This is a genomic window from Curvivirga sp. (assembly GCF_965219885.1).
Lineage (GTDB): Bacteria > Pseudomonadota > Alphaproteobacteria > UBA8366 > Aestuariispiraceae > Curvivirga.
The window spans coordinates 60,172-117,842 of record NZ_CBDCOT010000007.1; the positions used below are offsets into that span (position 1 = coordinate 60,172).

At 41.7% G+C, this 57,671-nt stretch carries 51 protein-coding genes (2 of these 51 only partly in view); 26 read left to right on the forward strand and 25 right to left on the reverse strand.

Features of this window, described 5'->3' with window-relative positions:
• Positions 1-516 carry the 3' portion of a trimethylamine methyltransferase family protein gene (locus ACOQOA_RS00370; RefSeq protein ID WP_420546716.1) on the forward strand. The gene continues 1,068 nt to the left of window position 1, outside the view, so the window shows 516 of its 1,584 coding nt (coding positions 1,069-1,584); the start codon falls outside the window, past its left edge; it ends in the stop codon at positions 514-516.
• Between the two features lie 43 nt (positions 517-559).
• A complete protein-coding gene (locus ACOQOA_RS00375) occupies positions 560-2,995 on the forward strand; it encodes a GcvT family protein (RefSeq protein WP_420546717.1) in 2,436 nt (811 codons plus the stop codon).
• A gap of 57 nt (positions 2,996-3,052) precedes the next feature.
• Here the strand turns inward: ACOQOA_RS00375 and ACOQOA_RS00380 are convergent, their stop codons facing one another.
• The 7 genes from ACOQOA_RS00380 to ACOQOA_RS00410 all read right to left on the reverse strand — a co-directional run bounded on the left by ACOQOA_RS00380 (position 3,053) and on the right by ACOQOA_RS00410 (position 12,117).
• Complete coding sequence (locus ACOQOA_RS00380; protein WP_420546718.1) at positions 3,053-3,859, reverse strand: substrate-binding periplasmic protein; 807 nt, start codon at positions 3,857-3,859, stop codon at positions 3,053-3,055.
• 79 nt (positions 3,860-3,938) lie between these two features.
• Positions 3,939-4,853: a LysR substrate-binding domain-containing protein gene (locus ACOQOA_RS00385; protein ID WP_420546719.1), complete on the reverse strand. Its 915-nt coding sequence runs from the start codon at positions 4,851-4,853 to the stop codon at positions 3,939-3,941.
• Positions 4,854-5,013: 160 nt separating this feature from the next.
• Entirely contained in the window at positions 5,014-5,874 is an 861-nt protein-coding gene (locus tag ACOQOA_RS00390) for an urea carboxylase-associated family protein (protein WP_420546720.1), read from the reverse strand.
• Positions 5,875-6,005: 131 nt separating this feature from the next.
• Complete coding sequence (locus ACOQOA_RS00395; protein WP_420546721.1) at positions 6,006-8,093, reverse strand: dipeptide ABC transporter ATP-binding protein; 2,088 nt, start codon at positions 8,091-8,093, stop codon at positions 6,006-6,008.
• An 11-nt stretch (positions 8,094-8,104) separates the two neighbouring features.
• Positions 8,105-9,256, reverse strand: a complete 1,152-nt coding sequence (locus ACOQOA_RS00400; RefSeq protein WP_420546722.1) for an ABC transporter permease — start codon at positions 9,254-9,256, stop codon at positions 8,105-8,107.
• A gap of 12 nt (positions 9,257-9,268) precedes the next feature.
• Positions 9,269-10,306 (reverse strand): ABC transporter permease, encoded by a 1,038-nt coding sequence (locus ACOQOA_RS00405; RefSeq protein WP_420546723.1) that lies wholly within the window; start codon positions 10,304-10,306, stop codon positions 9,269-9,271.
• A gap of 161 nt (positions 10,307-10,467) precedes the next feature.
• A complete protein-coding gene (locus ACOQOA_RS00410) occupies positions 10,468-12,117 on the reverse strand; it encodes an ABC transporter substrate-binding protein (RefSeq protein WP_420546724.1) in 1,650 nt (549 codons plus the stop codon).
• Positions 12,118-12,741: 624 nt separating this feature from the next.
• Here ACOQOA_RS00410 and ACOQOA_RS00415 point away from each other — a divergent pair.
• Complete coding sequence (locus tag ACOQOA_RS00415) at positions 12,742-14,118, forward strand: M24 family metallopeptidase (RefSeq protein ID WP_420546725.1); 1,377 nt, start codon at positions 12,742-12,744, stop codon at positions 14,116-14,118.
• Positions 14,119-14,198: 80 nt separating this feature from the next.
• Here the strand turns inward: ACOQOA_RS00415 and ACOQOA_RS00420 are convergent, their stop codons facing one another.
• Positions 14,199-15,389, reverse strand: a complete 1,191-nt coding sequence (locus ACOQOA_RS00420) for a mandelate racemase/muconate lactonizing enzyme family protein (protein WP_420546726.1) — start codon at positions 15,387-15,389, stop codon at positions 14,199-14,201.
• A gap of 202 nt (positions 15,390-15,591) precedes the next feature.
• Between ACOQOA_RS00420 and ACOQOA_RS00425 the strand changes: the two genes are divergently transcribed.
• Complete coding sequence (locus ACOQOA_RS00425) at positions 15,592-16,497, forward strand: LysR substrate-binding domain-containing protein (RefSeq protein WP_420546727.1); 906 nt, start codon at positions 15,592-15,594, stop codon at positions 16,495-16,497.
• Here ACOQOA_RS00425 and ACOQOA_RS00430 read toward each other — a convergent pair.
• Both ACOQOA_RS00430 and ACOQOA_RS00435 read right to left on the reverse strand, forming a co-directional pair.
• Positions 16,494-18,020: a malonate--CoA ligase gene (locus ACOQOA_RS00430; protein ID WP_420546728.1), complete on the reverse strand. Its 1,527-nt coding sequence runs from the start codon at positions 18,018-18,020 to the stop codon at positions 16,494-16,496. The genes ACOQOA_RS00425 and ACOQOA_RS00430 overlap by 4 nt on opposite strands.
• Positions 18,021-18,040: 20 nt before the next feature.
• Positions 18,041-19,348 carry a malonyl-CoA decarboxylase gene (locus ACOQOA_RS00435; protein WP_420546729.1) on the reverse strand — a complete coding sequence of 436 codons (1,308 nt, stop codon included), beginning with the start codon at positions 19,346-19,348 and terminating at the stop codon, positions 18,041-18,043.
• A gap of 494 nt (positions 19,349-19,842) precedes the next feature.
• On the opposite strand from ACOQOA_RS00435, the gene ACOQOA_RS00440 reads away from it, so the two are divergent.
• The 4 genes from ACOQOA_RS00440 to ACOQOA_RS00455 all read left to right on the forward strand — a co-directional run bounded on the left by ACOQOA_RS00440 (position 19,843) and on the right by ACOQOA_RS00455 (position 23,537).
• Positions 19,843-20,262, forward strand: a complete 420-nt coding sequence (locus tag ACOQOA_RS00440; RefSeq protein ID WP_155156421.1) for a RidA family protein — start codon at positions 19,843-19,845, stop codon at positions 20,260-20,262.
• A gap of 3 nt (positions 20,263-20,265) precedes the next feature.
• Entirely contained in the window at positions 20,266-20,949 is a 684-nt protein-coding gene (locus ACOQOA_RS00445) for a DUF1028 domain-containing protein (protein WP_420546730.1), read from the forward strand.
• 91 nt (positions 20,950-21,040) lie between these two features.
• Positions 21,041-22,531, forward strand: coding sequence for an aldehyde dehydrogenase (locus ACOQOA_RS00450; RefSeq protein ID WP_420546731.1), 1,491 nt, complete (start codon positions 21,041-21,043; stop codon positions 22,529-22,531).
• A 70-nt stretch (positions 22,532-22,601) separates the two neighbouring features.
• Positions 22,602-23,537 carry a LysR substrate-binding domain-containing protein gene (locus ACOQOA_RS00455; RefSeq protein WP_420546732.1) on the forward strand — a complete coding sequence of 312 codons (936 nt, stop codon included), beginning with the start codon at positions 22,602-22,604 and terminating at the stop codon, positions 23,535-23,537.
• 90 nt (positions 23,538-23,627) lie between these two features.
• Here ACOQOA_RS00455 and ACOQOA_RS00460 read toward each other — a convergent pair whose 3' ends face one another.
• Positions 23,628-24,509 carry an MBL fold metallo-hydrolase gene (locus ACOQOA_RS00460; protein WP_420546733.1) on the reverse strand — a complete coding sequence of 294 codons (882 nt, stop codon included), beginning with the start codon at positions 24,507-24,509 and terminating at the stop codon, positions 23,628-23,630.
• Between the two features lie 117 nt (positions 24,510-24,626).
• On the opposite strand from ACOQOA_RS00460, the gene ACOQOA_RS00465 reads away from it, so the two are divergent.
• Positions 24,627-25,508, forward strand: coding sequence for a LysR family transcriptional regulator (locus ACOQOA_RS00465; protein WP_420546734.1), 882 nt, complete (start codon positions 24,627-24,629; stop codon positions 25,506-25,508).
• Between the two features lie 59 nt (positions 25,509-25,567).
• Here ACOQOA_RS00465 and argE read toward each other — a convergent pair whose 3' ends face one another.
• Positions 25,568-26,743, reverse strand: a complete 1,176-nt coding sequence (gene argE, locus ACOQOA_RS00470; protein ID WP_420546735.1) for an acetylornithine deacetylase — start codon at positions 26,741-26,743, stop codon at positions 25,568-25,570.
• Positions 26,744-27,054: 311 nt separating this feature from the next.
• On the opposite strand from argE, the gene ACOQOA_RS00475 reads away from it, so the two are divergent.
• Complete coding sequence (locus ACOQOA_RS00475; protein WP_420546736.1) at positions 27,055-29,127, forward strand: FAD-dependent oxidoreductase; 2,073 nt, start codon at positions 27,055-27,057, stop codon at positions 29,125-29,127.
• 66 nt (positions 29,128-29,193) lie between these two features.
• Here the strand turns inward: ACOQOA_RS00475 and ACOQOA_RS00480 are convergent, their stop codons facing one another.
• Complete coding sequence (locus tag ACOQOA_RS00480; protein ID WP_420546737.1) at positions 29,194-30,111, reverse strand: LysR family transcriptional regulator; 918 nt, start codon at positions 30,109-30,111, stop codon at positions 29,194-29,196.
• Positions 30,112-30,387: 276 nt separating this feature from the next.
• Here ACOQOA_RS00480 and ACOQOA_RS00485 point away from each other — a divergent pair, with 276 nt between their 5' ends.
• From ACOQOA_RS00485 to ACOQOA_RS00495, 3 genes are all read left to right on the forward strand, one after another.
• Positions 30,388-31,455: a TRAP transporter substrate-binding protein gene (locus ACOQOA_RS00485; protein WP_420546738.1), complete on the forward strand. Its 1,068-nt coding sequence runs from the start codon at positions 30,388-30,390 to the stop codon at positions 31,453-31,455.
• Between the two features lie 93 nt (positions 31,456-31,548).
• The gene (locus ACOQOA_RS00490; protein ID WP_420546739.1) at positions 31,549-32,163 is read left to right on the forward strand and encodes a TRAP transporter small permease subunit; all 615 of its coding nucleotides are present in this window, start codon (positions 31,549-31,551) and stop codon (positions 32,161-32,163) included.
• Positions 32,164-32,175: 12 nt separating this feature from the next.
• Positions 32,176-33,546 carry a TRAP transporter large permease gene (locus ACOQOA_RS00495; RefSeq protein WP_420546740.1) on the forward strand — a complete coding sequence of 457 codons (1,371 nt, stop codon included), beginning with the start codon at positions 32,176-32,178 and terminating at the stop codon, positions 33,544-33,546.
• Between the two features lie 55 nt (positions 33,547-33,601).
• On the opposite strand, the gene ACOQOA_RS00500 is transcribed toward ACOQOA_RS00495, so the two are convergent.
• From ACOQOA_RS00500 to ACOQOA_RS00510, 3 genes are all read right to left on the reverse strand, one after another.
• Complete coding sequence (locus ACOQOA_RS00500) at positions 33,602-34,078, reverse strand: hypothetical protein (protein WP_420546741.1); 477 nt, start codon at positions 34,076-34,078, stop codon at positions 33,602-33,604.
• A 64-nt stretch (positions 34,079-34,142) separates the two neighbouring features.
• A complete protein-coding gene (locus tag ACOQOA_RS00505) occupies positions 34,143-35,612 on the reverse strand; it encodes an ATP-binding protein (protein WP_420546742.1) in 1,470 nt (489 codons plus the stop codon).
• Positions 35,609-36,334, reverse strand: a complete 726-nt coding sequence (locus ACOQOA_RS00510; RefSeq protein ID WP_420546743.1) for a response regulator — start codon at positions 36,332-36,334, stop codon at positions 35,609-35,611. The genes ACOQOA_RS00505 and ACOQOA_RS00510 overlap by 4 nt, the downstream gene beginning before the upstream one ends.
• A 236-nt stretch (positions 36,335-36,570) precedes the next feature.
• Here ACOQOA_RS00510 and ACOQOA_RS00515 point away from each other — a divergent pair, with 236 nt between their 5' ends.
• Positions 36,571-37,071, forward strand: a complete 501-nt coding sequence (locus ACOQOA_RS00515; RefSeq protein ID WP_420546744.1) for an EF-hand domain-containing protein — start codon at positions 36,571-36,573, stop codon at positions 37,069-37,071.
• Between the two features lie 153 nt (positions 37,072-37,224).
• Positions 37,225-38,448: an MFS transporter gene (locus tag ACOQOA_RS00520; RefSeq protein WP_420546745.1), complete on the forward strand. Its 1,224-nt coding sequence runs from the start codon at positions 37,225-37,227 to the stop codon at positions 38,446-38,448.
• Here the strand turns inward: ACOQOA_RS00520 and ACOQOA_RS00525 are convergent.
• Both ACOQOA_RS00525 and ACOQOA_RS00530 read right to left on the reverse strand, forming a co-directional pair.
• Positions 38,398-38,661 (reverse strand): DUF6552 family protein, encoded by a 264-nt coding sequence (locus ACOQOA_RS00525; protein ID WP_420546746.1) that lies wholly within the window; start codon positions 38,659-38,661, stop codon positions 38,398-38,400. The two genes, ACOQOA_RS00520 and ACOQOA_RS00525, sit on opposite strands and share 51 nt — an antisense overlap.
• Complete coding sequence (locus ACOQOA_RS00530) at positions 38,651-39,355, reverse strand: SDR family oxidoreductase (RefSeq protein ID WP_420546747.1); 705 nt, start codon at positions 39,353-39,355, stop codon at positions 38,651-38,653. Before ACOQOA_RS00530 ends, ACOQOA_RS00525 begins: the two co-directional genes overlap by 11 nt.
• A gap of 110 nt (positions 39,356-39,465) precedes the next feature.
• Between ACOQOA_RS00530 and ACOQOA_RS00535 the strand changes: the two genes are divergently transcribed.
• From ACOQOA_RS00535 to ACOQOA_RS00545, 3 genes are all read left to right on the forward strand, one after another.
• Entirely contained in the window at positions 39,466-40,332 is an 867-nt protein-coding gene (locus ACOQOA_RS00535; RefSeq protein WP_420546748.1) for a LysR substrate-binding domain-containing protein, read from the forward strand.
• 9 nt (positions 40,333-40,341) lie between these two features.
• Positions 40,342-41,250: a DMT family transporter gene (locus ACOQOA_RS00540; protein ID WP_420546749.1), complete on the forward strand. Its 909-nt coding sequence runs from the start codon at positions 40,342-40,344 to the stop codon at positions 41,248-41,250.
• A gap of 75 nt (positions 41,251-41,325) precedes the next feature.
• The gene (locus ACOQOA_RS00545) at positions 41,326-42,222 is read left to right on the forward strand and encodes a transporter substrate-binding domain-containing protein (RefSeq protein WP_420546750.1); all 897 of its coding nucleotides are present in this window, start codon (positions 41,326-41,328) and stop codon (positions 42,220-42,222) included.
• A 70-nt stretch (positions 42,223-42,292) separates the two neighbouring features.
• Here ACOQOA_RS00545 and ACOQOA_RS00550 read toward each other — a convergent pair whose 3' ends face one another.
• Together ACOQOA_RS00550 and ACOQOA_RS00555 are read right to left on the reverse strand one after the other, a co-directional pair.
• On the reverse strand, positions 42,293-43,447 hold the full coding sequence (locus ACOQOA_RS00550) for an aromatic ring-hydroxylating oxygenase subunit alpha (RefSeq protein WP_420546751.1): 1,155 nt from the start codon (positions 43,445-43,447) through the stop codon (positions 42,293-42,295).
• Positions 43,448-43,562: 115 nt separating this feature from the next.
• Positions 43,563-44,459 (reverse strand): LysR substrate-binding domain-containing protein, encoded by an 897-nt coding sequence (locus tag ACOQOA_RS00555; protein ID WP_420546752.1) that lies wholly within the window; start codon positions 44,457-44,459, stop codon positions 43,563-43,565.
• Positions 44,460-44,613: 154 nt separating this feature from the next.
• Between ACOQOA_RS00555 and ACOQOA_RS00560 the strand changes: the two genes are divergently transcribed.
• Positions 44,614-45,558, forward strand: coding sequence for a PDR/VanB family oxidoreductase (locus tag ACOQOA_RS00560; RefSeq protein WP_420546753.1), 945 nt, complete (start codon positions 44,614-44,616; stop codon positions 45,556-45,558).
• 69 nt (positions 45,559-45,627) lie between these two features.
• On the opposite strand, the gene ACOQOA_RS00565 is transcribed toward ACOQOA_RS00560, so the two are convergent.
• Positions 45,628-46,653, reverse strand: coding sequence for a permease (locus tag ACOQOA_RS00565; protein WP_420546754.1), 1,026 nt, complete (start codon positions 46,651-46,653; stop codon positions 45,628-45,630).
• A 100-nt stretch (positions 46,654-46,753) separates the two neighbouring features.
• Between ACOQOA_RS00565 and ACOQOA_RS00570 the strand changes: the two genes are divergently transcribed.
• Entirely contained in the window at positions 46,754-47,611 is an 858-nt protein-coding gene (locus tag ACOQOA_RS00570) for a LysR substrate-binding domain-containing protein (RefSeq protein ID WP_420546755.1), read from the forward strand.
• Positions 47,612-47,658: 47 nt separating this feature from the next.
• Here ACOQOA_RS00570 and ACOQOA_RS00575 read toward each other — a convergent pair whose 3' ends face one another.
• Positions 47,659-48,792 (reverse strand): aromatic ring-hydroxylating oxygenase subunit alpha, encoded by a 1,134-nt coding sequence (locus tag ACOQOA_RS00575; RefSeq protein WP_420546756.1) that lies wholly within the window; start codon positions 48,790-48,792, stop codon positions 47,659-47,661.
• Between the two features lie 332 nt (positions 48,793-49,124).
• Here ACOQOA_RS00575 and ACOQOA_RS00580 point away from each other — a divergent pair, with 332 nt between their 5' ends.
• The 3 genes from ACOQOA_RS00580 to ACOQOA_RS00590 all read left to right on the forward strand — a co-directional run bounded on the left by ACOQOA_RS00580 (position 49,125) and on the right by ACOQOA_RS00590 (position 52,819).
• Complete coding sequence (locus ACOQOA_RS00580) at positions 49,125-49,556, forward strand: cupin domain-containing protein (RefSeq protein ID WP_420546757.1); 432 nt, start codon at positions 49,125-49,127, stop codon at positions 49,554-49,556.
• Positions 49,557-49,676: 120 nt separating this feature from the next.
• On the forward strand, positions 49,677-50,057 hold the full coding sequence (locus ACOQOA_RS00585) for a winged helix-turn-helix transcriptional regulator (protein ID WP_420546758.1): 381 nt from the start codon (positions 49,677-49,679) through the stop codon (positions 50,055-50,057).
• A gap of 158 nt (positions 50,058-50,215) precedes the next feature.
• Positions 50,216-52,819, forward strand: coding sequence for a nitrate- and nitrite sensing domain-containing protein (locus ACOQOA_RS00590; RefSeq protein ID WP_420546759.1), 2,604 nt, complete (start codon positions 50,216-50,218; stop codon positions 52,817-52,819).
• A gap of 10 nt (positions 52,820-52,829) precedes the next feature.
• On the opposite strand, the gene ACOQOA_RS00595 is transcribed toward ACOQOA_RS00590, so the two are convergent.
• The 3 genes from ACOQOA_RS00595 to ACOQOA_RS00605 all read right to left on the reverse strand — a co-directional run bounded on the left by ACOQOA_RS00595 (position 52,830) and on the right by ACOQOA_RS00605 (position 55,144).
• Positions 52,830-53,621: an ion transporter gene (locus ACOQOA_RS00595; protein ID WP_420546760.1), complete on the reverse strand. Its 792-nt coding sequence runs from the start codon at positions 53,619-53,621 to the stop codon at positions 52,830-52,832.
• Between the two features lie 276 nt (positions 53,622-53,897).
• Positions 53,898-54,560: a ChrR family anti-sigma-E factor gene (locus ACOQOA_RS00600; RefSeq protein ID WP_420546761.1), complete on the reverse strand. Its 663-nt coding sequence runs from the start codon at positions 54,558-54,560 to the stop codon at positions 53,898-53,900.
• Positions 54,557-55,144 carry a sigma-70 family RNA polymerase sigma factor gene (locus ACOQOA_RS00605; RefSeq protein WP_420546762.1) on the reverse strand — a complete coding sequence of 196 codons (588 nt, stop codon included), beginning with the start codon at positions 55,142-55,144 and terminating at the stop codon, positions 54,557-54,559. Before ACOQOA_RS00605 ends, ACOQOA_RS00600 begins: the two co-directional genes overlap by 4 nt.
• 194 nt (positions 55,145-55,338) lie before the next feature.
• Here ACOQOA_RS00605 and ACOQOA_RS00610 point away from each other — a divergent pair, with 194 nt between their 5' ends.
• The 3 genes in view from ACOQOA_RS00610 to ACOQOA_RS00620 are tightly spaced (each overlapping or abutting the next) and all read left to right on the forward strand, a layout consistent with a single transcriptional unit that may run on beyond the window.
• Positions 55,339-56,679: an NAD(P)/FAD-dependent oxidoreductase gene (locus ACOQOA_RS00610; protein ID WP_420546763.1), complete on the forward strand. Its 1,341-nt coding sequence runs from the start codon at positions 55,339-55,341 to the stop codon at positions 56,677-56,679.
• Positions 56,679-57,488 carry a DUF1365 domain-containing protein gene (locus tag ACOQOA_RS00615; RefSeq protein ID WP_420546764.1) on the forward strand — a complete coding sequence of 270 codons (810 nt, stop codon included), beginning with the start codon at positions 56,679-56,681 and terminating at the stop codon, positions 57,486-57,488. The genes ACOQOA_RS00610 and ACOQOA_RS00615 overlap by 1 nt, the downstream gene beginning before the upstream one ends.
• On the forward strand, positions 57,481-57,671 hold the start of the coding sequence (locus ACOQOA_RS00620; RefSeq protein ID WP_420546765.1) for a class I SAM-dependent methyltransferase. Its footprint extends 1,054 nt past the window's final position; the window shows 191 of its 1,245 coding nt (coding positions 1-191); its start codon is at positions 57,481-57,483; its stop codon lies beyond the right edge, outside the window. Before ACOQOA_RS00615 ends, ACOQOA_RS00620 begins: the two co-directional genes overlap by 8 nt.

The window sequence follows — 57,671 nt, forward strand, 5'->3', positions numbered from 1 at the left end:
CGTTCCTCAAACGTGAATGCGTCTAACTGTGTGGATGTTCAAGCAACTTATGAATCCCAAATGGCGCTTTGGGGTGCGATTATGGGAGGCACAAACTATCTGATGCATGGCGCTGGATGGTTGGAAGGTGGCCTATGTGCATCTTTCGAAAAATTCGTGGTGGATGTGGATATGCTTCAACAGATGGCTGAATATCTCCAACCAATCGAAGTTTCCGAAGAAACGCTTGCCTTTGAAGCTATGGAAGATGTAGGGCCGGGTGGCCACTTCTTTGGCACTGCCCATACACAGGCACGTTATAAGGATGCTTTTTATAGTCCGTTTATGTCTGACTGGCGCAATTTTGAAACATGGCGGGATGCAGGGCGTGTGGATACCACAACCCGTGCCAGCGAGATCTATAAACAAGCTTTGAATGAATATGAAAAGCCGGCCATCGATCCGGCAATCGAAAAAGAATTAAATGCCTTCGTGGATCGTCGCAAGGCCGAAGGCGGCGCGCCTTCAGATTTCTAGGCAAACATAAGAACAAAATTAAAAAATCGAAAGAATTAAAAAGATGAAAACACATACACAAGTAGTCGTGATTGGTGGTGGTGTCGTTGGTTGTAGTGTCCTCTACCATCTCGCAAAACTAGGTTGGAAAGATGTTGTTCTGGTTGAACGTTCGGAACTGACATCTGGTTCCTCTTGGCATGCAGCGGGTGGTTTCCACACATTGAATGGGGACCCGAATGTGGCGAAGCTGCAATCTTATACAATTGAGTTATATAAAGAGATCGAAGAACTTTCCGGTCAATCCTGTGGTGTGCATCTAACTGGTGGTATCATGTTAGCCGGCACCAAGGAACGTATGGATTTTTTGAAACTTGCCCATGCGAAAGGTCGCTATTTGGGTATGGATACAGAATTGATCACACCAGAAGAAGCCAAAGAAGTCTTCCCATTGATCGACCCTGATCAGTTTGAAGGGGCTATGTATGATCCACAAGAAGGCCATTTAGATCCATCCGGTACAACTTATGCCTATGCAGGGGCGGCAAAGAAACTTGGCGCGGAAATCTATTTGCGTAATCCGGTTAAAGAGCTTCGCCAAAACACAGATGGCAGCTGGGATGTGATTACCGAACAAGGCACTATCCGTGCGGAGCATGTGGTAAACGCAGGCGGCCTATGGGCCCGTGAAGTTGGTCGTATGGTTGGTATCGAACTTCCGGTTCTTGCCATGGAACATATGTATCTTTTGACTGATGATATGCCGGAAGTAAAAGAATTTAATGAAAGTACAGGTAAAGAAATTTGTCATGCCATCGATTTTGAAGGCGAGATTTATATGCGTCAGGAACGTGGTGGCATGTTGATGGGAACATATGAACAAGGTGGCATTCCTTGGTCCCCGGTGGATACGCCTTGGGATTTCGGTCATGAACTTTTGCCACCTGATCTAGATCGCATCAGTGATTCCTTGGCGGTTGGGTTTGAACATTGTCCACCATTTGCCGAAGCAGGCATTAAACAAATTATCAACGGTCCGTTTACTTTCGCGCCGGATGGTAACCCATTGATTGGTCCAATTCGCGGCCTGACTAACTATTGGACAGCCTGTGGCGTAATGGCTGGATTCTCCCAAGGTGGGGGCGTTGGTTTAGCCTTAGCGAATTGGATCATCAACGGTAACCCGGGCTTTGATGTTTGGGGTATGGATGTAGCACGTTATGGGGATTGGGCGACTTTGGCTTATACAAATGCCAAGGTACGTGAAAACTATTCCCGCCGTTTCCGTATTTCCTATCCAAACGAAGAATTGCCAGCGGCGCGCAATCATTTGATGACACCGATCTATGACCGTTTGAAAGAACGTGGTGCTGTCTTTGGTCAGTCTTATGGTCTGGAACATGCGCTTTGGTTTGCGCCAGAAGGTGTGGAACCTGTTGAAGAAATCACCTTCAAACGTTCTAATGCGTTTGAACATGTAGCCGAAGAATGTCGTGCGGTTCGCGAAGATGTAGGTATGATCGAAACATCCAACTTTGCGAAATACAAAGTAACCGGCACAGGTGCGCGTGACTGGATCAACTATGTCTTTGCTAATAAAGCGCCGAATGTGGGGCGTATGGTTTTGGAACCTATGTTGAATTATGAAGGTGGTTTAATTGGTGACTTCACTGTTGGCTGTGTAGGCGAAGACGAATTCTATGTGATCGGTACTGGTATTGCTGAAGAATATCATATGCGCTGGTTTGAGCTGCATTTACCAGAAGATGGTTCTGTGCGCATTGAGGCGCTTGGTCTTGGCTTATTAGGCCTCTCAATTGCGGGTCCAAAATCCCGTGCTTTGTTACAGAAACTCGTCCGTGACGATCTATCCAATGAAGCATTCAAATTCATGGACATTCGTAAAATGGATATCGGTATGATACCGGCTTTGGTCGGGCGTGTTAGCTTTACAGGTGATCTGGGATATGAGATTTGGGTGAAACCAGAATATCAAATCGCCTTGTTTGATCTATTGGTGGAAACAGGCGAAGAATTCGGTCTTAAGCTATTTGGAGGCCGTGCCTTAAAATCCCTATCTATGGAAAAAGCTTTCGGGTCTTGGTCTACTGAATATCGCCCGATTTATGGTCCATATGAAGCTGCCATGGGGCGTTTTGTATCTTTACAGAAAGAAGATTTTATTGGTCGTGAGGCTGCATTAAAAGAGAAAGAAGAAGGCAGTAAAATGCAACTAGTTCTTCTGGATATTGATGCAAGTGATGCAGATGTGATCAATGATGAACCAATTTGGCATGATGGCAAAACTGTTGGTTGGGTAACATCCGGTGGGTATGCGCATCATACACAGAAATCTTTGGCTTTGGGCTATGTTCCAAGTGAAGTGGCCATTGATGTAGCTGCAAATGCATTTGAAGTTGAGATTATGGGCGAACGTTGTCCGGCAACATTGTTGACCGAACCGCCGTTTGATCCAAAAGCTGAACGCATGCGTGGCTAATTCACCAAACTTCCGCTACACCTAGACCCGCAGGTTACTCTTCCTGCGGGTTCTTTTTTAGAAATATTTCTTATTCAGGTAATCCGCCATTTCACGTTTTACTGCAGGAATTCTATTCCATATTCGCTCAGATAATTCAGGATGTGTCGAATAGAAATTATTACTTATAATCAAATAATAATTCTTACTAAGATAAGGTTTTGAGAAATGTCTGATGGTATGATCTCTCTTTTCTAGAATTGGATTGACTAGATTAGGAAATGAAACAAATGCATCAATTCTTCCCATATCCAAAAGCTTTAATCCTTTCGCAGTATTTTCTACCTCCAATGTATTAAAACCATCTTCAATTAAATGTGTGATTACAGAAAAACCTAACTCTGCCCCTACATGCATTTTTACACCTGAAAGCGTTTCTCCATCCCATTTTAAGTCAGAAGCATTACGGATGTTATAAAAGATCAAATATTCAGATTTGATAAATTTACGTTCATTATCTAACGCACCTGTTTTATCTCTTGGATATTTCGCATATTTGCTTCGGGATTCTAGAAAAGATGCGCCGGGTATCATGTCGACTTCACCCATTTCAAGCATTTTGAGACAGCGTTTCCATGGGCGGCGGATCAGGGTGATATTGGTTTTTTCTGCTTCTATGACTTCCTGTAGTAATTCAATTTGGATACCCGGGTTTTCAGGGATTTGTTCACCTTGTCCAATGATGAACGGTGGAAAGTGGTCTGTAGAATAGCATACGAGAATAGGGGAATTATGCGCATGGAGAGATTTGTTGAGGCCGAAACTGGCAAACAACAAACATAGAATAGTCAAAGTGATCTTTAAGCCTTGTTGAGTAATCCGCATAGGCTTTATCCTTTTATATCTAAAGGACAGCATATACCGAATAAGGAATTTTGTGAACCAGGCTTATAATGCTTCTAAATTATTTGGACTTGTCTGCAAATCGTTCAATAAGCCAATTTCTCAATTGTTGAACAGCGAAATGGTTCATATCTTCAGGCAGACATACGGAATAATATCCGTATCCACTTTCATGAATCAATTCCGGGAACGGCGCAATGAGTTGCCCTGCCGCTATTTCTTTAGCAAATAATTTAGGGTCTGAAATGAAAATACCATTGCCTGAAATGACATATTGGGCGGCTAGATGCGCAGTATCGAAGACCGGGCTGGTTTGAGTGTCTTTGTTTAATCCGTTCTTTCGCAGCCAATTATCCCAAGTCATAAAGGGGCCGTCTACAGTTTTGATATGAACTGTTTGGTTGCTGGATATGATCTGGGCAACGTCCAGTTTTTCTATGTTATGCTCAGCAAGTAATGAAGGATGACAGAGTGGTGTTACTTTTTCCTGCCATAGTAAATCCATCACATAGTCAGATACTTGAGGCGTTGAGTAAATAACGGCTAAATCCAGATTATCTTTACGAAGCTCTGTTGGGCGTCGTGGGGTGCTTAGATGCAATGTAATTTCAGGGTTTTCATTCTGAAATTCCGTTAATAAGGGGACGGCACCATAATGCGCAAAGGTTGGTGGAAAAGAGACTTTAAGAGGGATTAACGTTTCTTCATTTTGCAAGCGGTTTAAAGCTTCTTCTAAAGTATCAAAAGCGTGCGTTAACGCTGGAAGTAATGCTTTACCTTGTTCTGTTAATTCTAATGTATGTGGGCGACGTTCAAAGAGTTTCACCCCTAAAAGGTCTTCCAAATTAATAACGTGTCGACTGATCGCACTTTGGGTCACTGATAAAGTTTCAGCAGCTTTCGTGAAGCTATGACGCGTGCCTGTTACTTCAAAAGCACGAAGAGAGTTCAAAGGTAAAAGGCGACGATTCATCATGTTTCATAACCAATCAATCAGGTGATTGTAAGCATCAATTTTAATGACTAAATGTCGGGCAATTATCTTTTTTTTTCAAGTATGAATTATAAGTTTTTCTGGCTTCAATGCGACCTTCTTGATGATCTATGTCGCATTGAAACCAGTTTGTTAATTGGGGTTATAATCCGTGCTTGCCGCCATAGCCACTTGCTTGGGATTCTTCCCATCCTTGAAGCGCACCATCGGCAGGTTTGAAGATTTCCACATGTAAAGGATAGCAAGGTGTGCTGTCATCTGAATGGCTACTGCCACAATCTCCGCCCGGACATGTTGATAGTGCTCCCACCAAGTCAATTTCAGCAAACATTTCCAGAAAATCACCCGGGCGAACAGGGCTGGCTTTCATGAAATATTGGTGAGTGTCTTTGGTAAAGCCTGTGCACATGAAAACATTTAAAACGTCGTGGACAACAGGCTCTGCCTGCTCAACGCTCATATCGGTGCCTTCAACAACTGCACGAGTTAAGTTTGAATGGCAACAATGATTATAATCTACGCCTTTGAGCATATGGTTAGTATAGGGATCACAGCGTGTTCCAATAACGTCATGGACACCACCGCCGTCTTCATCCCAGCCATACCAATCCAACGTATCATGAGTAATGGTTGCAAGTGGACGTAGGTAGGGGAGGTTACTCCATAACCGATCTCCTGTGGAGACATGTGTCGCGTGAAGTTGGCGTGTTTTGCCACTAAAGAAACGTTCTTGCATATTATGGGCGTTGAACAGATTTAAGTCACCAACCTGTGGGCCTTCCACACTGTTGATGCGGAAGAAATGACCCTTTGGTACGTTGAAAGTTTTCCCATCACGTGGTGGCACAGTCACTTCATCAACCTTCACCATATTGGCACGGGCATTTTCATAAAAATCTTTTTCATAGGCCGGCACGCAATCTACATCGTAACAGATGATAGGTTTTTGGGCGCGACGTTCTGCGGCATCTGCCGGTTCTTGATAATGCGGTTTTTGTGGCATCGACTTTTCCCTGAAATTATTATTCTTGATGGAAAGGACGATAGTGATGTTTGTTTGGGAAGGCCAATAAAAAACGGGAACAAATTCTTGTCCCCGCTTTCACCGATCAGTTTAGAAAGTTCTTTATCAATTTATTCGGCGGCGGCTTCAAAACTGATGATTGGTTCCATTTCCTTAAAAACATCTTCACTGAGATGGCATTTAACTTGATGCCCATCCGCCCATGCATGTATTTCAGGCACTTCAGTTGAGCATTTGTTGTTTGGTACTTGGGCGGCGCGTGGGCAACGTGTATGGAATGGGCAGCCACTTGGCGGGTTTACCGCAGATGGAATATCACCATCCAGCACGATATGTTTTTTTGTAACCGATGTATCGGCGATTGGAATAGCGGATAACAGAGCCTCCGTATAGGGGTGGTATGGTGGAGCAAAGATTTGATCTGTTGTGCCTTGTTCCACAATATGGCCTAGATACATAACAATGACACGATCCGCCAAATAACGAACCACGGATAAATCATGAGAAATAAACAACATGGTTGTTTTGGATTCTCGTTGAATATCCATCAACAATTCGGTTACAGCAGCCTGTACGGATACATCTAAGGCGGATACAGGTTCATCGGCAACCACAATACGTGGGTGACCAGCAAAACAACGGGCAACACCGATGCGTTGTTTTTGGCCACCAGATAATTGTCGCGGCATGCGCGACGCAAATTCACGTGGCAGTTTGACCAGATCAAGCAGTTCCAGCATCCGCTCTTCACGCTCTTTCTGACTCTTTCCGATATTAAACTTTTCCAATGTGCGAATGATTTGAGAGCCAACAGAGTGACTTGGATTTAATGTATCAAACGGGTTTTGGAATACCATCTGAATAGAGGAAACTGTTTTAGGGTCGCGATCTTCTACTTCTAGGCTCTCAATCCGAATATTATCCATTGAGACGGATCCCTCTGATGCTTTTTCCAAGCCTAGGAGGACTTTTGCCAAAGTGGACTTACCACAGCCTGATTCACCAACGATTGCTGTGGTCTCAGATTCGCGTGCTTCAAAGCTTAAGGTTTCATTGGCTTTTACCGTACGGGTTTTCTTACCGCCAAAAATCGCATTTGCAGCCACATGATAATATTTCTTCAAATTATCAACTGCCAGTACCACCTTGCCAGCTTGTACTTCTTCATGTTGCGGCATATCCGAAGGCCAAGCATCCCAATCAATATCCTGAAAACGTGCACAACGTGTTTTATGACGCTCAAAACCCGGTACAGGGAACATATCAATAGGACCTGCGTTACAGATGTCTTCCACATAGTGGTGACAACGCGGACCAAAGTTACAACCATGTGGACGTTGGGTCGGTAAAGGTAACTGTCCGGGAATAGAAAGTAAGGGGCGGCTGTTTTTATCCGCGCCCGGTAAGGGAATGGAACGGAATAAACCTTGCGTATAAGGATGGTGTGTATGATCAAATACATCTTCGATCTCACCCGATTCTACTGCTTCACCCGAATACATAACCGTGAGGCGATCACAAGTTTCTAAAACCAATCCAAGGTTATGCGAAATAAACAGGATAGAGGTACCGAATTCCTTACGTAAATCTTTGACCAGATCAACAATACCAGCCTCTACAGTCACATCTAATGCGGTCGTTGGTTCATCCATCAACAACAGCTTCGGATTGGAAAGCAAAGCCATTGCAATGACGATGCGTTGTTGCTGTCCACCTGAAATTTGGTGGGGATAAGATTTCATAATCCGTTCAGGATCAGGAAGTTTCACGGACTCCAGCATTTTTAAAGATCGACTATAGGCTTCGTCTCTTGAAACTTTTTCATGCAGGATGGGAACTTCCATCAACTGTTTACCAATCAACATTGCTGGGTTCAAACTTGCCATCGGTTCCTGATAGACCATGGAAATTTGTGATCCGCGGATGTCCTGAAGTTCTTTTTCTGACATTTCTGCCATGTCACGGCCCATGAACTTTATGGTGCCGGATGTAATTTTTCCGATATTTGAAAGATCACGCATGATGCCCAAGGCGACGGTAGATTTACCACATCCTGATTCACCCACAAGCCCCATCGCTTCGCCGGGCATAACCTTACAGGAAAAATCCATAACTGCAGGGATTTCCCCTGCACGTACAAAGAAGGAAATATTTAAATTCTCAATTTCCAGAATAGGAGTTGGATCAGATAGTGTCATAGTCTCTCTCCTTAATCTTTCAAAGATTCTTCACGTAGGGAATCAGCCAATAAATTCAAACCCAGTACGAAAGACATCAAAGCCGCGGCTGGGAATATCGCGGGATGTGCATAGGCACGTAATAATTTCGATCCATCTTTAATCATGGTCCCCCAATCGGGACTTTCCGGCGCCATCCCAAGGCCGAAATAGCCTAATGTACCTAACATGATAGTGGTGTATCCAATACGAAGGCAGATATCGACGATTAAGGGGCCTCGTACATTTGGCAAGATCTCCCAAAGCATAATATACCAAGGACTCTCACCACGTGTTTGGGCCGCTGCAATATAATCACGGGATTTCACATCCATCGCTAATCCACGTACGATCCGAAAGATTGCAGGACTTGTAATAAAGACTACAGCTACAAAGATGTTTAATTCATTAGGTTCAATATTCACGATGCCTAATGGATCCGCATCAAAGACCAGTCCGAAATAGATCCAACCGCCTAAGATTAAGGTGATCGCAATTTGCCACCACAAAGTTTCTTTGCGGTTTTTAAACCGAGTATAGAAAAGTGTAAGGAAAAATATGATTGGAAATAAGAAGAAAATACCTGCCATTGTATAAGGAATAGGCGTTTCCATAATTCCCGGGGTTACCAATAGGTAAAATAACAAGATCACTGGAAAAGCCAGTACCATATTCGCTAGGAAAGATAAGAAAGAATCAATCTTTCCACCAAAGTACCCTGCAGGAAGGCCAAGGGATACACCAATCATCAAGGCAAACATTGTGGCTGCAGGTGCAATGATAAGGACAATTTGGCTGCCATAAACGACGCGGCTAAACACATCACGGGCTAGTTTATCGCCACCAAATAGAAAAGCTTTTGCCGTTTCCGGCTCAATTGTGCCTGGGACTTTATTCTTCATAACCACAATCTGTGCCAAGGGATCGAACGGTGCGATCATCTCTGCAAATATAGCAGTGAAAACCCAGAAAGATACAATCGCGACACCTGCGATGCCTACTTTTGTTCCAAATAGCCGACCATAAAGGCCAAGCTGCGATTGATAACGAATACTCAGCGCTAACATGATAGTGAGTGAAAGCCATACAGGCCAGAAGGCCAGAATAACTTGGAATGCTGTTCCCAATACGGATAATTTTTCCATTGTCTTGCCTCCTTATTTTACACGAATTCTTGGGTTGAGATAGGCATAGCCAATATCGGAAATCAGCTGCGTCACCAAAACAACGACTACAGAGACAAGGGAGCAGGCCAAAAGGAGTTCAATATCATTACTGCCGGCCGCAGAGACTAATGTGTAGCCAAAACCTTGGTAACGGAACATGATTTCCACAATAACAACACCGGTTAATAGCCAAGGGAACTGCAACATAATGACTGTGAAAGGGGCAATTAATGCGTTACGTAAGGCGTGTTTGATCACAACGGAATAAAAGCCCATCCCTTTCAATCGTGCGGTTCGAATATATTGCGCAGTCATGACTTCAACCATTGACGCACGTGTCATTCGGGCGATATAGCCCATACCATAAATTGCCATGGTCATAACGGGCAACGTGAAGTTATAAAATGTGATTCCCTTAGATGTTGCCGTAGCTGCAGAGCCATTGAGAATACCAAGCCACGAAGCAAAGATTACGGTAAAGAAAACCCCTGATACATATTCTGGCGTGGCCGTTGAGACGATTGATGTGACCGATAGACTACGATCTAGTTTCGACCCCTCTCGCATGCCTGCTAAAATGCCGATAATCAGGGCTGAAGGGACCATTACCAGCATCACGCAAAGCATGAGCCATCCAGTCGCTTCTAAAGCTGGAAAAATCTTATCAGCAACTTTCTTTTTAAACCCTGTTGAACAACCCAGCTCACCTTGCAAGATGCCATTGAAAGTTGGTTCGATTGGATCGTCACAGAATTTGAAGCGTGATTTGATTTCTCCGGTCTTTGGGTCGATTTTTGGCTGCATTGGTACAACACCTAGCCAAACTCCAAAGCGTTCAAAGAATGGTTCACGATATCCGTTATTTTGCAACCAAGCTTCAATATGCTCGTCCGTTGCGCGGATATTGGTTTGAGAAATGGAAAGCTTTCTTAAATTTGGTTCCAAATTTACCAAGAAGAAAACCACCATGCTGAGGCAAACCATGGTCAATGCCATGACGCCCAAGCGCTTTGCAATAAATGAGAACATTCCGGCCCCCGTTATTCACTCCTGCATGTTGCCTGCAAGAGATAAGGTCATCCTGATGCTGTTTGTTATTATTTTAGGTGGACAGCGGATTTAATTATAACTGAAGAAGTAGGAAGGGTCTCAAGAACACCAAAAGACCCTCCGTTATCATCTTCAATGTATTAGGATTCCATCCACACATCTTCAAAATGCATGTCAAAACTTTGATGCATTTGGAAGCCATGTACTGTTGGTGCATAATGACAATATAATGCTTGCCAATATGGTTGCACCAAGTGACCAGAATCTTGCAACATTTGTTCGATATCTTTCATCAATACGCGGCGTTTATCTGCGTCAGCGATTGATAAAGCTTCTTCTAGCTTTTTATCAAATTCCGGGTTGCTATGCGCGGATTCATTCCATGCAACGCCTGTTTTATAGGCGAGAGAAAGAACTTGGACGCCTAATGGACGATGATTCCAGTTAGTTACAGAATATGGATATTTCGTCCAATCATTCCAGAAAGTGGAACCTGGCAAAATCGTACGTTTTACCTTGATCCCTGCATCGCGTAATTGTGCCGCCACTGCATCAGCAGAGTTTTTGCGATACCCTTCATCCAATGAATGTAATTCATGTTCAAAATCGCTCATACCAGCTTCTTCAAGCAGTTTACGTGCGGCTTCTGGATCACGTTTTTGTTTTGGAAGTTTTGCATATTCCGGATGCAATGGTGCCACATGATGGTTTTCCGCAACGGAGCCTAATCCACCATATCCCAATTGAAGGACAGTGTTGTTATCCACCGAAATCTGAAGTGCGCGACGTACGCGTACGTCATCATATGGCGCTTGATTCCCATTAGTACGAATAACCACAGTTGAGGCTGTGAGGGCTTCTGACTTTTCAAGGCCAAGGCTATCCATGATCTCAATATATTCAGCATCAGTTTGATGGTTGAGTTGTACTTCTTCTGCTTCGAAGGCCGCAATTTGTGCGGATGGATCTGTACCATAATCAATGAAAACGATACCGTCTAAATGAACATCGCCATTCCACCATGTGCCATTCTCACGACGTTTTACTTCTGCATTTACTTCTACATCGTGACTTACCAATTCAAATGGACCTGTGCCGATAGGATTTGCAATTAGATCGCTTCCCATATTTTCGTATTCACGATGAACAATGAAAGCTGGATAATCGGAAAAACCTGCGATTAAGGAAATATCTGGTTTTGGCAAGTTCAAGACAACTGTGTGAGAATCTTTTTTCTCAATCACACCATCCATAACCTGGCCTTTTTCTTGATCAACCATCACAGCTAAACGTGCGGCCATGGAATTACCTTCGACCTTACTTTCGCACCAGCGTTTAATATTGAAGATAACGTCGTCGGCATCAAATGTGTCGCCGTTATTCCATGTGACGCCTTTTCGTACATTCAATGTATATGTTTTTGCATCGTCAGAAATATTCCAACCTTCCAGCAAACGGCCTTCGAATGTAAAATCATGTTTATAACGTACAAGCGTTTCAAGGAAGGTGCCTGCGATATTACCCATCTCTGACCAATCAAATGTACGTGGATCCTTTAATTCTTTTACTGTAATTGCAACATTCAAAATACCACCTTTCTGAGGTGTGGCTGCTTGTGCAATTGATGGTGCTGTCGCTCCCAACATGGCATAGGCGGTGGTTGCTGTTGCGCCAAACGCACTTGCCAATGCCAGAAATTCACGGCGATCAACGCCATCTTTTTTTACATCTTCTGCCATATTCAAAATATGCTGTGGCACTGGGTTGCCGTCGCGTTTAAAAAACTTCATTGTTTTTCCTTCCTGTTCTGATCTCACAACATTCGTTGTTAAGTTATTTATGATTTTGCGTATTCACATGTTTGGAATATGCATATGCTCTATGGCTTTGTTACAAAGCTTATCGGCAAGGTGTGATCGCAGCTTTAGTCGCGATCTGAAAGGATGGTTTTTTAAAGTTTGAAGATGTGATGAAACTTGCTGCGTTCTACACTGTGCAAAACGTTTTATTGTCAACTGCAGGTCATTGGAAAGACGCCTATGCGCAAACAATACGAACAAGTAATAACCCCTCACATATTCAAAATTTTTTAACCAGCACAGATAGTTTTTTTGCTAGGTTTGATCTTCCGCAAGTACATGACTTATGTAAGTATTCTACCTATTAATCAGTGCAAAAAAGTATCGGCTATTAGAGCTCATTCCGGTTTCGCTACTGAATGCTAGAGGCGACCATATATGTTCCTTGTACGATTTACTTCATGAAAAAATTCGATATTCGACATTAGTTTTTTTCCGATTTACAGAATTACAAAAATGACAACTAATCCGCGGATAACAACAAAGGTCGCCTTCATAATGTGAAATGTCACAATAAAGGCATCGTGATACAGGAAATATAGGGAGGCATTATCAATGTCCGCATCCAATCAATTTGGGTTTTCACGCCATAAAAGAAAAATCGCACCTTTCGAAATACCAGATCACCCTGGGCCAGATGCTGGTTATGAAGCCTTGGAAGCATGGTCGCGACAAAAGGCAGCAAATCACAACCAGCATGTTATTGGTTATGGAAAATTAGCTGAAGATGAATGGGCTGTCGCAGGCCTTCCCGAGCCCGATCTATCAGCGATGCGTCGTTATCGAATTGAACGTATTCGTGAACAGTTGCGAGCGAGAGATCTTGCTGGCATTTACCTCTATGATCCGTTGAATATACGTTATGCTACAGACACTACAAATATGCAGCTATGGACAACGCATAATCCTGTAAGATCCTGTTTTATTGCGACGGAGGGTCCTGTGATCTTATATGATTTTCATAATTGTGAACATCTTTCAGATCATTCCGAAGTTGTTGATGAAGTGCATCCGGGCGTGGCGTGGTTCTATTTCGAAGCGGGCGGGCGTACAGAAGAATTTGCAAAAAAATGGGCAAAGATCACAGCTGATTTAGTGCATCAATATGGTGGTGGCAATAAGCGCCTAGCTTTTGATCAAATTGATTCTCACGGTATTCCATTTTTAAATCAGCTTGGTGTCGAAGTAATTTATGGCGAAGATTTGATGGAAGAAGCTCGCAAGATCAAATCTGTTGATGAATTAACATGTATGCGCCGTGCGATCGTTGCCTGTGAAGCTTCTATGAAAGTCATGGAAGATAATCTGAAAGCTGGTATGACCGAAAATGATTTATGGGCCATTTTACACGCAGAGAATATCCGCCGTGGCGGTGAGTGGATTGAAACCCGGTTATTAGCATCCGGTCCACGCACCAATCCATGGTTCCAAGAATCTTCTGCACGCGTTATTGAAGATGGTGATCTTGTCTCTTTTGACACAGATTTGATTGGCTCTTACGGATTTTGTGTTGATATTTCACGTAGTTGGTTATGCGGAGATGGTTTGCCAACCAATGAACAACGCCACCTTTATCAAATGGCAGTAGAACAGATAGAAGCAAATACAAAGATACTGGAACCGGGTATGTCTTTTTATGACATGACCCATAAAGCCAAAAATTTGCCTGATGATTATCTACCTAATAGATATGGGGTTCTTTATCATGGCGTTGGTTTGTGTGATGAGTATCCATCTGTTCGCTATCCGGTGGATTGGGAGCATCATGGCTATGATGGTATTTTGGAACCAGGGATGATTGTATGTGTTGAGAGTTATGTGGGGCGTCATGGAGGCCATGAAGGCGTAAAGCTAGAAGAGCAGGTGTTGATCACGGATGATGGATATGAAGTTATGTCTAGCTATCCATTAGATGAACGTTTGATGGGGTAAGTCTTCCTAGAAAACGGCCGAAAGAGTATCTTTCGGCCGTTTCTTTGATTTGTGTTTATGTAATTCAGTGAAGCATATCTTTAAAAGTCAAAATCATATGGGTGGAATTCTAAATGCAGGTCGTTATCGGTGTATGGATTTGCCGTAATAACATCCTCATTTAATTCAATACCAAGACCCGGTGCATCATGTGCATATAGATAACCTTCTTCCCATTTGATAGGTGTTTTTAATACATCCCCGTGGAAGCTTCGCATGTCTTGAATGCTTTCTTGAATTAGGAAGTTTGGCGTAGACAAGCATAGATGTATATTGGCTGCTTCCTCAACAGGACCACAATATAGATGTGGAGCGATTTGAGCATAAAATGTTTCTGCCATGCCCGCGATTTTCTTTGCTTCCCAAATACCGCCTACACGCCCAACCGCAAACTGCAAGATTGAGGCTGCCCGATTTTGAAGGACTCGAGAAAATTCGTATTTAGAGACGAGACGCTCACCCGTAGACACCGGAATTTTTGTACCACGTGCAACCAAAGCCATTTCTTCTGGCATATCTGGTGGGGTGGGTTCTTCAAACCAAAGTGGTTCATATTTCTCAAGACGTTGGGCTAAGCGGATTGCACTTGCAGGGGTCATCTGACCATGTGTACCGAAGAGTAAATCAGCTTTGCTCCCAACTGCTTCACGTATTTTTCTACAGAAAGTTTCTGCACGATCCATATCTTCCAGATTAATAAAACGTCCATCAAAGGCCGTGTAGGGACCAGCAGGATCAAATTTAATACCTGTAAAACCTTGGGCAACATATTCTGCGGCACGTTCAGCTGCTAAATCGGAGTCTGCATAGACATTGGTTTTATCTTCTGGCTTTGGATATAAATATGTGTAACTGCGTAAACGATCACGCACTTTGCCACCTAGTAAATCATAAACTGGGCGATTCAGTGCTTTACCTTGAATATCCCAACAAGCTGTTTCGATGCCACTGAAGATGCTCATCAAGGTTGGATCTGGGCGCTGGGAATATCCTGTCGAATAGACATTGCGATACATCCTTTCAATTTCAGAAGGTGCATTGCCTTTCACATTTCGTTCAAAGACGTCTTCGATCATCTTTTCAACTACACTTGGATGGAAGGGTGGGGAATATACTTCGCCAATTCCATCTATGCCGCATGCTGTTGTGAGTTTAACAAAGATCCAATAGCGCCCGCCAAAATGCGGTGCAGGGGTGGCAACGGTATAAACCTTAATATCGCTGAGTTTCATGATTTTTTCCCGTGATCGCTCATAGGTGTCGTTTATGGAATAGAGGTTAGCCCTAAATTTATAGAGCTTGTCCCTAGTTTTTTAGCATAGTGTTTTTTCTTTATGCAAAAAACAAGTGAATGGTTATGAGGCTGAGACCTAAAACTATTTGAAGATATATGTTATAATTTTTGTTGGTTTGATAAGTTGAGGATGTGGGGCCATGGCTTATAATTTACCGCCACTGAACTGGTTGCGTTCGTTTGAGGCCGCTGCACGTAAAGTTAGTTTTACGGCTGCTGCGGATGAATTGAACCTGACAGCTGCTGCAGTGAGCTATCAAGTACGCTCTTTAGAAGAGCATTTAGGCTTTCCGTTATTTGAACGTTTGCCTCGTAGTCTGCGCCTGACTGAAATGGGACGAGCTTATTTACCATCCGTGCGTAAAGCCTTTGGTGAATTATCATCATCCACAGTAGGCCTTTTTGGTGTTCAGGGTGAGACGTCTATCACCGTACGTGCGCCGATCTCTTTTACCACCCAGTGGTTAGCGCCTAACATGTCGGAATTCCGTGATGCTTATCCGGAAGTAGGTATTCGTATCTATACTTCAAATTGGGTAGATAAGTTGATGGGCGAAAAAGTGGATATTGATATTCGCTATGGTGATGGTAATTGGGACGGTGAAGTTGCTGAATTGGTGTATGAAGAAAATACAATTATCGTCGCAAGCGAGTCATATATTAAGAAGTTTGGTGAAATTAACTCACTTCAAGATTTACAGAAACATAGTCTGATTCATGTGATGGGTGTTAAAGACAGTTGGGAGCAATTGTTCCGTAAACATGAAATAGAATTTGAAGATGATATTAGCTCTATCAAAGTGGATAGTTCTCTGGTGGCCATGAAGATGGCAATGGCGGATCAAGGTATCGCATTGCTTTATCGCAGCTTTGCACAAGAAGCGCTTGATGATCAAAAGTTGATCGAGCCACTTCATTTTGAAGAAAAGTCAGAGTTTTCTCATTATTTGATTTTGCCGGACGCACGCACAAAGCCAAGACCGGAGGTTCTTTTATTCCGTGATTGGTTACGTGATAAGGCGCGCAAGGATTTACTAGCGGCTTAATTGGTGAATAAATCTTTGTAAGTTTCACGAAGTAGGTTTTTCTGAACCTTGCCCATTGTGTTACGAGGAAGTTCTTCAAGGAAAATATACTTCTTTGGTTGTTTATATTTCGCCAAACTATCTTTGAAATGAGATTTTAAGTTTTCTTCGCTTAAAGTCTCATTTTGCATTGGAACGATGATTGCGACAACCGCTTCACCAAAATCGGGGTGAGGGACGCCGATAATCGCACTTTCATTAACTCCGTTTATATCATCGATTAGCAATTCTAGTTCTTTGGGATAAACATTAAAGCCACCTGAAATAACTAAATCTTTTGAGCGACCGATAATAGTAATATAACCATCCTCATCGATCTTACCGAGGTCACCAGTGATGAAAAAACCATCTTCACGTAATTCTTCTTTGGTTTTTTCGGGCATTTGCCAATATCCACTAAAGACATTAGGGCCCTTTACTTCTATAGAGCCAATTTCACCATTTGGTAATGGCTGATCTGTTTCAGGATGCATAATTCGAATTTCTACATCTTCCAGAGGAAAGCCAACTGTACCTGCGCGGCGATCACCATCATAAGGGTTTGATGTATTCATATTGGTTTCGGTCATACCATATCGTTCCAGAATCGCATGTCCTGTTTTCGCGCGCCATTGATCATGTGTCTCAGCCAACAAAGGGGCAGAACCAGAAATAAAGATGCGCATATTGGAAACATAGTCTTTGCTTAGTTTTTCTTGTTTTAAAAGACGGGTGTAAAATGTAGGGACGCCCATTAAGGCCGTGGCATTTGGAATGGCATCCATAATAGTATCTGCATCAAATTTTGCCATGAAGATCAAGGATGAACCTGCCGCAAGCGTTGTATTCGTCGCGACAAATAACCCGTGACTGTGAAAGATTGGTAGCGCATGAATGAGAATATCATCTGAAGTAAAACGCCAGGTTTTACGGAGCGTGTCGCAGTTACTCCATAAATTCTGATGAGACAGCATAGCCCCCTTGGATCTTCCAGTCGTTCCAGATGTATATAGAATTGCAGCAAGATCTTTAGGAGCGCGTGAAACAGGTTTGAAGCCGGATGGCGTTAGTTTAACTTCATCTGTAAGACTTCCTTGTCCATCTACATCAAGAGTAAGCAGATGTGCCGTTCCACATTGAGTTACTATTTTTTGATAGTTTTTCTCTTGAGACGGATCGCAAATGAAAATCTGAGGCTTTGCATCATTGATAAAATATTCAATCTCTTGAGTTGTATAAGCTGTGTTTAGTGGAAGGAAAGCGCCGCCTGCCATCACTGTGCCCAGATATAACTGGATTTGTTCAAGGGATTTTTCGGCTTGAACTGCAACGCGATCTCCAGGTTTTACGCCATGGTTGACCAGAACTTGCGCAATCTTCTCAGCTTGTACAAATAATTCACCATAATTTATTCTTTTACCATCTAGTGTAGATGCAAAAATTGCATTTTCGCAGCCCACAGATGATTGACGCAAATGATGGATAAGGTAGTTCTGGTCATACATATGAATTAGCTCGGTTGAGATTATTTGAGTAAACCTGCCACATGTGGTGCGGCAATAACTTCGCCATTATTTACATATGTTTCGTGGTTTTTCTCAATATCTTTAATGCGGTATTGATAATTTACCATGCAACCCCACGAATTTTTGAGGCCTCGTTTGCTGACATCGCCCATCATATGGAGATTTTCAAGGCGGGCGCCATTCCCTAAATGAAAACGCGCTACAGGATCGACAGCGCCACCATCTTGACCTTTGGTGGAGATAAGGTAACGGGCTAGTAATTCGGGCATATGATCCAAGTTAGGTAGGACATCCATAACTTCAGTATCATTCTGACAAGCCGTTAAAATACCTAATGTCTCGTTATCTTTACCTGAAAGGTTTTTACTCATTTCTAAATGGGCTTTTTCTGCCCATTTCCGGAATCCCGGTACGGGTGATAACGTTATAAATGTATCTAATTTCTCAAACTCATGACGTAGATCTTCAACCACTTGTTTGATGAGGAAGTTACCAAAACTAATCCCTCGCAACCCCGTCTGACAATTTGAAATCGAATAAAATACAGCTGTTGTTGCTTCTTCTGCCTGAATAGGGTCACGTTCATCAGAAAGGATAGGACCAATGGCGCCGGGTACTTCTTTTAAAAGGGCAACCTCGACAAAGATCAAAGGTTCATTTCCAAGGGCTGGATGAAAATAGCCATATAGCCTACGATCTGGCGCACCAACTCGTTGGCGTAAATCGTCCCAACCATTGATCTCATGGACAGCTTCATAGGCAATTATTTTTTCAAGAATGGCCGCTGGTGTGTTCCAATCAATGCGTTGTAATTCAAGAAAGCCTCTATTGAACCAAGAGTTAAATAAATGTGAGAAGTCTTTATCTAAGGCACGTAAATCGGCTTCGGTTTTCGTGAATTTGAGTAAGTCTGTACGCATCTTTACTAATGAAGATGTGCCGTTTGGTGCTTGATTGAGGCGCCTGATGAGATCCTGACTACGCGGTTCCGATGCAAAATGTAACATCCGTGCAGCTGTTTCCGTCTGGTCTTTCTGCCACGCCTCAATAGCCTTTTCTAAAGCTGTCGTATCAATGCCAAATGTAGCTTGAATGTCCTTGAAGAATTGCAGTTTTCTTTCATCATCATCTAGTTGTGCGTAGCTATTTAGAATTTGTGCCGCATGGGCAAGTGTAGTGGCTTCCCCTTTTTTGGAAAACATAGCTTCGCATTCTTCTGCCAAACTTAGATTTAACATGGACGATGGTGTTCGAAGGGAGCGTCCAATGTCGCTCACTTTGGAAAGTAAATCGCTTAATAAACTCATATCGATACATCCCTTTTTTCTTTGTATCAGTATATCCTTTTATAGACTGAAGCAGAAGAACTAACGGCATACAAATGAAATAAATATGATGTTTGGGGTGATTGAAATGTAGAAGTAGTTTGAAGTCAAAGATTCTAAAAAAGAATGCCCTTGAAGACGATCACTTCAAGGGCAGGTTAACAAGGGGTAGTTCAAAGATATAAGAACTAGGGGAGATCATTGTGACGATAAGTATCCATGTTGTGGCATGAATAGGGGTAGTAATGTCACAAGATGCCAACACTTGTTATATTTCATTCCTAAACTGAAACATCTGCTTGGTATATCAAAACTATCCGAAGAGTTGATTAGGGTATGCCTAATCTAAGATGCGAAAAGATTTACTTTACGAAAGCAATGGAAGCTTTCAATCTATTAATTAGAAACAGGGACTGGTTTCAGTCGGTTTTGTTGAAACTAATTAGATAGCGTTTAAAGATAAAGGATGGACCCAAATGGCCCACACACGAATTCGTCCGTTTAATACAAAGAAAACTTACCCGGAACAGAACTTGGATAATGATTTAGCCCAAGGTTGTGTTGCACAAGGCCGCATCGTGTTTTTACGTGGTCAATGCCCGCAAGATTTGGATACCGCCGAAGATATCGGTAGTTCAGACCCAGTAGATCAGACCCATAAAGTGATGCAAAACATCAAACAATTGATGGAAGAAGCAGGCGGCAAAATGGAACATGTGACCAAGTTGGTTGTGTATTTGACAGATGTTCGTCACCGTGAGGACGTTTATCGTACTATGGGTGAATATATCAAAGGCGTTCATCCGGTTTGTACGGGACTTGTGGTTGTAGCTTTAGCTCGCCCCGGTTGGTTAGTAGAGATCGACGCAACCGGCGTTATTCCTGAAGGTGAGTAAAAGATGACTTTTTCCGTTGTCGCACGTTGTCAGGAAACAGGCATGTTTGGCATGGCTGTTTCTTCATCCTCACCTGCTGTCGCAGCACGTTGTGCCAATGCGCGCGCTGGAGTTGGGGCCGTATCTAGCCAAAATATTACAGATCCAACTTTGGGTCCAAAGGCACTGGACTTATTGGAAAGGGGCACTTCTGCGGTGCAAGCACGTGATATTTTGCGCCAATCCAACAACCATATGAATTACCGACAGGTGTTGATTGTTGATAAAGATGGCAATACCGCAATTCATTCTGGTGAAAATTCATTGGGTATTTTTGCTCAAGCAGAAGATCTCAACATCGCTTGCGCAGGAAATCTGTTAGATAATGATGGTATCCCACAGGCAATGATCAATTGCTTTAAACAGACCGAAGGTAAAGGTCTTTATCTTGGGGATCGTTTGATTGATGTGATGCGTGCGGCGTTGGCAGCAGGCGGTGAAGCAGGCCCTATTCATTCTATCGGTATGCGTTTGGTAGATAAGGTGAGTTGGCCAGTGGCTGATCTGCGTGTGGATTGGACAGAAAATTGTCCGATCGAAGAACTTGCCAAGCTTTGGGATATCTATAAGCCACAATTGGCAGATTATGTAACCCGCGGGATTAACCCGTCTGATGCGCCAAGTTATGGCGTGCCGGGCGACGAATAGAAACATACTTGTAAACTGGGCGATGGAGAACCGAAAGGGAAACTGTCGCCCGTTTTTATTTTAGAAATATTATAAATAGAGGACGCGGATCATGGGACTCCATACTCTGGAAGAATGGAAAGCAAAAGCAGCATCGCTGACATATAGAAATCAAGCCTTTATTAATGGCCAATTTGTAGATGCGATATCCGGGAAAACCTTTGATAATATTAACCCTGCAACAGGTGAAGTTATTACTAAGGTTGCTGAATGTGACGCAGCAGATATCGACATTGCTGTTAAAGCGGCCCGTGCTTCTTTTAAGTCTGGTGTTTGGTCGAAAAAGGCACCGATGGAACGAAAAGCTGTATTGTTGAAACTTGCTGATCTTATCCGTGATAATCTGGAAGAGCTTGCCTTACTTGAATCCCTTGATATGGGAAAAAAGGTAGAAGATGCAGTGGCTGTTGATGTACCGGGATCGGCCATGTTTTGGCAGTGGTATGCAGAGAGTGTTGATAAAATCTATGATGAGGTTGCCCCGACTGCAGCTGGTGATTTAGCAATTGTGAAGCGTGAAGCATTGGGCGTTATCGGTGCTGTGACACCATGGAACTTTCCTTTAGATATGGCGACATGGAAATGTGCACCGGCCTTGGCAATGGGAAATTCCGTTGTTTTAAAACCTGCAGAACAATCGCCTTTATCAGCTCTATTTTTAGCAGAACTTGCTAAGGAAGCCGGTGTGCCAGACGGTGTTTTAAATGTGGTGCCGGGATTTGGTCCGACGGCTGGTCAGGCCTTGGGATTACATGATGATGTGGATTGTTTAACCTTTACGGGTTCTACGGCGATTGGAAAGCTGTTTCAACAATATGCTGGACAGTCAAATATGAAACAGGTCTGGCTTGAAACTGGCGGTAAAAGCCCCAATTTGGTTTTTGCGGATTGTAAAAACCTTGATGCTGCGGCTGATATGGCAGCTTTTGGTATCTTCTTTAATCAAGGTGAAGTTTGTTCTGCAAATAGTCGTTTATTGGTTGAGCGCAGTATTAAAGATGAGTTTGTTGTCAAACTCAAAGAACGTGCTGCCAAGATGCAACCGGGAAATCCATTGGACCCTGATGCAGGAATGGGTGCGATTGTTGATGTAAAACAGGCCTCAAATGTGCAACGGTATATTCAGATAGGCAAAGAAACAGCCACATTGGTTTGCGGCGGAGATACGCCAACAATTGACGGTAAAGGATCGTTTATTTCACCTACTATTTTTGATGATGTGACACATGATCATCAAATTGCCAAAGAAGAAATCTTTGGGCCGGTACTATGTGTGATCCCCTTTGATACTGAAGAAGAAGCTGTGACCATGGCGAATGATACCGAATATGGTTTGGCAGCTTCCGTATGGACAAGTGATCTTAGTAGGGCACATCGTGTGGCTGATGCTTTATTTGCAGGTACAGTTTCTGTGAATACAGTGGATGCATTAAGTCCGATGACACCATTTGGGGGAATGAAACAATCGGGTTTTGGGCGTGATTTATCTTTACATGCGTTAGATAAGTTTACTGCGTTAAAGACAACTTGGATCAAGTATTAACCCTTTTAATGATTAAGGAATTCCGAAGTAGATTCTTGTTCTACTTCGGAATTTATGGCATCTTCTAAACATGCATTTAAGATTTTCACTTCGTCAAATTGAGTATTTTGTTGCCGTAGGGGAGGCGGGTTCTATCGCGCTTGCCTCTGAACGTATTCATATTTCTTCACCTTCTATTTCCGCTGCGATTTCTCAATTAGAACAGCAATTTGGCATTCAACTTTTTGTACGCCAACATGCGCAGGGCCTTACTTTGACGCCGGGTGGGAGACGTTTTTTACAAGAGGCTAAAATTCTTTTGGAAAAAGCAGAACATCTTCACGATGTAGCATCTGACATTACAGAATCCGTAAAAGGACCCTTAAGCATCGGATGCCTTGTTACTATGGCGCCGTATGTAATGGGGCGCTTACGTAAAAGCTTCGAAGGTGATTACCCGGAAGTTTGGGTGACTCAGCATATTGATAACCAAGCTAATTTATTGAGTAAAATTTCTAGAGCCGAAGTGGATGCAGCTTTAACCTATGATTTGGATATTCCACAAGATATTCGCTTTGATCCTTTAGCGAAATTGCCACCCTATGTCATGTTATCGCATGATCACCCGTTAGCAGATCGTAAAACCATTAACATTGAGGAATTGGTAGATCATCCAATGGTGATGTTGGATCTTCCTTTAAGCCGGGATTATTTCTTATCTCTCTTTCATCAAACAGGATTACGTCCATTGATTGGGGAAACAGCAACGGATATGGGAGTCATGCGTTCTATGGTGGCAAATGGATTTGGCTATGGTTTGGCAAATCTTCGTCCACAAAACGAAATGTCCCCGGAAGGTCTAGCTCTAAAGCATGTACCATTGGAGGGAGATTATCGTCCCGTTGTTATTGGTATTGCAACCATGCGAACTGACTATACATCTGCGGTTATGAATGCGTTTATGGAACATTGCCATACTTCCTTCAGAAATAATAATTTCTTTGGTGCTCAAATCGCAACAGATTAAAGCTTATTGCAATTTAAAAGGGACTGACATGAACTATTTATATAATTCATGCCGTCCTTTAATGCTTTTTATACTAGTCTGAAGATGAGATTATGATCCCCAAGACATTTCGCCCATGATGACTTTTGCACTTAATTCTAAGTCACCAATATTTGTGAAATCAGGATATAGTTTTTTCATTTTCTCAACTAATTCTTCTGAATTTTTGGATGCTGCGGCTGCTTCTTCAAAATTGGCAACATATTCCTTGGTGAATGTAACTGCTTTAAGGTTGTAGTCACTTTTACCTAGGAAATGTCCTGGAATAGTTTGTTTCGGTTCAAGCGCTTCAATACTGTTTAATACTTTACGCCATTGATCACGACTTTCTTTAGTTTGTGAATCCGCCATCCAAACATGCACGTTTTCATAAACTGAGACGCCAGCAACTACAGTTTTCATAGATGGCAACCAGATATAGGTACCTTTAGTTGCGCTATCATCGGCACCGACAATTCGAACCTCATGACCACCAATGGAAAGTTTGTTAGATGGTAGAGCTGACGGGATGATCACTTTTTTCGGTGCAGTCTCCTCTAATTTGGGGCCCCAGTAAGCCAGTTTACCTTTATAGGCTTTTTCAATTTTCTGGATAATCTTTGGTGCTGCATAAATTGGTGTGTCGGGATAGGCGGTTAGGATCGTATCCAGACCAAAGTAAAAGTCAGGATCATTGTCGCTGATATAAATTGCTTTCAGTTTCTTTTGGCTTTCAGCAATCATATTAACTACAGATTCAGCATCATTTGTATGAAATTGTGCATCAACAAGGATTGCTTCTGTTTCACCTGTAATCAGGGTGGACGTCACAGGAAAGAAGCTTTTGTCGCCCGGATTAAATACATTCACTTTCAAATGTTCAGCGGCTTGGGCTGCGCCACTGCCAAGCACGAGAGCAGTTGCGGTAGTTAAGGCTTTTAGAATCTTGAACATTATGTTTCTCCATTAAATCTATTCTAGCAATCTTGTTCTAGAGCTATATATATGTTTCAATTTTTGATCTAAAAACCGTATATATTGAATTTTATTGTTTCAAAAATAGAGCTAATTATGGATAGATTAACAGCAGCTAAGGTTTTCATTTGTGTTGTGGAGCAGGGAAGTTTCATTGCAGCCTCTGACATTATGAATGTTTCGAGGGCACAAACCTCACGTTATGTGACTTTGTTGGAAGATTGGACCCGAAGTAAGTTGCTTCATCGTACAACCCGTCGACTAAGTTTAACGCCAGCAGGTGAAAAAATGCTGGATTATTGTCATCGGCTTGTGTCGTTGTCAGAAGAAATAGGGGAGGTCGCAGGTGATCCAGGAGACCTTCCATCAGGTGTTATTAGAATAGGTGCTTCCAAGTTTTTTATTGAGCATTATTTGATGGATGTTGTTGATCGGTATTTAAAACATTATCCAGACGTGAAGATTGAATTGGTAATCAGTAATGAGATTGTTGATCTAGTAAAGGATCGCATTGATTTAGCAATTCGTATTTCAAACAATCTGGATCCGAATTTGATTGCTCGCAAGTTAGGGAAGGTGGAATCCGTGCTTTGTGTATCGCCTGCTTATCTAGAGGATTATAAGAAACCTATGCATTTGACAGATTTAACTAATCATAATTGTTTGGTTTACTCGAATTTGGATCAAACGGTTTGGCGTTTTTTGCACCAGCAACAGTCTAAATCTGTGAACGTGAAAGGGAATCTTGCGTCCAATGAGGCAGATACCCTTTTACTGGCTGCTTTAAAGGGGATCGGCATCGCCTATCTTCCAAGCAAGACAGCGCAGCCATATATTCAAAATGGAGAGTTGATAGAATTATTACCAAATTTTACGCCTGAACCCATTGATATTCATGGAGTGTTTCTTAGTCGTAAAAATATGCCAATAGCCTTGCGTTATTTTATCGATATGATCGTTGTGGATATGACCAGATAACTTTTTGTATGCGGCTTGCTTTTATGAAGGCCATATGAAGAGAGCTGTATGGGGATTGGTTAAAGCCCTTCGATTAATCTTTCTACCAAACGATCTAACATTTGATCGCATAACTCAATTTGTTCAACAGATACGAATTCATCAGGTTTATGACCTTGGTCCATTGAGCCCGGTCCGCAGACTACTGTTGGAATATTTAAAATCTGGTCAAATAAGCCGCCCTCAGTTCCAAAAGCGATTTTGAAGTTTTTATTCTCACCACGTAGGGATTTTACGAAAGAAACAATATCTGCGCCCGGATTGGTATTCAGGCCCGGGTAGCTGTTGACTACTTCGATTTTAATATCTGCGCAATCTGCTTTCTCTCTTGCATTTTCTGTAATTAATTTAGCGGCGTCCTTAACGCGTTGAATAATATCTTCTGGCTTATCTGCCGCTAGATTGCGGATTTCAAAGTCTAATATGCATTCATTTGGAACAATGTTCAGCGCTACCCCGCCGGACATCTTACCTACATGGATTGTGCTACAGGGAATGTCGTAATCATTATCCTGTGCACCATTTTTCGCTAAATCATCCTGAATATCTTGAAGGGCTTTGATGAGATCGGCACCAAGATGTAACGCATTTAGGAAATTAGGTGCCATGGCAGAATGACCTTCAAGACCGATGCAGGTCGCACGTAAAGCCGTTTTGCCTTTATGGCCTGTTGCAACGCCTAAACTTGTTGGTTCCCCAATGATACAAAAATGCGGTTTCATTGGCGCATCTTTTAGGCGTTCAATTAAATGACGGACGCCCACACAACCTATCTCTTCATCAAAAGATACAGCTAAATGTAAGGGGGTTTTCAATGGTTGTTTGCTGGCAATCAAACATGTTCGTATGGCTGAAGCCAGAAAGCCTTTCATATCGGCGGTTCCACGACCATAATATCTGCTATCTTTTTCTGTAAGTGTAAAAGGATCAACGGTCCAGTTTTGCCCTGCGATGGGAACAACATCGCTATGCCCGGATAAAACAACACCGCCTGTTGATGCAGTTTCAACTGTAAGCTCCGTGCCGTATACCGTCGCATATAAATTTGCACGTGTGCCTGTTTCTTCCCCGATAATTTGTGCCTCAATATTATGATCAGCTAGCAAATTTCCTATGAAATGAATGAGTTCCATATTTGGAGAAAGGCTTACTGTTTGAAAGGAAAGTAGCTTTTCAAGGATTTCTTTGGTTTTCAATGTTTTACATTCCTGAAGCTGGATTAGGGAGCGAAGGCCATAATATCTAAATCTTCGGTTTTTAGAGATTAACTTTTTTCGAAGCTGTGACCAGATTTTTCTGATGCCAATAACTACACCTACTTTTTAAAAGTTAAAGGTAATGAAGAAAGAGATAGCTTTTGCCGAAGCAGGTCTTCGGACAACAGAAATTGACGAGAAGCGGGTAAATGAGAAAGCATAAGGCAAGATGAAACTAAATGAAGTTTTAATAATAATTCAGGCTGAATGGCCCTAACGATTAAAAGCAGAGATCATTTAAGGATTGAAGAATGAGTAGAGATCCCCGTTACGATATTTTGTTTGAGCCAATGGATATTGGTCCGGTAACCGCAAAGAACCGTTTCTTTCAGGTGCCTCATTGTAATGGAGGGGGCTATCGTGACCCATCTGCGGCTGCACAAATGCGTAACAGTAAAGCCGAAGGGGGCTGGGGTGTTATTTTTACTGAGCAGGTAGAAATGCATCACACTTCAGAAATTACACCATTTATTGAATTACGCCTATGGGATGACAAAGATATCCCGATGTTGGCGAAAATGGCGGATCAAATACATGAATATGATGCGTTGGCTGGATTAGAGCTCACTTATTCAGGTATCAACGGTCCTAATTTATATACCAAAGAGGTACCGCGTGGTCCATCTGCCGGGCCAATCCTGACCTTCACTAGTGATCCGGTATCTGCACGTGCCATGGATAAGCAAGATATCAAGGATTTGCGACGTTGGTATCGCAATGCTTTCATTCGGTCTAAAGAGGCAGGGTATGATTTAGTATGTCTCTATGGGGCGCATGGTTTTGGTATTATCCAACATTTCTTATCCCGCGCAACTAACCACCGTACGGATGAATATGGCGGTAGTCTTGAAAATCGCAGCCGGTTGATGCGTGAGTTGATTGAAGAAGGTAAGGATGCGGTTGGTGATACAGTCGGTATTTCTGTGCGCTTATCTTTGAATGAGATTTTAGGTGAACATGGTTTTTCTAATGCAGAGTTACGCGATTGCATTGAAATGAATGCGGAAGTACCCGATCTTTGGGATTTGGCACATGGATCTTGGGAAGATTGTTCTGAGACCTCTCGTTTCGGTGAAGAAGGCGCTCAACAACCACTTGTCCAGGGTATTAAAGCTTTGACACCAAAACCTGTTGTCGGTGTTGGGCGTTTTACCTCACCAGATCTTATGGTCAAACAAGTAAAATCAGGCGTCTTGGATTTTATCGGTGCGGCCCGCCCATCAATTGCGGACCCATTTATTCCAAGGAAGATCGATGAAGGTCGTATCGAAGATATTCGCGAATGTATTGGTTGTAATATCTGTGTGACAGGTGACACAACCATGTCGATTTCCCGTTGTACCCAAAACCCAACTTTTATGGAAGAATGGCGTAAAGGATGGCATCCGGAACGCATGAATGAAAAAGGGGAAAGCGATAGCGTTCTTGTGATTGGCGCCGGACCTGCAGGACTTGAAGCTACACGTGCATTAGGCGAAAGAGGGTATCAAGTTGCCTTGGCAGAAGGTTCAACCGAACTTGGCGGGCGCTTGGTTAAAGAGCGACTTTTGCCAAATCTATCTGCTTGGGGTCGCGTGGTCGATTATCGTGTCGGTCAAATCCAAAAAATGCCTAATGTCGAAGTCTATCTGGACAGTAAGCTATCTGCTGATGAAGTATTGGAGTTTGGGTTTGAAAACGTGGCGATTGCAACAGGATCCAGTTGGCGTCGGGATGGTGTAGCACGTTATCATTTACATCCAATTGCGATTGATACGAAAATGCCTGCCTATACACCTGATGATATTATGGACGGAAAGATCCCATCCGGTCGTATAGTGATCTATGATGATGATCATTACTATATGGGCGGTATCATGGCAGAGCTATTAACGGAAAAAGGCTGTGATGTGGTTTTGGTTACACCAGCCGTAAAAGTATCCGAATGGACAGATTTTACTTTGGAACAGCATCGTATTCAGAAGAAACTTATGGACCTAGGAGTTGAAATTCATTTGAACAAAGCTGTTAAAGAAGTGACGGCTGAGGGTGTTTCACTTGAATGCACATATACAGGTGCACTTAGTGATCTAAATGTAGATGCTGTTGTTTTAGTAACAGCACGTGATGGTAATGATGATCTATGGCAAGAACTGAAAGCACGTGAAAGTGAATGGGAGGCCGCCGGAATTAAATCTATCAAATGTTTTGGCGATGCGGAATCACCAGCACCAATTGCTTGGGCAACATATGCAGGACATCGTTATGCGCGTGAACTGGACGGCGAAGAAATTGGCGATGATTTACCATTCCGTCGAGAGATCACGGAACTTGCACCTGACTAAATATCCCTAACATAAAAACATGTTGGAAATCGTCGACTGGGAGGCCAATCGGCGATTTTTCCATTCTTATAATGCGCTGTCAGGCATAAAGACCTTTTGATGCCCGCGTGCTTCCAGCATGATGGTTTGTTCCAGCTTACGGATGCTTGCCATCCGGCGTAATTCAAGTGGGATATGCAACCAATATGAACGGGTGAAGCTTACCTCTTCGGTAAGGATAGGGATTAGTCTTGGATCGTTATAGGCCATGTAATAAGGAAGAACACCAAAGCCGCCACCATGGGCAATGAATTGCAATTGGGCCCATACTGTAGAGCTTTGATACTGGCTTTGTAATTCTTTATCGATCAGATGAAGGAATTCCAATTCCTCAGTATATTGAAGTTCTGGGATATAGCCGACAAATGGATGTTTCAGGATTTCATATTTTTGATTGAGGTCGACCTGTTGGTCTTCGATAAACTTTTTAGATGTATATAGATATAATTTGTAATCGGTAATTTTCCGGCAATAGATATGTTTGCTAACCGTTTCTTCCAAACTGATTGCAATATCCACTTCGCGTTTAAGTAGATTGGGAAAAAGAGGAAGAGCGGCAGATTCAATCGTAATTCCGGGGTTTTCTCGAATAAAAGAAATGAGCTTTTCTGCTAGAAAAGTATTTCCGAAACCATCTGGTGCACCGATCCGGATGTTACCAGAGACAGTTTGCCCCATTTGCTGCACTTGTTCTTTGGCAAGCGCTGTAATGTCTTCCATCTGTTGTGCAAGAGGGAGCAGGTTTTCCCCAACCTCAGTCAGATGAAAGCCATGTTCATCTTGATCAAAAAGCTTTACTTCCAAAGCTTCTTCAAGGGCAGAAATACGGCGCGCAACGGTAGTATGATTGACACCCAGCCGTTTTGCGGCTGTCAATAAGCGCCCTTTATGGGCAACCTCCACAAAGTAGCGAAGATCATTCCAATTCAATTTATCATTTAGCATGTGTGCAAATTAGCACAGCTTTAAATAATAATAAACATTTTATTGAGGCAGGTTCGGCATAAAAGTGTAGCCCATACCTTATAGCGGGAGGCGGGCGAAAATATAACAATAACGCCCAAAAATAAAAGAAATAGGTAGACTATTCAGGGACGTTGTTGACGTTGTGAGGGCGACTAAAAGCCCGAATCTTCCTCCGGTTATATTAAAACTGACCTTTCTGTTGACCAAAATGTCGGGGCAACGATTAGGTGTTAGAACCAAATTGGGAGGACAAAAATGTCTAAGATTAAAAATTTGATGATGTCCGCTGTGGTTGCAACAGCGTCTATCGCAGCTGTAGGGGCTGCAAAAGCGGAAGATTTGCGTTGGAAAATGCCAATTGCTTTCGCATCCAAACTGCCAGGTCTTGGCTCTCCGGCGCCTTGGGTTGCTGAAAAAATCACAACAGCCTCTGACGGGTCTTTGAAGATTAAAGTTTTTGAGCCAAAAACATTGGTGCCACCATTTGAAATTTTGCAATCTGTTTCCGATGGTAAGGTGGCTGCTGGGTATACATGGATCGGTTATGATCAAGGTAAAGTACCTGCGCTACCATTATTTGCGGCTGTACCATTTGGCCTGAAACCATCTGGATTTACCGCTTGGTATTATTATGGCGGTGGTCATGATATGTTGCAGGAAATTTATGCAAATAAAGGCTTTAATGTACATGCACAACTTTGTGGTATTATCGGGCCTGAAACAGCTGGTTGGTATAAAGAACCAATTAAAAGCCTAGATGATTATAACGGTATGAAGATCCGTTTTGCGGGTCTTGGTGGTAAAGTGCTTGAGAAATTAGGCGCATCTGTAACCATGTTGCCAGGTGGCGAATTATTCCAAGCATTGGAAAAAGGAACAATTGATTCAACCGAATTCTCTATGCCTGCAATTGACCAAATTCTTGGCTTTAACCAAATTGTTAAAAACAATCTTTTCCCAGGTTGGCATCAACCATTCACAGCTCAATATATGTTGATCAACAAAGATGAGTGGAACAAAGCAACTGATGCGCAAAAAGCATTGGTAGAGGCTACTTGTACAGCTGGTGTGATGCGTGGTTTGGCAGAAGGTGAATATAAAAACGGCGCAGCTTTGGCTAAGTTGAAAGCTGAAGGCATTAACATTGGTACAATTCCAATGGATGTATTGAAGCAGTTGAAAGGGATTACAAACGAAGTATTGGCTGAGCAAGCTGCTGCAGACCCTGACTTCAAACGTGCTTTGGAATCTCAACAAGCATTCCAAGCTGAATATGTAATCTGGGATGAGAATGCATATCTTCCAACTGAGTTGATGAAATAAGCCTTAACGCTTATCATTTAACCAAATAATATAATAAGAGAAACGTCGTGCGGGGTGGCCTTTTATAGACGCCTCGCATAGGAGATTGCGATTATGAGTGAAAAGATTCAGGCGACTGAAGATCATCATCTAAGCCTAGCTGATGTAGAACATGAAATACATCATCATACGGAACTGCCCAGTACGGCGCTCTCTAACTTACTAGATGCCTTCGTTCATCGCGTGGGCGCTTTCTTTTCCTGGCTTTGGATTGCAACTGTTTTAGTTATTATTTATTCCGTTGTTTCACGCTATGTATTTGGTCAAGGGTCCGTTTTCTTAGAAGAACTTGCTTGGCATTTGGCTGGCGCTGCTTGGCTTGTGGGGATGTCTTATACATTAGTGCATGATGATCATGTGCGTGTTGATGTTTTGCATGAACGTTTTTCCTTAAGAACACAGGCTTGGTTTGAGTTATTCGGAATTCTTATTTTATTGCTTCCTTTTCTATATATTACTTTTGCTGAAGTGTTACCTTATACGCTTGCTTCCTTTGAACAGGGGGAACGGTCACAGGCGCCAGCTGGATTACCATTCCGTTGGGCGATTAAAGCCTTTATGCCATTTTCCATGGGCTTGTTAATTCTGGCGGCTGTCTCTCGTTTACTAAAAACAACAGCTTTTCTCTTCGGTTTGCCTAAACCAATTAAACTCAATAAAGACGCATAAAAGGAAAATAAGATGTCGATTGAAGCAATTTTCGTCATCGGAATGTTTTTAACTTTCGGTGTACTTCTCTTCACAGGTTTTCCGGTCGCATGGGTTTTAGCTGGTACATCTGTTATCTGGACGATTGTCGGGATCATTGGCGTGGAAGAATTTGGGGTTGATCTCTGGTTTGACTGGGGAAGTTCCATTGGTCTTGTCCCGGAACGTCTTTGGGGATTGGTAGGCAGCGAAACTCTTGTCGCGCTCCCCATGTTTATTTTTATGGGGATATTGTTAGATCAGTCTGGCGTTGCAGAACGTTTGATGGTCAATATGGTAAAGCTATTTGGTGGGGTGCGTGGCGGTTATGCAATCACAGTGATCATCATTGGCGTATTATTAGCTGCGACTACAGGGATTATCGGGGCTTCCGTTGTATTACTTGGTATGTTGTCTCTCCCAATCATGATGCGCAGCAATTACTCTAAAGAACTGGCAGTAGGGACGTCTTGTGCTACGGGTACTTTGGGGATTTTGATCCCACCTTCCATTATGCTTGTTCTAATGGCTGATCGTTTGGCGACACCAGAAGCTTCCGTTGGTGATTTGTTTATGGGAGCGTTCTTCCCCGGGATTATGCTAGGCGCCATGTATGTGACCTATGTGCTGGTTCTTGCTTTCCTAAAACCATCTGTTGCGCCTGTACCGGAAGACCGCCCGAAGGTAGACATGTCTGTATTTTGGGGGGTGCTATGGGCGGTATTACCAACAGCTGGTTTGATCCTTGCTGTGCTCGGTTCCATCTTTGCTGGTATCGCAACGCCGACTGAGGCGTCAGGTGTTGGTGCTTTTGGTGCAATGTTGCTCGCTTTGGCAAATGGCCGATTGAACTTAAAAGTTCTTAAGGAAAGTATGTATGCAACAACAAAGACAGCAGCCTTTATTTTCGCAATCTTTGTTGGTGCCACTGCCTTTTCCGTTGTGTTGCGTGGTCTTGGCGGCGATCAGGTGATTGAAGAAGCTTTAACAGGCCTACCTTTTGGTCCAGACGGTATCTTAATCACAATTCTTTTCGTTGTGTTCTTATTAGGCTTCTTCCTTGATTGGGTGGAAATTACTTTGATCATTTTGCCGTTGGTTGCACCAGTGGTTCAAAGCCTGGGGTTTGATCTTGTATGGTTCACAATTTTGTTTGCAGTATGTTTGCAAACATCCTTCCTAACCCCTCCGGTTGGTTTTGCGCTTTTCTATATCAAGGGGGTATGCCCACCGGAAATTAAAGTGACCCATATCTATCGCGGCGTAGCGCCATTCATTGTTTTACAACTGATCGGTTTGGGATTGATTTACTATTTCCCTAAGATTGTCACCTGGTTACCTGCGATGGCTTATGGACCAAACTAGGTCTAGACCTGTAGATATTAAATATTGAAAAGCTCGGGCATAGACCCGGGCTTTTTTATGTGAGATCATCAGGTTTTAGAAGGCGTCGAACATTTGTTGTCATCCAGACAAGAGAATTATCTTCTAAGCGTGCCTGAGCTAATTCCCATCTGAAAACAGCGATTAATTCGTCTTCCTGATTTAAGATGTCGACAAAAAGAAAGGCGGAATTATCTTTTTGATATACATCTACAATCTTGTGTTTATTAGCTGATAACAGCACGACATAATCCGGGCTCTGTAACATCAAAGCAAATCTTTCGATGGGACCTGTTACAGCTTTATTCCTTGGATGGGCAAATATCCATGTTTGAAGAAACCCGCTACTTCCTTCATTTCTTACATCTGCAAGTGCTTTAAGCTGTATGGAAACAACCTGTCGAGGACTCAGATCAGGATTGGGAAAAACGAGTTGTTGGGCTTTGGCGTATAGGCTTGTAAGTATGGTTGCTAAAACAAAAATCACCAGTGTGTATCTTAACGATTGGGGCATATGAACCTCCTCCCTTTCGCTAGAGATTTTACGATACAGGGAGGAAGTTGGATGTTTCATCGTCTTAACGTGGTAGGCGGATGGTAACTCTTAATCCATTGGGATCGATATTTTCTGCACTAATCTCACCACCATGTGCGTTTACAATGGATCGGGCTATCGCTAATCCTAAACCAACACTTCCGCTTTCTGTATTACGTGCTTCATCTAGTCTAACAAATGGTTCGAAAATTTGCTCTAAAAGATTTTCTGGAATACCCGGGCCTTGATCAGAAATTTTGATGCGTGTTTCTGAATTACTCGTTTCCAAAGTTATATTGGCGGCCTCTCCATATTTTAATGCATTATCGACTAAGTTGCGCAATGCGCGTTTTAGTGATGTCGGGCGGCAGTTTTGGATGACATTTTCCTCACCTTCAAAAGTCACTTCTTTGCCCATGTCTTGATAATCATGGCTTATGCTTTCCAATAAGGCATGAAGATTTGTCTCTTCACTCTCTTCCTTTAATGCATCTTGTTTAGCAAAGGATAGGGTCGCTTCGGTCATACGCTGCATTTCAATAAGAATAGATAGGATTTTCTCGCGTAATTCTTCATCCCCTATGAATTCAGCTTGAATACGTAAAGCGGTAATTGGGGTCCGCAAATCATGCGATATAGCGGCTAACATGCGTGTTCTATCTTTAACAAAACGATCCAGTCTTTCTTGCATTTGATTAAAGGCCTGACTTGCAGCGCGGATATCTGAAGGGCCGATTGATGCTAAAGGATCGACATGTTCACCACGCCCAAATTTCTCCGCTGCACTGGTTAAGGCTTTTACGGGTTGGGTCACACGTCGCATCATAATAATAACAATGAGAATAATAGCAGCCGCGCTTATGAATGTGGCAATAAATGAAGGAAGAGCCCATAGAGGAGAGCCCGGTACAGAATAACTTTTCACATTGAGCCATGTGCCATCTTTGAGTTTTACTGAGATGTTTAAATTTTCACGCAGTCGACCTAGCGCAGGGGGCGCTGGAAGATGTTCCTCCATTTCTTCTTCCAGCTCATCCTCGTCCTCATATCGCATATGATGATCATCGCCCCATTTTTTGAACCATTCACGACGATTTTCATGCATGTCATGATCGTCATGCCGCCATTGCAACCATTCGCGTCGGTCGCGTTTGGTGCGTAAATGGATTTCATCTGCATAATCGTCAACCATCATCGCAAGGATGAAACGCATATCGGCTTCCCAGTCTTTTTTGAAACGGCGTTTTATTTTGGGACGTTTCGTCAAGCTGAGTTGGAACTCGTCAGTTGTAGAGGCTTTGATGATATTTTTTCTTTGTGATTTTGGGGCAAAAGATAAAAGTTTTACAACTGATGCTGTATGAACCAAGACTTGTTGGTTGGATGCCGCCCGTAAGGCATCGCGTCTTTCATCTGCAAAAATACTAATCCCGATTACTTGTGCAGAAATAATTGCAATCAAAGTTAGGATGATCATCTGTCCTGAAAGACTTTTTGGAATGAATTTCCTCATAATGTATCAACCTTGGAGGTGAGCATATATCCGCCGCCCCAAACTGTTGTAAGTAATTCAGGGTTTTTTGGGTCTTTTTCCAATTTTTTTCGCAATCGACTGATTTGATTATCTACACTTCTGTCAAAAGGGATCGCATCTCTACCCCTCGCCAAGTCTAATAGTTGATCACGGCTCAACACCATATTGGGATGAGTAACAAAAACATAAAGCAGATCATATTCAGCTGTGCTTAGGGGATGTGTGACATCATTCGTATCTATTAAGGCACGCTTTGTGCTGTCCAGTTTCCAATCTGCGAACTGGAATATTTCAGGCCCATCCGTGGTTTGGACCGTTTTTGGAGGGAGGGCTTCAGTACGACGAAGAACTGCTTTGATACGCGCAATTAGCTCACGTGGGTTAAATGGTTTGGTTACATAATCGTCTGCGCCCATTTCCAAGCCTATAATACGATCCGTATCATCGACCATAGCTGTTAGCAAAATAACAGGTATTTCACTTGTTGCTTGGATATGTCTGCATAATGACAAGCCATCTTCACCGGGCATCATAATATCTAAAACAACCAGATCTATGGAATTGCCGTTTAATATTTGACGAGCTGTGGTTGCGTCTTCTGCATCACTGATACGAAAGCCGTTTTGAGACAGATAACGCACCAACGGTTCGCGAATATCGCGATGGTCATCGACGACTAAGATATGTTTGCTATCTGCCATATTGTTACACCTTTTTTATGTTTTTCGTATTTCCTAACCCCTTTATGCACCAAGCTTTTCCCCTTTTGGAACAAAAAAATGTATCAAAATGTATCATAGGCTTTGCATGATACAATTCGTGACCCTTTTTAACAAAATCGGGATCGTATTTCAGGTTTTGCATGCTTAATTGCTGGAGACAGAAATTAACAGGCTGGTTCAAAAAACTGAACCGGGATTTACGAAAGGAACCTGAAATGAAGAAATCAACCAAATTTATTGTTGCTGCTGCCGCTGTTGCTGTTGTTGCTACACCGATTATTTCCGGGATCAGTTACGCTGGCGGTAAATGGGGGCATGGTAAAAAAATGCACGGTATGCATCCAATTGTGAAAAATATGGATGAGATCGATGCCAATTCTGACGGGGCTATTGATAAGGTTGAGTTGCAAGAATGGCAGGTTGTGAAAGTTACACAGTTTGATGTGAATGGTGACAAAATGATCGACCTGGAAGAATTTGAAAAAATGTGGGTTGAACAAATGCGCAGTCGCATGGTTGATGGTTTCCAATTCCTGGACGATGACGGTAACGCACAAATCACCCTAGAAGAAATTGCAATGCCATTGGATCGTATGTTTAACCGCATGGATCGAAATGACGATGGTCAAGTTACCAAAGACGAGATTAAAAAACGCAAGAAACATGCACGTCATGATGACGACGATGACGATGATGACGATTATCATCGCGGTTAATTATTCTCAAAATTTGCTCAAGAAAATACCTCTCGAAAACGCCTGCATATTGCGGGCGTTTTTTATTTGGCCTGATGACAAAAATTAAATTGGATATTTCCTAAAACCTTCAAAGATGGCAGGAAGGATAAAATAATCTTGTGAAGGTCCTTTATGTCCCGTCGATCTTTTTTTTGTTTGTATTTTCTTGCGATCCTGTTTCATTCAGGCGCCTATGGTATGATTTTGTTGATGCCAGTCTTGTTAGAAGGCATAAACGCAACGGAGGCTGATGCCGGTCGTTTACAGCTCGTTGCGGGTATTTCAACGATTGCAATTGTCATATTATCAGGAAAAATTGTTGATAAAGTTGGACGTATGGGAAGTTTTGCTTTTTCAGGCTTACTTCTGTTCAGTGGATTGGGTTTTTATGGGCTATTAGAAAGTATTTCGGTTTTGAGTATTATTGCCTCACTTCTTTTTGGGGCTGGTTGGGGACTTTTCTTTTCAACAAAAGTGATGGTTCTTTCTCAAATCTGCTGGCCGGAGGAACGCGTAAAGCTATTTTCAATTGATCTTGTTGTATTCATGATTGGATTTGGAATATCTCCCGTTATCGGGCGCTTTCTTTATGAGGCAGGATTTTCTTATGCTGATGTTTATTGGGTGATGGGTATCGTTTGCCTGTGCAGTTCTGCATTGTTTCTGTTTCTGAAGAAGCCTTTAAATAAGTTAGAAAAGACAGGCAATTTGAATACTGCAATGGTGTTGGATGTTGCATCTTTTATTCAAGTTTTACGATCACCTTCTATGATACCAATCGTAATAACGTTACTTATGGCAAGTATGTATGTCGGGTTAAATAATTTTCAGGCTAAATGGGCGCAGACGAATGAGCTAAGCTATGCAGACTTCTTTATCGTTTATACGGTTGCAGTACTTGTCAGTAGATTTGCTATGATGCGTTACAAACTTTCATCTTTTTCCTATTTCCATATCGGTGCTTTATTTATTGTCGCAATTGGCGGTGCAGTTGGCATGATTTATATGCAAGGAAGTTGGGGGATTTATATGATTTCAGCCTTTCTTGGTGGTGTCGGATTAGGTGGGATGACGCCAATAATTCAAGGCATTACGGCAAATCAATCAGATCAAGAAAATTTAGCGCAGACTATGCAGGTTATGGTTTTAGCTCATCTTACGGGTCTGTTTGGATTTCCTTATATTGGGGGGGAGATAATCGTTCATAGTGGCTTTGATCAATTTCACATGACGGCAATCTATCTGGGTGTTGGCGCTTGCGTGTTGTGTGTGATTGGATATTTGCAATCAGGTGATTCTGTTACCTTAACTATTCATACCTATGATCATACTACCAAGGGCAATCAGATGGATTAGCATGATGGCTCGGTCATTCCAGAATATTCCCACAATAAACCAGCCAATCAGCCCGGCGAGAAATAAGTAGATATTTAAAGGTGTCAGGCCGAATGCGGTTGTCGCATAACCAGCAATTTGAATAATGGATGCCATCCATTTGAGTATCAAGACGAACTGGTCACGACGGATATTCAGCGGATTTAAACTTACAGAGATAGAATTAGAAGCCACGTGTGATGCCTCCATCAATGCGGATATTCTGTGCTGTAATATAAGCTGCTGCGTCAGATGCTAAGTAAGAGATTAAACCTGATACCTCGTTTTCATGTCCATAACGTCCCATTGGGATACGACTGCGGCGTTCCTCTGTCTCTGGAAGGCTATCGATAAAACCGGGTAGAATATTATTCATGCGCACATTATCTGCAGCGAATTTATCTGCAAATAATTTTGTGTAACTTGCAAGCCCTGCACGAAAGACACCTGATGTGGGGAAGGTCGGATCAGCTTCGAAAGCAGCAAATGTTGAGATGTTTAAAATTGTGCCACCGCCATTTTTAACCATGATAGGTGCGACTAAACGAGACATTCGAATGGCATTCATCAAATAGTAATCCATGCCTAAATGCCAATCATCGTCACTGATTTCCATGATATCCCCCTTTGGGCCGTGACCGGAGGAATTTACGACCACATCAATACGTCCATATTCTTTGAGGACTTTCTTTACGAAAGCTTCTAAATCCGCATGAACAAGGTTGGAGCCCGTAAAACCCAAGCCTCCCAATTCATTTGCTAAAGCTTCTCCTTTACCTGATGCAGATAAGATCGCCACTTTGAAACCATCTTCGGCAAGTTTCTTTGCTGCACCTGCACCCATGCCACTTCCGCCAGCTGTGATGACGGCCACTTTTTGATCAATCATGATTATGTCCTCAAATTCATTTCATTTATCTAGTGTAAAGATAAGGTTGATCTGATCATGCAACAAATCATATAAAATGACATAGGATGTAGAAAAACTATTGGCTTCAAATGAAACGCCCAAATCTAAAATCTTTATATGCATTTGATGCTGCTGCCCGTCATTTGAATTTTCGGCTTGCTGCTAATGAGTTGAATGTGACGCAAGGTGCTGTAGCACAGCAGGTTCGCCAATTAGAAGCTGATCTTGGAATTATTCTCTTTGAACGTTTGGCGCGTGGCTTAGCCCTTACAAAAGAAGGTGCCAGTTATCACAAATCTATACATGAAGCATTGGAGATTATTGAGCGCGCAACAAATGAGTTATTGCCTTCCTCTAGCAGGATTACTTTGAGTGTGACACCATCTCTGGCATCCAAATGGCTCGTGCCACGATTAATGAATTTCGCAAAGGAATTTCCAACGATCGAAGTAAATACGGTTGCTAGTGAAGCACTTGCCAACTTTAAATCTGACGGTATTGATCTTGCGATACGACAGGGAAAGCCTCCCTTTGGGAATAGTTTAGAACATGTTTATTTATCCCCAATTGAACTGGTTGCAATCAGTAACCTGTCTTATGCGGAGACATTAGGTCCTATTGAAAGTATTGCTGATTTTACCAAAGCTCAACTGATTGAAGATGCGCATTCACATTGGCGTAAATTGTTTGAAGCAGAAGGGATTAAAGTAAAATCTAACTCTTTGCAGCTCAATCAAACGGCCTTGGCGATGGATGCTGTTATTAATGGGGATGGAGTCGCCCTAGTTCCTAAGATATTACTCCAATCCTCAATCAAGGATGGCAAGTTGAAGATATTATGGGAATTCCCTAAACAGGACCCGGTTGGGTTCTATCTGGTATATCCAAGTCAAAAAAAATCAAACAGTAAGGCGACTGCACATTTGACCCAATGGTTATTGCAGCAAATGAATTAAGGATAAAAGATGGAAACTTCTCGTAATGCAGCTTTGTTTGCGGTTCTTTGTGCTGTGCTTACAACAATGATTTGGGCTGGTAACGCTATTATGGCACGTGGACTTGGGGCAGATCTACCACCAGTAGGCTTAGCGTTTTGGCGCTGGTTGTTAGCCTGTGTCGTTTTTCTACCTTTTGCCATTCGCCCCCTTTTGCGAGATAGAAAGGTCATACGTGCAAATTTGCCTATCTTGCTGGCACTCGCCATACCAGGTGTAAGTTATTATAATACCTTCGTTTACATAGCGTTGCAGACAAGCCCTGTTGCAAACACCACTATGGTGATATGTGGGACACCTGCTTTAATTCTGTTGTTTTCAAATTTATTGTTTAAAGATCCAATTCGAAAACGCGATTGGCTTGGTATTGCTTTATCAATCCTTGGTGTATGTGTGTTACTTACGAAAGGTGACCTACTGCAGTTAGAGAGAGTCTCCATTGGGCAAGGTGAAATATGGGCTTTGGCGGCGGCTGTATCTTGGGCAATTTATTCTGTGTTGTTAAAAAAACGTCCGGAAGGTGTGGGACAAAGAAGTTTCGTTCTTTTCACTTTTACAGTTGGTATGTTGTCTCTGTTACCATTTGCTATTTATGAACATTATCATATCAAACCGATGGAATTCACGCAGACCAATATTCTGGCAATTCTTTATGTGGGTCTATTTGCTTCAATTTTGGCGTACTTAATGTGGAATAATGCAGTTAAAGTTCTAGGTCCTAGCAAGGTTGGGATTTTGTTATATATGTTTCCGGTTTTTGCTGTTGTAGGTGCAGCCATAATTTTAGGTGAGGGATTAGAATTATTTCATTTTATTGGAATTTTCACCGTCTTGAGTGGCGTTGCTATCTTATTGATTAAAAGAGCTAAACCCGCATAGAATACAGGTCTTACTTGTTCCTGCTATTGAAATTGTTTATCATGGTCATATCAGTTTTTGACTGGAAGTATTTCGATGAGAAAACGATTTGGTATTATTTTGTTTCGGTTTGTTGTTCTGTTGGGAATATGTGCACCGAATTTGGTGCATGCCAAAGAACAAATAGACATTTATGTCCAAAATTTTCCGCCGTTTCATATTCTCGAAGGCGATTATAAGAAGACTGGTGTTTTAGATTACATCGCACAACAAGTTTCAACTGATCTTCAAAATGATTTCAGCTTTAGTTTCCGCGAAGCGAATTTTGCACGTTTCTTTAAAGATGCACGAAGTGGCCGCGCCGTCTGTAGCTTTGCTATTCGAAAAACTACAGAGAGAATGGAATTTCTGGATTTCTCAATCCTTTTTGCGTTGTCATTAGGGAATGGTTTAGTCGTTGGTCCACATATTAGTGAGTTGATAAATGGCTTTCAGGATGAGGATGGCGAAGTAAATTTAAGCGAAATACGTAAATCCATTAATCTTACATATTGGAGCGAAACTGCACGTAGTTATGAGGCTGCGATTGAAGAGATTGTGAAGAATAAAGCACTGATAGATAGTGGGGTTGTACAGACCTATTCCTCACGAGAAGCGCTAGCCGGTGTTTTGAAAAATCTTACAAGATCAGCGAAGAATGCACATTTTGCATATGCGGAAGAAGTTAGTTATCACTCTGCAGTGAGTGGTATTGAAGAAGGATTGTCATATTTTCGGGTGATGGATGAATCTGAAGATTATTCTATGGCACATCTTGCTTGTTCTAAAGGCGATTGGAATAACAATTTTATAATTGCGGCAAATGAAATCTTTAAAGAACTGAGAACATCAGAAGCGTTGAAGCACGTGCATATGCGTTGGTTACCTGAAAATATACATCAGCAATATAGTCAAATGGTCGATCAGGCTTTTAATGATCTTAATGATGAATAATGAGAAAAAAGGCGCATGATGTTTTACCATGCGCCTTAAGTTTTTCTCAACGAATGTTGAGATCAGAATTTTAAGCGTTTCGAGACGCTTCCAAGTTACTTGCCACCCAGTGATGGAAATTATGTGTTGGGCCATCCATTGCAGGTGAGAATTTACCACCGTCAAACAAATCTCCTTTGCGGCCACGCTGCATACCTTCAACCACAAAAATGTCTTCTTCTAAAACGCTTTTCCAACGAATAGCATTGGTTGCCAACATTGTTCCCATTTCAGGGTTCTTGACGGCTTCATCTTTATAGTAAAGCTCAATATGTTCGGTTGTTTCGTTCAAACCTGTTGGTTCAAGTAGGATTGTAAAAAAGTGATCGCGATGAGTGCCAAGAAGTACATTTGGATAAACAGCGATATACTCACCTGCCTCATCCCATTTGTCGCTGAGGTCATCAAAGTCAGGGAATTTATGCCCGCCTTCGCCTTCCAATTGTTGGTAAACTAAAGTTCCTTGGCCCGCATATTTACCGGATTCATCAATGTTATAGTGATCTTCCAGACGAGAATAACTGTTCAAGCCTGGGTGAACGAATGGCAGATGATAACTTTCAAGATAATTCTCTACAGCTAATTTCCAGTTCGCTTTTAGTTGAAGTTTAACTGAAGATTCCGGACCACCATGGGTCATCGGCTGATCAAACTCTTTCCATCTTTCCATGAGAGCTGCATTGGCAACGGTAAAATCAGGTGCGTCTCCATTGATATTTACGAAAACAATATCATGCCAGACGTAAGAGCGAATTTTGATTAGGCCTAATTCATCCAGTTTGATGTCTTCATGTTCATTGTTACCCGGGCCACCAACATGCGGTGTCGTGCGAAGCTCACCTTTTAAGCCATAGCACCAACCGTGATAAGGGCAGCGAATTGGGCCACGTACTTTGGTCGGTTCTTCAATCAAAATCATCCCGCGGTGACGGCATGTATTTTGAAAGACACCAATTTCACCATCGCGATCACGAACCATTAACAAGGGCATACCAAGAAAATTTATTGGCTTTGCGTCGCCTGCAGCGGGGATGTCTTTACCATAACCAATACCGGACCAGTTATTGAATAGAACTGCTTGTTTTTCTTCGTCAAAAACATCTTGATCGATGTAATGTGCATTTGGCAAACCTTTGGCTTTTTCGACAGGTTGCAGCACATCTTTCAAATTTGTTTGCGCGGACATTTTTGTCTCTCCCAATCACGTTGTTTTTATCTGTCTCTCTATTGGAAGAAAACTTAGAATGCTTCAATATCAGAAAACTTAAGTTTGAATTGAAATGAATTCAATTGATCCTAATCTAACTTTCGCTATGGGACATCAGCCAATCTTTTAAAATACATGCATTTTCGGACAGATGTGCCTCTGGTTGATAGGCGATATAGAACCTCTTTGGTGCCTTCATACGAAACTCTTCAAGGGCAACGAGCTGTTGTGTTTTAAGTAAAGGTGACACCAATGTCTGCCATCCAAGCACTAACCCTGTGCCTTCTTGGGCTGCCTGCAAAGCAATCGTATAGTTATTAACTTTTGAACCGATTGATATTTTCCCTCTATATCCCATTTGCTTGAACCAATTTTCCCAAGTGGTCCAACTTTCATGTTCTGCTATCAGGTGGAAAAGATGTTGCTGAGCTAGATCTTCAACTTTTGCGCCTTTGAGTTTTTCAGCCAAAGCTGGCGCACAAAGAGGCACCAAGTAATCTTGAAATAAAATAGTTTCTTCCAATTCGCTTTCATCTTGTCGACCGTATTGAATACGTAAATCTGGATTTTCGGTGAAACGCATAGGGCCGTCGGAAATGATTTGATTCACTGGGATATTGGAATGTTCTCGCCAGAAGGTGCTGACCTTTGGTGTAAGCCATAATGCGGATACCGCAGATGTGCAGGCAATGGTTACTGATTGATCTTTTGGTGATTTTCTAAGGGAAGCTAAAGTGCGTGAAATCTCGCCGAAGCTTTTTTCAAGAGTTTCGAAAAGAATTTGCCCATTTTCGGTTAACTCCACCCCGCGATATTTCCGGTCAAAAAGCTGAACATCCAAATCTTCTTCCAACGCTTTTATTTGATGACTTACAGCGCCAGACGTCACATTTAATTCACCTGCGGCATCTTTAAAGCTCATGCGACGGGCTGCGGCTTCAAAAACAGCCAAAGTTGTCAGGGAAGGTAACTGGTAATATCGACGCGCCATGATCCGGATATCCATCTTGATTATAAGTTTAGTTTTGAATTAGATTAACTAAACTATAAATGATAATTTTAAGTATTGTCTAGACGACTAGTTTTTAGCTAAAGCTGACATAGGCAGATAAAAAGAAAATACTGATCAAGATAGAGGATGTTTTATGGGAACTCTTAAGGCGCGTTTGGCTCATATTGTTAAGTTAAGTGATGATATCTCCGATTTCCGTTTCGAAGCGATAGAAGGACGTTTTGAAGGGATGGAGGCCGGTGCCCATGTAGATGTTCATCTTGCAGATGATTTAACGCGCCAATATTCGATCTGGGAATGGGATGCAGATGGAAAATGGTTGTCTGTTGCGGTTAAGCGCGAAGATAATGGCCGTGGTGGTTCCCTTGCCATGCATAAGCTGGAAACAGGGAATGAACTAGATATCGGCGGTCCTCGTAATCATTTCCAATTACAGGATATTTCTAAACCACTTACTTTGGTTGCTGGTGGCATTGGTGCCACACCAATTTTTGCTATGGCAAAATTCCTGAAAGGTAAAAATATCGATTTCAAACTGCATTATCTTGTACGGGATGAATCGATGGCAGCTTTTCATGATGCGTTTTTGAAGCTATCGCTTGAGGAAAATTATAACCTCCATTGCGATGATAAAGACGGCATGTTTGATATTGCTGGGCTAATTAAAAATATACCGAATGGCGGGGATATATATACCTGTGGCCCGGAACCACTTTTGAATGCATTAATTGAAGCTGGCAAAGGCCTAGATGGCGGGAAAGTCCATTTTGAGCGTTTTTCAGCGTCTTCTGATGCAAGTCAGGATGAAAAAGAGAGTTTTCAAATTGAAGTGAAATCGACGGGTGAGATATACGATGTTTTACCGGATCAAACTATTCTTGAAGTTCTAAAGGAACATGGCATTGAAGTCGAGTTTGGATGTTCTGAAGGTCTATGTGGATCTTGTATCGTAGATGTACTTGAAGGTGACATCGATCACCGCGATGAAGTGCTAAGTCAGGAAGAACAGGACACAAATGAATTTATGTGCGTTTGTATCTCTCGTGCGAAATCTGAGAAACTAGTGTTGGATCTTTAATAGTTAGACAATATTTGTATAAGAGTATCAGATGCACAGTTATCCATCCGATACTCTAGAGATCTTCTGTCATAATTTAAGGATCAAGCCAAATATAAATCCTGCCATAATCGACCCAGTTATAGCTACAACAAGATATAGCAAAAATGGCCTAATTTTTAATACGGGGAAAATAGCCATTGCTCCCCAGATACTAACCACACCACCAGAGACCAGAAAGGCCATTGCTGCGCCGATAGACATTCCATGATCAATCAAAGACCGTGTTAACGGTAGGGCAGCGTATCCATCAAGATACATAGGTGCACCAACAATGACGGCAAGTGGGATAGACCACCATATATCATCACCTATATATGGTGTGAGTGAGGCTGGTTCCAATATACTTTGCAATATGAATTCTGCTGCAAAAGCTGGAATGAGACAGATTAGAATTAGGCGTGTCGTCGCGATAAACTGAGATTGAAAATGTGCTCTATGTGCGGATGAACGCCATATATCCCATTTAATGGTTTCAGCCATACATGTTTTACCGAGTTTAGAGATAAGAATGTTTTGTCGGAGTGGGGATCCTACCCAAGGTTTTCTGCTTATCAAGGCCGTCACACTGCCACCTAATAGTCCCAGTCCGGCAGCTGCCAATGTTTTTCCTATTGCAAAGTTAAGGCCTAACGTTGCAGCAGTTGTTGCCAGCATCGCGGGGTCTGTTACAGGGGAAGATAACCAAAATGCCATGACAGGGGCAAGTGGAACACCTGCTGTTAGCAAGCCTGTCATCAAGGGGAGGACTGTAATGCCACAAACAGGTGTCACAGACCCAATAAGGGACGCCAAAATAACTGTTTTGAACAGATTTCCATTAAAGGTTTGTGCAATACGCCCGCTTGCTCCACTGGCCTGTATCCAGGCTGCAATAATGATTCCGGGAATGACATAATAGGAAACTTCATAGAGACTATTTACGATAAAAATGAATGTATCTTGGGTCTTTGTTGGATGTATTAGAAGTGCAAGAAGCATCATCAAAATTATAACTGACCGGATTAGAGAAGTCCTCGGTGATATTTTGAACATAGAAATTATACGTTCTGTCATGTCTTATCCTTTCATTGTTAGTATTCTAAATATCAACTTGAAAGATTTCGATAAAACGAATAATATTTAATTCTAATATTCATAAAAACGATATCTTGATATGCCTAACCTTGATAGTGATTTACTCAGAACTTTTTTAGCGGTGAAAGATACTGGAAGTATTTTAGCTGGCGCAGAGAGAATACATCGCACTCAATCCGCTGTTAGTGTGCAAATTCGCAAGCTGGAAGAATTGATTGGAAAGGAAGTTTTTGTACGCCATGGACGCGGCGTGCGTTTGACTTCAGTGGGAGAAGAACTTGAGCCTGTAGCAAGAAGCATTGTTGGCGAGTTGAATAATATATTTAATAAGTTAACAGGTGCAGAATTATCGGGCTCTCTTTGTATCGGTATTCGTGACGATCATAGTTCTGATTTACTGTCCTCTATTATCGCTGATTTCGCGAGAGATAATCCAAATGTCGAACTAAATGTTCAACGCTCGATGAGTTCACAATTTTCAAAAGCGTTGTCTTCAGGTAGGTTGGATATCGCGGTACATGAAGTTCCTGAAATCGGTCCCAATATGGAATTCATAAGAGAAGAGCATATTTTATGGGCGTCATCACGTATTCATAACGTACATAAAAAAGATATACTGCCTGTTGCTTTATTTGATGTTGATTGTTGGTGGCGTGATGTTGCTTTGAGCTCGCTTGAAGAAAGCGGAAGGCCCTTCAAGATTGTTTATTCTAGTGAGAGTGTTTCCGGGGTGGCAGCTGCCGTTAAGGCTGGTGTGGCTATTGGAATTCTAAATAGAGAAATGCTATCCCCTGATATGGTTCAACTTAATATGAAATCGGGATTCAAACCGTTACCAACGTCCAAGCTTGTTATTGAATATGGTCGAAATATTAATGTTGAACTTTGCGAAGCGATGGCTGTTGCAATCCGGAGAGCTTTTGGGATTATGAAGTGAATATGTTTGCTCAAAGGCGCATATACACTTCATAATATTTAAATCGCTTACGCATTTAAGCGCTTGGCCAAGTAACGATGGAAATCTTTAATTGTACCCTCTAAATCTTCTTGAGCCAGTGGACCCGTATCCGCATGCATGGATGTAAGATTTTGCTGAAGGATTTCAAGTTTCACTTTGTCTTCTTGGTTCACCTGTTTCCATAAGGTCAGTAATTTATCAAATTCTGTCTCGATCATTTCTGAATCACGTACGGAAATGCTCCATCTTATCTTTAACTGATTTACGGTTAAGGGTTGAATAGCCATATAGACTAGGAGGTGAGGGGATTGTGATACCACTTGTGAAGGAAAGACACAAAATAGAGTGGAACGGTTACGTTCTTCTTCGGTTAAATCTTTATGATCATAACGCCGTGCGGCATATCCATCTTCATAATCTGCTGCATAAGCAGTAAAACCGGGTCCATCTGGTAGTTTTTTTGCCTGTTTGGTTGGGGTTATTGGACGTAATGTTCCCGGATGAACAAAACTTAAATGGTACCCTTCCATAAAGTTCTCTACCAAGGCTTTCCAATTTGCATCCCAGATATCTTCTTCAACGAAATGATGGATCATTTCATCGGTGTGGTAGTTCGTAAGAATTTTATCTAGTTCCGTCAGGCGTGGTGACAATGGCTCTGCATTTCCATCAAGATTAACATAGATAAAACCTTGCCAGATTTCCGACTTGATTTCCTTTAACCGATGTTCATCCAAAGAAAAGTTTTCAGCAGTCATAAGAGGGGCATTAATTAATTGTCCTTCAAGGTCGTAACGCCAAGCATGATAGGGACAGGAAAAGCCACGAGTTTTGCCGCTGCCAGAAGCAACCTGCATGCAGCGATGACGGCAAATATTGGAAAGAACTTTAATCGTATCTTCGTCACTTCGTACGACGATGAGAGGTTCTCCTAGCAACTTAGTCGTGGTGTAATTCCCTTTATTTGGAACTTCATCTACACGGCCGACACAGAGCCACTCTTTTTGGAAAACTTCCTGTAACTCAACATTTAAAAAATCTGGATCGGTATAGATTTGTGGATGCAGTGTTTGCTGTGCATCCCGTGAAGTTTTCTTGAGGTCTGAAAATAAACCTTTGTAGCGCGCGTGTGCGTCTTCAATGCGAACTGTGTCTGCCATTCTGATCTTCCTACCTGTTTTTATATGCCGTTGTGGATTGGCATATTCATGGTGTTTTTTATTATGAAAATCACTTTAGAGCTGCGCTTGATGTTGAATAGTATAATTAAACTAACTTTTGATTAGTTATTTTCTAATTATAAAATAAACGTAATTTAATCAATCAACTAAGCGGTTATTAAATGCGTAAGGTATAAATAAATTTATGAAGTTCACTACAATATTGAAGAAATAATAGATAGTTACCAAAAGGTACCTAATTGACCAAAGATACTTAGATCGCAATTTATGTGGCCATCCAAAAAACAGATTAACCGACGGAAAGGTCACTTATGTTAATAAAACAATTTATAAAACTTATAGCTCTTGGTTGTGCGATGATGATTGCTGTAACAACTAATGCTCAAGCAGAGAGCGATCATGTTTTCAAATTCGATGATGTTGCTTGGCAAGAAACTGGCCTTGAAGGTGCTCAAATGGCAATTCTATGGGGAAAGGAAGAAGATAATAGCGCTGTTTTCGCATTTAAGATCCAGCCCGGCGTTGAAATTCCACCACATCTTCACGCCAATGATTACTGGGGAATCGCCGTTCAGGGGAACTGGGTTCATATTGATGAACATGGCGAGGAAGTTTCTACAGCACAAGAGGCTTATACTTTAATCCGGGGAGGTGAAGCCCATTCAGATCGCTGTGCAGGCCCTGAAGTATGCATCAATGTATTAGATTTTGTTGGCGCCAGAGATATCGTATTTCCTGAATAAATAATGATTTATGAAATATCCCGGATCATCACGTCTATGATTTGGGATATTTTAAATAGTATCGTAATTTATATTTAATGAAGTGAAGTTTAATCTAACTCATATATATGGGAGGTCGATATGATTGATCCAGATGCATTTTTGAAGATATGCCCATCTCGTTCGATTGTCGCGCGATTAAGTGGTAAATGGCCTCTGTTGATCCTCGCTCTTTTAAAAGAGGAGCCCATGCGGTTTGGCGAAATTAAACGCCAGATCGAAGGTATTTCTCAAAAAGTCCTGACGGAAAATTTACGAAGCCTTGAACGTGATGGTCTTCTTACACGAACCGTATATGACGAAATGCCTTTACGTGTTGAATATAAGGCGACGCCTTTTGCCTCAGATTTGAGTGCTATTGTTCGACAAATTAAATATTGGTCAGAGGAAAACATGCATCTCATTCATGAAAATAATAAAAAATATGACACGAAAAAGGATAATGAAAAACAGTTGTTCTAGCTAAGGTTTTAAACGGTTTACAGGGGGTGGGTACAATAATCACAGCTGGAATGTTTCTAATCGAATAGGTAGGTGAGTTGAAATAAATATCTATTCATGATTTAATATTAGAAATTCATAAGTTACGACAACACTAATATTATAAGGCTGCGATAATTATGTGGTTGTTAGGAACAAGAAAAAACCCACTCATCCTTATTGGTTTCTTAATACCGATAATTTGTTTGCTTGGATATGCTGCATATCACTTGTCTGAAAGTTATAGGCAGGTTGAAAAATATAAACAAATTGAACATCTTGCTAATCTTGCTGTTGATGTAAGTTCTCTTGTGTATGAGATACAGCAAGAACGTGGTGTTTCCACCGGATATATAGGATCTGGCAAACAAGTATTTGTAGATGACTTACCAATTCAGAGACAAAAAACGGATGAGAAAAATAGTCAATTAAATGCCGATTTAGCAAGCTTTGCTCAAGAAGATTTTATCCCAAGAATTACCGCAACAGCCTTACATACAGAAAGATTGCTACAGCAAGTTCGTCGCCAGCTTGATACTGAAAGTATGACAATTGCAGAAACTACTTCTCAATACACTGAAATTATTAGCAAACTGATTCATATTTTGGATGTATTACTTATCGCTAGTCATGACTCACGCGTTAGTAAGCAAATAAGTTCTTACCTTTATTATATCAATGCGAAAGAGCAGGCCGGCGAGAAAAGAGCTTTGGGTGCAGGCGCGTTTGGTGCAGGAAAAGTCTCAGAGGAGGTTTATATCCGATTTATTAGTTTGATAGCGACCCAAGATAATCAACTGGAATCATTCAAACTGTTCGGTGATCCAGAAGATGTCCAATTTCACGAAATAGCAATTGCCAACCCTATCATTCACGATATCCGCCGTATGGAAAATATCATTCTGGATTTTCCTATTACAGGTGACCTAAAGCAAATAGATGCTTCAGAGTGGTCTGATGTGAACGCCAAAATGATTGATATTTTACATGATGTCGAACAACAGATCGCAGCAACGCTCATTAAAATTGCAACGAATGCACAAAATAATGCACAACAAATATTCATTTTGAATTTAGCCGTGACTGTAATCTTGCTTGTTGTCTGTGTAGGACTAGGGACGGTTGCTCTACGCAATGCATGGCAAGCGGAAGAAAGCAATAAGTTTCAGAAAATTCAAAATGAAGAGCTCAATTTACTCTTGGAAAAAATACCAGGTGCGCTTTTTGTTGTTGGGGATGATGGTCAAATTAAGAGAACAAATTCTGGTGCGGGAGAGCTTCTTGGATATGAACCAGAAGAATTTTTGAATTTAAATATTGATCAAATTGTCGCTGGTGTGAATTCACGAACCCATGCAAAGCATCGCAAAGAATATATGTCGATGCCAAAAGACCCAACCGGTGAGGTTCCACGCATCATGTTTTTGGGGCGTACGGTACATGCGAAACATAAAAATGGGGATAGTGTGCCAGTTCGAATTGCATTGAACCGCGTGGTGACAGCGGATGGTGTACAAGTAATAGCCGCGGCCCAAGATATGTCTTTGGTTGAACAAGCAAATCATGAAATGGAAAATGCATTGGATGCAGCGAAACAAGCCAATGATGCGAAGATCGATTTCCTAGCAATGATAAGCCACGAATTGCGTACGCCATTAAATGCTATTATTGGTTTTTCTGATTTATTGGTCAGTGAGTTCGGTAATAGTCCTAAGAGTTTGGAAGCCATTAAATTATACCCGAAACATATTTTCGATTCCGGTACCCATTTGCTTGGTATTGTGAACGATATTCTAGATCTTACGCATACAGGTAAAGAAGGTATCTTAATTGAAAATAACCCCGTCTTTATGGGGGAAATTATGGGGAATTTAAAATCAACATATGCCAGTCAGGCTAAGGCATCAGGAAATGCAATTACCTTTGAGTTAACAGATGATTTCCCGAAAGTTATCCTGAGTGATGCTAAGAGGATCAATCAAATTCTTATTAACCTGATGGCAAATGCGATTAAATTTACTGAAAATGGCGAAATCGTTGTTAAAGCTAAGGCCGAAAAACTGGATAAACGTGAAGTCAGAATTATCTTGGAAGTTAAAGATACTGGTCTTGGTATTCCGGCTAAGAAAATGAAAGATATATTTAATCCCTTCATGCAGGTGGATACCTCTTTGACACGAACTTATGGCGGGGTCGGACTGGGGTTGACTATTTGTAAGAAGATCGCAGAATTTATGGGTGGTGGCATTGAGGTAAAAAGCAATGTCGGCATGGGAAGCGCATTTAAAGTCACTTTTGTTGCTGAAAACATATCGGATATCATCGACCATTTCCCAAATAACAAAAAAGTAAATGGAGTTGCTGCTCATCAAGCGTTAACAGCAAATGTATTGGTCGTGGATGATGTTTTTTCCAATATCTTGATCGTTAAATCGTATCTGGAACCATTGGGCTCAAAAGTAAGTTATGCATTGAATGGGGAAGATGCGATCAAGTTGTCTGAAACAGAACATTTCGATTTAATCTTGATGGATATTCATATGCCAGGACTGAGCGGTATGCAAACTGCAGAACGTATTCAGCAAGATAAAAATATGAATAACGACACGCCAATTTTTGCTTATACCGCGGATGTGCTTCATGATGAAAAAGCAAATGATAATGGCGTTATGAAAGGTTATATCTATAAACCTGCCATGGCCCGGGATATAATCTCAGTCCTTCACGAGGAAATGAAAGACTGAGCTTTTGTAATTAATTTTTTAATGATTTCTCAATCACCTGTAAGCGTTGGCTGATTTCGTCCAGTTTTTGATCAAGTTGATTATCATGCTCTGATTGTTGTTCTGCATGTTCTTCTTCTTTGATGCTGGACATGGCATCCACGATAATACCAATGAAGACGTTTAACATGGTGAAGCTTGTCACTAGAATGAAGAAGACAAAGAAAATCCATGCATAAGGGAATTCTGCAATTACAGGGCGGGCGATACCCATGGACCAACTTTCCAAAGTCATCACCTGGAATAGGGTAAACAGAGTCTTTCCAAGAGATCCGAACCATTCAGGAAAGGCATTTGCAAATAAGCTGGTCGCCACCACAGCAGATACATAAAATAAAATTGCCAATAATCCGATCGCAGATGAGACACCCGGAATGGCCTTTAACAGTGCAGCCACAAGGCGACGCATGCTAGGAACAGCTGCAAATAATCTAAAGGCGCGGAAAATACGCAAGGTTCTTAGGACCGCTAAGCCGCCTGCATTTGGGATAAAGGCAATAGAAACGATGATAAAATCAAAAATATTCCATCCACTTTTAAAGAAGCGGAATTGTTGTGCGATAAGTTTTAACGCAAGTTCTATGACAAAGATGCTCAGACATAGCCGATCCAAAAATATGAGAATGGAGCCATAGCTTTCTAGAAGAGCAGGGGAGGTTTCTAATCCTAACAAAATCGCATTAAAGATAATGACCCCTAAAATGGCATTTCTAAAGGTTGTGTTTTCTGTAATAGCTTTTGCTTTTGAAACGATGAATTGCATATCTGAATGTCGCTCTGCTCACGGGAATGATCAATTAAAAATGGCAAGATCTAACGTACCGTCGACGTTATATAATGTCTTTATAGAAAGTGTAAACTTTGATTGTGCATATACAACGAAGTATTAAAACAAAAAGCCTTCAAGAAGTTCTTGAAGGCTTATATGGTGCCGAAACATTGTTTCGGGTATTGTATTGAGTTTTAACCTTTTGCACCTAAGGATGAGGCTAATAAGAGGTGCTTAAAGTACGAATATCATTTGGTTTATATTTGTGTATTACATCCCAACAAAATATTGCATGACTTTTGGAAGTAGGCTTTTGAATTTTAAAGGCGCTTCCGTAGCTATTAAACATATGCAATCTTCTGCTGTATCTGCGATAGGTTGATGTTCTGTATTTTCATCAAGATCTGCAATGTCGCCTGGTTTAAAACGGCCAACCTCGTCGCTAAAGGATCCTTTTAAGATCAAGGTTAGCTCAGTGCCACCATGCCCATGTTCAGGGATCGTAACGCCTGGGGCAATCTTTAATAAGCATACAGTTCCATTCCCCGCTTGAACATTTTCTAGAGGAAATTGTTTAATGCCTGGGGCCATATTACGCCATTGAATATTTTGTAAATTGTCAGGCAAGAACTGCCCCAATGGTTGAGGAACATCTGAGTCACCAGATTTTCTATCGGCAACTTTAATTTCCTCCATTATGATTGGTTGATCCAGCATGGCGAAAAGCGTGTCTTTGATATCGTTTGAAACGGCCATAGTGTCACCTGCATATAATTCAATGCCACCAATGGTGTCCATGTCTTCCATACGTTTTCGGCAAGCAGGGCACATAGCTAAATGGGTTGCGACAACCAAGGACATATGTTCGGCTAGGTTACCTGCCGAATATGATAGTAATGTAGCATCTGTAAGGTGGTGATGGATATTGCTCATCTTAACACTTCCACATGTTCTTTTAATTTGGAGAAAGCCAATCGGATGCGCGACTTTACTGTACCAAGAGGAAGGTCAAGTCTCTCTGCTATTTTTGCATGACTTAGTCCTTGGTAGAAGGAAAGGTCGATTACTTCTTTTTGATCTGGCTTTAGATGCGAAAGTGCCTTTTGAATAAGCTGCGCATGTTGCGCCTTGTCCAACGTGATTTCTGCATTATCACTTGTGTCGGCTGTTAGGGCGAAATCATGTTCGTCATATTCAAACCGATTTTCTTTACGAAGATCATCAATTCGAAGATTTCTCGCGATCCTGAAAATCCAAGTGCTGGCCGCAGCTTTGGTATCATCATACAAAGCAGCTTTTTGCCAAATCTTTAGCATTGTTTTTTGGGTTAATTCTTCTGCCATGGATTCAGAACTTCCAAGTTTAAACATATAGGCCTTGATACGAGGTGCAAAATGATCAAACAGGATGGCAAATGCCTGTTGGTCTTGCTGGGCAACAAGCTTGAGTAAAGATGCTAAATCCGCAGCTTCAAGACTAAGAGTATCAACACCACCATCTGTCTGTGTTATTTTCAAAGTAGCGACTTCCTGCACGTTCAGGGCCTTCCGCATCGTTAAATACGAAGTTTTTACGGTCGGCGAGATTATCTAGATCACAATTTTTTAAATTATACCCTAAAATTCTAATAAATAACTAAAAATCACACGCTTATGTGATCCGAATGGAATGGAGACACGTATTGATGGATAGAATTATTTAAAATGAAAGTATGCCTAATATGAAAACAAAGCTGAAAATTGGTGTCGTTGGAACAGGTGTCGCAGGTATGTCTGCTGCTTGGTTACTTTCTCAAAAGCATGATGTGATTGTATTTGAAAAAGATGATCGTATTGGTGGGCATAGCAATACAGTTGATGCTGGCGATTGTCACGTGGATACAGGCTTCATCGTTTATAATGAGAAGAACTATCCTAATCTAATTGCTTTATTTGATTATCTTGGTGTGAAAACAAATGAAACCGATATGTCTTTTGGTGTTTCAATCGGGGCTGGCGATTTTGAATATAGTGGAACTGACCTATGGGGAATGTTGGCACAAAAGCGTAATGCATTTCGTCCAAAGTTTTGGAAATTATTATCGGATATTTTGAGGTTTTACCGCGAAACTGATGCAGTATTGGTAAACTCTGATTTACAAAAAATGACCTTGGGAGAATACCTGAGCGCAAACGCATATTCGAAAAGCTTTATCAAAGATCATATCTTACCTATGGGGGCGGCAATTTGGTCGACACCTATGGATAAGATGCTAGAATATCCATTGGAATCGTTTATTCGCTTTTGTGATAATCATGGCCTATTGCAAGTTTCTGACCGCCCTAAATGGCGTACTGTTCGGGGAGGGAGCCGCAATTATGTGAAAAAAATCACTGCGCCATATGAAAAAAATATTCATCTTAATCGTGCAGTGGAATCTGTGTGGTCGGATGCGGATAAGTCTTACATTTGCGACCGTAATGGTGTTGTAGAAGAATTTGATCATGTGGTGTTGGCAACGCATGGCGACCAAACCAGGAATTTCTTGCCTGATGATTATCGGGCCGAACGCAAGATATTTAGTCAATTTCAGTATCAACCTAATATTGCGCATTTACATACAGATGAAAGTTTAATGCCAAATACTAAACGTGCGTGGTCAAGTTGGAACTATCTACGGGATAATGTGGATGGGGAAGATAATGTTTGTGTGACTTATTGGATGAACCGTCTACAGCATTTATCTGGTGATAGGAATTATTTTGTAACTTTAAATCCTACAAGAATGCCGAAGGAAGGCAGTGTGATTCGAAGTTTTTTATATCACCATCCTGTTTTTGATCGTGCAGCGATGTCCGCACAAAAACTTCTTTGGAACTTACAAGGTACAAGACGGATTTGGTATTGTGGTAGTTATTTTGGGTATGGTTTTCACGAGGATGCATTGCAATCTGGTTTAGCTGTAGCCGAGCAGTTGGGAGGGCTGAAGCGACCTTGGAATGTTGCTGATGAATCTGGACGTATAACAATTTTACCAAGTCAATTGAATGTAGATACAAAGGATGCTGCCTGATGGGTGAGTGGAATAGTAAATTGTATCATGGGCGTGTTTTACATGCGCGTTTGAAGCCAAGAAAGCATATGTTGAAATATCGCATTTGTAGTTTTTTGTTCGATTTAGATGAATTGGAGAAATTGGATGAAAAAATGTGGCTTTTTAGTTTCAATAAATGGAACTTACTTAGCTTTCATAATAAGGATTTTGGCAAGGGTGATAAGATTGGATTACGGGAATATGTTACTGAAACTCTTGCAAATGCGAAGATTGAAATAGGCTCAGGTCGTATTGAATTACTTTGTTACCCCCGTATGTTTGGATATGTTTTTAATCCGTTAAGTGTCTATTTTTGTTACGATCAAGAGGATCAATTAGCTGCAATTATCTATGAGGTTACAAATACATTTAAACAACGTCATAGTTATGTGATTGAAGTTGAAATCGGCAAAGAGAACAATGTTAAACAAACATGTGAGAAGAAATTCTATGTGTCGCCATTCATTGATATGGATGCTATCTATCATTTCTCAATAAAACCTCCGAAAGAGAATATTGCTGTTGTGATTAATCAGCATGATCAGAGGGGACCTCTGTTAAAGGCTATGTTCACAGGCAAGGCTGATAAGTTTAGTAATCTTGCATTGGCTAAAATGCTTTTACGTTATCCGTTAATGACCCTTAAAGTTATCGCAGGCATTCATTGGGAAGCGCTACATCTATGGCGAAAAGGGGTGAAGTTAGTTGAGCGTCCCGCCCCACCAACAGACAATATGACACATGTTGTATATTCCAATCAGCATCAAGAAAGGTTCGGAAATGACTGACTTAACTAATTCCTCTTATTCGGCGAGTCAGGAATTATCTAAAACGATGACTGTTTCAAAGAAGATGTGGATGCGCCCGTTGAAAGCTTTGTTGAATGGGTTGGAATATGGGGCCCTCAAAATTGTGTTTCCGAACGGAGAGATTTTAGGTTTTGACGGGCATGTTGGTAATGGGCCAACTGC

What these genes read in the sequence shown, in the direction of transcription:
- ACOQOA_RS00375 (WP_420546717.1), top strand. Translation starts at nt 560, where the DNA reads ATGAAAACACATACACAAGTAGTCGTGATTGGTGGTGGTGTCGTTGGT.
- ACOQOA_RS00380 (WP_420546718.1), bottom strand. Translation starts at nt 3,859, where the DNA reads ATGCGGATTACTCAACAAGGCTTAAAGATCACTTTGACTATTCTATGT.
- ACOQOA_RS00385 (WP_420546719.1), bottom strand. Translation starts at nt 4,853, where the DNA reads ATGATGAATCGTCGCCTTTTACCTTTGAACTCTCTTCGTGCTTTTGAA.
- ACOQOA_RS00390 (WP_420546720.1), bottom strand. Translation starts at nt 5,874, where the DNA reads ATGCCACAAAAACCGCATTATCAAGAACCGGCAGATGCCGCAGAACGT.
- ACOQOA_RS00395 (WP_420546721.1), bottom strand. Translation starts at nt 8,093, where the DNA reads ATGACACTATCTGATCCAACTCCTATTCTGGAAATTGAGAATTTAAAT.
- ACOQOA_RS00400 (WP_420546722.1), bottom strand. Translation starts at nt 9,256, where the DNA reads ATGGAAAAATTATCCGTATTGGGAACAGCATTCCAAGTTATTCTGGCC.
- ACOQOA_RS00405 (WP_420546723.1), bottom strand. Translation starts at nt 10,306, where the DNA reads ATGTTCTCATTTATTGCAAAGCGCTTGGGCGTCATGGCATTGACCATG.
- ACOQOA_RS00410 (WP_420546724.1), bottom strand. Translation starts at nt 12,117, where the DNA reads ATGAAGTTTTTTAAACGCGACGGCAACCCAGTGCCACAGCATATTTTG.
- ACOQOA_RS00415 (WP_420546725.1), top strand. Translation starts at nt 12,742, where the DNA reads ATGTCCGCATCCAATCAATTTGGGTTTTCACGCCATAAAAGAAAAATC.
- ACOQOA_RS00420 (WP_420546726.1), bottom strand. Translation starts at nt 15,389, where the DNA reads ATGAAACTCAGCGATATTAAGGTTTATACCGTTGCCACCCCTGCACCG.
- ACOQOA_RS00425 (WP_420546727.1), top strand. Translation starts at nt 15,592, where the DNA reads ATGGCTTATAATTTACCGCCACTGAACTGGTTGCGTTCGTTTGAGGCC.
- ACOQOA_RS00430 (WP_420546728.1), bottom strand. Translation starts at nt 18,020, where the DNA reads ATGTATGACCAGAACTACCTTATCCATCATTTGCGTCAATCATCTGTG.
- ACOQOA_RS00435 (WP_420546729.1), bottom strand. Translation starts at nt 19,348, where the DNA reads ATGAGTTTATTAAGCGATTTACTTTCCAAAGTGAGCGACATTGGACGC.
- ACOQOA_RS00440 (WP_155156421.1), top strand. Translation starts at nt 19,843, where the DNA reads ATGGCCCACACACGAATTCGTCCGTTTAATACAAAGAAAACTTACCCG.
- ACOQOA_RS00445 (WP_420546730.1), top strand. Translation starts at nt 20,266, where the DNA reads ATGACTTTTTCCGTTGTCGCACGTTGTCAGGAAACAGGCATGTTTGGC.
- ACOQOA_RS00450 (WP_420546731.1), top strand. Translation starts at nt 21,041, where the DNA reads ATGGGACTCCATACTCTGGAAGAATGGAAAGCAAAAGCAGCATCGCTG.
- ACOQOA_RS00455 (WP_420546732.1), top strand. Translation starts at nt 22,602, where the DNA reads ATGCATTTAAGATTTTCACTTCGTCAAATTGAGTATTTTGTTGCCGTA.
- ACOQOA_RS00460 (WP_420546733.1), bottom strand. Translation starts at nt 24,509, where the DNA reads ATGTTCAAGATTCTAAAAGCCTTAACTACCGCAACTGCTCTCGTGCTT.
- ACOQOA_RS00465 (WP_420546734.1), top strand. Translation starts at nt 24,627, where the DNA reads ATGGATAGATTAACAGCAGCTAAGGTTTTCATTTGTGTTGTGGAGCAG.
- ACOQOA_RS00475 (WP_420546736.1), top strand. Translation starts at nt 27,055, where the DNA reads ATGAGTAGAGATCCCCGTTACGATATTTTGTTTGAGCCAATGGATATT.
- ACOQOA_RS00480 (WP_420546737.1), bottom strand. Translation starts at nt 30,111, where the DNA reads ATGCTAAATGATAAATTGAATTGGAATGATCTTCGCTACTTTGTGGAG.
- ACOQOA_RS00485 (WP_420546738.1), top strand. Translation starts at nt 30,388, where the DNA reads ATGTCTAAGATTAAAAATTTGATGATGTCCGCTGTGGTTGCAACAGCG.
- ACOQOA_RS00490 (WP_420546739.1), top strand. Translation starts at nt 31,549, where the DNA reads ATGAGTGAAAAGATTCAGGCGACTGAAGATCATCATCTAAGCCTAGCT.
- ACOQOA_RS00495 (WP_420546740.1), top strand. Translation starts at nt 32,176, where the DNA reads ATGTCGATTGAAGCAATTTTCGTCATCGGAATGTTTTTAACTTTCGGT.
- ACOQOA_RS00500 (WP_420546741.1), bottom strand. Translation starts at nt 34,078, where the DNA reads ATGCCCCAATCGTTAAGATACACACTGGTGATTTTTGTTTTAGCAACC.
- ACOQOA_RS00505 (WP_420546742.1), bottom strand. Translation starts at nt 35,612, where the DNA reads ATGAGGAAATTCATTCCAAAAAGTCTTTCAGGACAGATGATCATCCTA.
- ACOQOA_RS00510 (WP_420546743.1), bottom strand. Translation starts at nt 36,334, where the DNA reads ATGGCAGATAGCAAACATATCTTAGTCGTCGATGACCATCGCGATATT.
- ACOQOA_RS00515 (WP_420546744.1), top strand. Translation starts at nt 36,571, where the DNA reads ATGAAGAAATCAACCAAATTTATTGTTGCTGCTGCCGCTGTTGCTGTT.
- ACOQOA_RS00520 (WP_420546745.1), top strand. Translation starts at nt 37,225, where the DNA reads ATGTCCCGTCGATCTTTTTTTTGTTTGTATTTTCTTGCGATCCTGTTT.
- ACOQOA_RS00530 (WP_420546747.1), bottom strand. Translation starts at nt 39,355, where the DNA reads ATGATTGATCAAAAAGTGGCCGTCATCACAGCTGGCGGAAGTGGCATG.
- ACOQOA_RS00535 (WP_420546748.1), top strand. Translation starts at nt 39,466, where the DNA reads ATGAAACGCCCAAATCTAAAATCTTTATATGCATTTGATGCTGCTGCC.
- ACOQOA_RS00540 (WP_420546749.1), top strand. Translation starts at nt 40,342, where the DNA reads ATGGAAACTTCTCGTAATGCAGCTTTGTTTGCGGTTCTTTGTGCTGTG.
- ACOQOA_RS00545 (WP_420546750.1), top strand. Translation starts at nt 41,326, where the DNA reads ATGAGAAAACGATTTGGTATTATTTTGTTTCGGTTTGTTGTTCTGTTG.
- ACOQOA_RS00550 (WP_420546751.1), bottom strand. Translation starts at nt 43,447, where the DNA reads ATGTCCGCGCAAACAAATTTGAAAGATGTGCTGCAACCTGTCGAAAAA.
- ACOQOA_RS00555 (WP_420546752.1), bottom strand. Translation starts at nt 44,459, where the DNA reads ATGGCGCGTCGATATTACCAGTTACCTTCCCTGACAACTTTGGCTGTT.
- ACOQOA_RS00560 (WP_420546753.1), top strand. Translation starts at nt 44,614, where the DNA reads ATGGGAACTCTTAAGGCGCGTTTGGCTCATATTGTTAAGTTAAGTGAT.
- ACOQOA_RS00565 (WP_420546754.1), bottom strand. Translation starts at nt 46,653, where the DNA reads ATGACAGAACGTATAATTTCTATGTTCAAAATATCACCGAGGACTTCT.
- ACOQOA_RS00570 (WP_420546755.1), top strand. Translation starts at nt 46,754, where the DNA reads ATGCCTAACCTTGATAGTGATTTACTCAGAACTTTTTTAGCGGTGAAA.
- ACOQOA_RS00575 (WP_420546756.1), bottom strand. Translation starts at nt 48,792, where the DNA reads ATGGCAGACACAGTTCGCATTGAAGACGCACACGCGCGCTACAAAGGT.
- ACOQOA_RS00580 (WP_420546757.1), top strand. Translation starts at nt 49,125, where the DNA reads ATGTTAATAAAACAATTTATAAAACTTATAGCTCTTGGTTGTGCGATG.
- ACOQOA_RS00585 (WP_420546758.1), top strand. Translation starts at nt 49,677, where the DNA reads ATGATTGATCCAGATGCATTTTTGAAGATATGCCCATCTCGTTCGATT.
- ACOQOA_RS00590 (WP_420546759.1), top strand. Translation starts at nt 50,216, where the DNA reads ATGTGGTTGTTAGGAACAAGAAAAAACCCACTCATCCTTATTGGTTTC.
- ACOQOA_RS00595 (WP_420546760.1), bottom strand. Translation starts at nt 53,621, where the DNA reads ATGCAATTCATCGTTTCAAAAGCAAAAGCTATTACAGAAAACACAACC.
- ACOQOA_RS00600 (WP_420546761.1), bottom strand. Translation starts at nt 54,560, where the DNA reads ATGAGCAATATCCATCACCACCTTACAGATGCTACATTACTATCATAT.
- ACOQOA_RS00610 (WP_420546763.1), top strand. Translation starts at nt 55,339, where the DNA reads ATGCCTAATATGAAAACAAAGCTGAAAATTGGTGTCGTTGGAACAGGT.
- ACOQOA_RS00615 (WP_420546764.1), top strand. Translation starts at nt 56,679, where the DNA reads ATGGGTGAGTGGAATAGTAAATTGTATCATGGGCGTGTTTTACATGCG.